Origin of the sequence: Thermomonas sp. XSG, from assembly GCF_014678725.1 — a bacterium.
Taxonomy (GTDB): domain Bacteria; phylum Pseudomonadota; class Gammaproteobacteria; order Xanthomonadales; family Xanthomonadaceae; genus Thermomonas.
The window spans coordinates 2877412-2932008 of sequence record NZ_CP061497.1; the positions used below are offsets into that span (position 1 = coordinate 2877412).

A 54597-nucleotide genomic window follows, 5' to 3' on the forward strand; every position below is an offset into this window, starting at 1 on the left:
CCTGTTCTGGTCCAGGTGGTCGGTGATGCGGCCGCGATGATCGCGGCCGCGATACTCGAACGCCTCGCGCGAAACCGCCGGGTAGTAAAGCAGGCGGTCGCGGATCATCTCGCCCAGCAGCGCGTGGTTGGGCAGTTCGCGCTCGATGTAGTCGCGGTAGGCCAGATCTTCGGCGCCGCGCACGCCATGGCACAGGACCACGCGCTCGAAGCGTTCGTAGGTTTCCGGGTCCTTGATCACCGACAGCCACGGCGCCAACCCGGTGCCGGTGCCCAGCAGGTACAGGTTGCGGCCGGCGTGCAGGTCCGAGATCAGCAGCGTGCCGGTCGGTTTGCGGCCGATCAGGATGGTGTCGCCGGGCTTGACGTGCTGCAGGCGCGAGGTCAGCGGGCCGTCGGCCACCTTGATGCTGAAGAACTCCAGCTGTTCTTCCCAGTTGGCGCTGGCGATGGAATAGGCGCGCATCAGCGGCTTGCTGCTGCCGTCCGGCTGTTGCACCTCCAGCCCGATCATCACGAACTGGCCGTTGTCGAAACGGAAGCCGTCGTCACGGGTCGTGGTGAAACTGAAGTAGGCGTCCGTCCAGTGACGGACATCGAGCACCGTTTCGGTGCCGAAGGGGGAGGCCATGCGCGTGGGGTGGGCTGCGGGGAGTAGCCGCCTATTTTACGTGGCGGCGCAGCATGGCGTTTGATCAGGGACAAATTGACCCGGATTTGCCATGCCGCGCGCCATGCTGCGGGCATGGAAACCGCGGGCACGCTCTGGACCATCGGCCATTCCAACCGGCGGTGGGCGGAATTCGAATGCATGCTGGCCGAAGCCGGCATCGAGCAGCTGGTGGATGTGCGCCGCTTTGCCGGCTCGCGCCGCAATCCCCAGTTCTCGCGCGATGCGCTGCCGGCGGCGCTCGCCGTGGCCGGCATCCGATATTGGCCGCTGCCGGACCTTGGCGGGCGCCGCAAGGCCGATCCCGATTCACCGAACATGGCCTGGCGGGTGGAGGCGTTCCGCGCCTATGCCGATCACATGGCCTCGGCGGATTACATTGCCGCCCGCAAGGCGCTGATGGCCGAGGCGGCGGCCAGCCGCACCTGCATCATGTGTGCGGAAGCCGTCTGGTGGCGCTGCCACCGGCGGCTGGTGTCGGACGACTTCTTGCTCCGCGGCTGGACCGTGCTCCATCTGATGGGTCCGGGCAAGCTGGCGCCGCATGAGGCCAACCCGGATGCGGTGATGATCGAGGATGTCGTCCGCTACCCCGGGTCGCAACCGCGCTTGCTCTAGCTCGCGCCGGCTGCGGGCGTTTCCCCCGTCAGCGCTTCCTGCGCTGCAGCCTGCCCCAGGCTGGGCCGCGCCAGGTCACGGCCCGTTTCGGCGGCAATCGCGGGCAGGGTCGCCGGATCCAGCAGTCCGAGCGACGCCGCGTGCTGGGCCATCGCCAAGCTGTCGGCGGCGCGAAGCATCGGTACGCCGGTGTCTTCGATGCGATGGATGTAGCCGTCCACGCCCAGATCGCGGGTGGAGTCGGCATCGGGGTCGACGTCGCGGATGTAGATCGCGGCGACCCGGTCGGGGTGCATGCGCGCGGCCTCGGCGTACAGCTCGGCGTCCGCCTGGCCGGAGTCGCCGAGCAGCACCCAGCGCAGCCTGGGGAATCGCTCGATCAGGTAGAGGGCGCGCTCCAGCTTGTGGCCATGGCCAGCGCTCTTGATGAACTTGCCGGTGTCGGTGCCGAGGTCGCGCAGGTGGATCGGTCCGAACGGAATCGCGTTGAGCTCCATGAAGTCTTCGAGCAGGTCGTACAGGTTCCACGGCGAGCTGGAGACGTAGAAGATCGGGTTGTGGGTGCCCTGCAGCGCGCGGTACAGGGCCGCGACGCCGGGCAGCGGCTTGCGGGTGCGCGCGTTGTGGAGGAACGTCAGTTGCGCCGCGGTCTTCCAGTCGGTTATGCCGCTGTGCAGGATGGTGTCGTCGATGTCCGAGATCACCCCGAAGCGCGCCCGCGGGCCCACCTGCAGCACCGGCTGCGGGGTCAGCAGGCTGCCGTCGGCGAGGCTGGCGCTGGCGTTGTCCCACAGCAGGTCGCTCATCGCGCCCGGGCTGTCGAAGGTGGAGTGCCAGTAGCCCTCGTGGTCGCTGCGCACCTCCACGCTGTTGCCGCGGTAGTGCAGGCGCACCGGGACGTCAGGCACCTCGTCGCTCTCGAAGCGTCGATACGTGTCGAGCAGGTTGTCCCACCAGCCGGCGTCGTCCAGCGGCCCGCCCTGGGGCTTTTCCGCCAGCACCCGCCCGGTCAGCTCCACCCCGCGTTCGTCGGCGAAGCCACGGTAAGCGGCCAGGTGGCGCGGCCTGCCGCGCCCCAGGCGGGAATCCACGCGGCGCCACAGCGCGTCGAGCTGGTCGTCGGCATCGATCACGGCGTCCTTGAGGTGTTCCAGGACAGCCTCCGGCCAGCGTCGCGACGGTGCGTCGCCGCTCATAGAGCCTCGGCAATGGCGGGGGGCGTCAGGCGCAGCAACTTGCCATCCGACTCGTCAGTGACCACGTAGACAGTGCCAGCGCTGTCGACGCGCACGTCGCGGATGCGGCTGTGCAACTCGGTGAGCAGGCGCTCCTCGGCGACGATGCGGTCGCCCTGCAGGCTCAGCCGGATCAGGCTCTGGCCGGCCAGCGCGCCGAGCAGCAGGCTGTCGTTCCACGCGCTTTGCGGGTGGCCGACCAGGAAGGCCATCCCCGACAGCGCCGGCGATTTCGCCCATACGTGATAGGGGCGCTCCATGCCGGGCGCCTCGCGACCGCGGGTCTCCGCATAAGGCCGGTTGGTCAGGTAGTCCATGCCGTCGCTGATCACCGGCCAGCCATAGTTTTTCCCCGCCTCGGGCAGGTTGATCTCGTCGCCACCGCGTGGCCCGTGCTCGCTCTGCCACAGCCGGCCGCTGCGCGGGTCCACCGCCATGCCCTGCATGTTGCGGTGGCCATAGCTCCAGATCGTGCGGCGGACGCCGACGCCGTCGGCGAACGGGTTGTCGGCCGGAATGCCGCCGTCCAGCTTGAGACGCACGAGTTTGCCCTGCAGTACCTCGAGATCCTGCGCCAGTTCCTTCTGGTTGCGCTCGCCCTGGCTGATGAAAACGTGGCCACGGCCGTCGAAGGCGATCCGCGAGCCGAAGTGGTTCGGCCCCTTGAGCTTGGGGGTCTGCCGATAGATCACGCGCAGGTCGGATAGCGCGGCATCACCTAGGGAGGCAGTGGCTACGGCGGTGCCGGCGGTGTCGTCCGGTCCGGGCTCCGCGTAGCTCAGCCAGATGCGCCGGTTGCCGGCGAAGCCGGGATCGAGCACGACATCCAGCAAGCCGCCCTGGCCTTCGGCGAATACGGCCGGCACCCCGGCGAGGGGCGCGGACACCGCGCCGTCGGCGTAGATCCGCCGCAGCCGCCCCGGCCGTTCGGTGACCAGGAAGCCGCCGTCCGGCAGCAGCGCTACCGCCCAGGGATGCTCCAGCCCGCTGGCCACGGTTTCAATGCGCAGTTCGCCGGTCCTGGAGGCTTCGGTCTGCGGCGGGGCGGTGCCGGCGACGGGGGTAGGCCGGGCGCAGGCATTCAGCATCAGTGGCAGCGCGAGGCAGAGAAGAAGTCGGGGAATACGTTGCATGGCGGTTTCCTTCTCTGGCGTGGCGTGGCGTGGCGTGGCGCGGGGAGGGGAGGGGAGGGAAGGGAAGGGAAGCTGGCTCAACGGTAGCCGGCGGCCTGCAGCTCGAACAGCTCCGCATAGCGTCCACCCTGGGCCATCAGCTGTGCGTGGGTACCGCTGGCTTCCACCCGGCCATCGGCCAGTACCAGGATGCGGTCGGCCATGCGCACGCTGCTGAAGCGGTGGCTGATCAGCACGGCGGTCTTGCCTTCGGACAGCTCCTTGAAGCGTTCGAACACCTCGAACTCGCTGCGCGCGTCCAGTGCCGCGGTGGGTTCGTCGAGGATCATCACCTGCGCCTCGCGCATGTAGGCGCGGGCGATCGCGATCTTCTGCCACTGGCCGCCGGACAGGTCCACGCCCTGCTTGAAGCGGCGGCCGATGATCTGGTCGTAGCCATTCGGCAGCGCTGCCACCACCTCGTCAGCCAGCCCCTTGCGTGCGGCCCGTTCGATGCGTTCGCGGTCGTCCATCGCATCGATCTGGCCCACGCCGATGTTCTCCGCCGCGGTCAGGTGGTAGCGCACGAAGTCCTGGAAGATCACCCCGGTGTTGGCGCGCAGGTCGTCCAGGTCGTAATCGCGCAGGTCGCGTCCGTCGAGCAGGATGCGGCCTTCGTCGGGGTCGTACAGGCGCGCCAGCAGCTTCACCAGGGTGGTCTTGCCGGCGCCGTTCTCGCCCACCAGCGCCAGTACTTCGCCGGCATGCAGCTCGAAGCTCAGGCCGCGCAACGCCCAGCGCTCGCTGCCCTCGTAGCGGAAGCCGACGTTCTCGAACACGAAGCCGGTGCGGATCGGGTCGGGCACCGCGATGGCATCGGGCTTACTGGCGATCTCCGGCTCGATTTCGAAGAAGGAATACAGGTCGTCCAGGTACAGCGCCTGTCCGGCCACCTGCGAGAAGCCGCTCAGCAGGCTTTCCAGCAGCTGGCGCAGGCGGCGGAAGCTGCCGGCGAGGAAGGTCAGGTCGCCGATGGAGAAGTCGCCGCGCACGGTCCGCCAGGCGATGTAGCCGTAGGCGACGTAGTAGCCCAGAGTGCCCAGCGTGGCCAGCAGCGTGCCCCACAGCGCACGCCGTCCGGCCAGCCGCCGGTTTGCTTCGAAGAACTTTTGCGACAGCGTGCGGAAGCGTTCGATGAAGAAGCGGTTGAGGTCGAAGATCTTGACCTCTTTGGCGGTTTCCACGCTGGCGCCCATCTGGCGCAGGTATTCCAGCTGGCGGCGCTCCGGCGTCCACTGGAAGTTGAGCGAGTAGTTCAGCGCGTTGAAGTGGGATTCGCCGATGAAGGCCGGGACCAGCGCCACCGCCAGCAGGACCATCAGCCAGGGCGCGTAGGCCAGCAGGCCGGCGGCGAAGGTCAGCACGGTGATCGCGTCCTGCGCCTGGCCGAACAGCTGGCTGAGCAGGTTCATCCGCCCCACCGTCTGCCGTCGCGCGCGGTCCAGCCGGTCCTGCAGGTCGGCGTCCTCGAAGTCCTCCAGGTCCAGCAGCGCCGCGTGTTCCATGAGGCGGATGCTGGTGGCGTTGGTGAACAGCTCGGACAGTACCGCGTCGACATAGCCGGCCAGGCGGCCCAGCAGGTCGGAGCCGATCGCCAGCGCCAGTTCCAGCGCCAGCAGCAGCACCATGTGGTCGAGTTGGCCGGAGCGCCACGCCGACGCCAGTTCATGCGGCAGGCCCAGCCCGATCAGGCGGACCGCCTCGTCGATGATCAGCTTGCCGATGTACAACGTGGCGATCGGCAGCAGCGCCCGCAGCAGGCGCAGGCCGATGGCTGCCAGCGTCAGCGGCCGGCTGGTGTTCCAGATCTCGCGCAGGAACGGCCGCAGGTTGCGCATCGCGTCGAAACGCTGGCGCAGGTCGAGCCGGGGCTGTGGGGGTGGGGTGGGGGGCATGCGGACGGTTCAGACGGCGGGAGCGGCTGGCCTTAAAATACCCCCAAGCCTCCCCCTCGCATTGACGCCATCGTGACCACCATCAAGCAGGACGACCTGATCCAGTCCGTCGCCGACGCGCTGCAGTACATCAGCTATTACCACCCGGTCGATTACATCAAGAGCCTCGCCGCCGCCTGGGAACGCGAGGAGTCGCCCGCGGCCAAGGACGCGATGGCGCAGATCCTGATCAATTCGCGCATGTGCGCCGAAGGCCACCGCCCGATCTGCCAGGACACCGGCATCGTCACCGTGTTCCTGGAAGTGGGCATGGACGTGCGCTGGGAGGGCTTCACCGGTTCGCTCGAGGATGCGGTCAACGAGGGCGTGCGCCGCGCCTACCTCGATCCCGACAACAAGCTGCGCGCCAGCGTGCTGGCCGATCCGGCCGGCAAGCGCGTCAACACCAGGGACAACACGCCCTGCGTCATCAACGTCAAGATCGTCTCCGGCGACAAGCTCGACGTGATCGTGGCGGCCAAGGGCGGCGGCAGCGAAGCCAAGAGCAAGTTCGCGATGCTCAACCCGTCCGATTCCATCGTCGACTGGGTGCTCAAGACCGTGCCGACCATGGGCGCCGGCTGGTGCCCGCCGGGCATGCTTGGCATCGGCATCGGCGGCACCGCCGAGAAGGCGATGCTGCTGGCGAAGGAATCGCTGATGGAGGAGATCGACATCCAGGAGCTGATCGCGCGCGGACCGTCCAATCGCGTCGAAGAGCTGCGCATCGAGCTGTTCGAGAAGGTCAATGCGCTGGGCATCGGCGCGCAGGGCCTGGGCGGGCTGACCACGGTGCTGGACGTCAAGATCAAGGACTTCCCGACCCACGCCGCCAACCTGCCGGTGGCGCTGATCCCCAACTGCGCGGCCACCCGCCACGCGCATTTCACCCTCGACGGCAGCGGCCCGGTGATGCTGGACCCGCCGTCGCTGGAAGACTGGCCCAAGCTCACCTACAGCCCGCAGAACGCGCGCCGGGTGGACCTGGACACGATCACCCGCGAGGAAGTGCAAACCTTCAAGCCGGGCGAGGTGCTCCTGCTCAACGGCAGGATGCTCACCGGCCGCGACGCCGCGCACAAGCGCATGGTCGACATGCTCAACCGGGGCGAAGAACTCCCGGTGGATCTGCGCGGACGCTTCATCTACTACGTGGGACCGGTGGATCCGGTGCGCGACGAGGTCGTCGGTCCGGCCGGCCCGACCACCGCCACCCGCATGGACAAGTTCACCGAGCAGGTCCTTTCCGCCACCGGCCTGCTGGGCATGATCGGCAAGGCCGAGCGCGGCCCGGCGGCGCTGGAGGCGATCCGCAGGCACCAGTCGGTGTACCTGATGGCGGTCGGCGGTTCGGCCTACCTGGTGTCGAAGGCGATCAAGGCGGCCAAGGTCGTCGGCTTCGCCGACCTCGGCATGGAGGCGATCTACGAGTTCGAGGTCAAGGACATGCCGGTGACGGTGGCTGTGGACAGCACCGGCACCTCGGTGCACCAGACCGGCCCTCGCGAATGGCAGGCGAGGATCGGCAAGATCCCGCTGGCGGTGCTTACGTGAGCATGTCCCGCGTCGTCGACGGGCCGGGCTTCAGGATCCGCTACGACGGCCAGCCGGGTTACCTGCGCGCGCACGTGTACGACGGCACCGATTCGCTGCAGGTGTCGATGGCGATGTGGCGGATGCTGGGCGAGGAATGCCGCGCGGTCGGGGCCAACCGCCTGCTGGTGCTGGAGGAGCTGGATTCGACCGTCGACCTCGCCGACGTGGCGCAGGTCATCGATTCGATGGTCGATGCCGGCTTCAGGACGGTGCGGATCGCCTTCGTCGAGCTGCTGGACGATATCCAGGGCAGCGAGCACGGTGAGATCCTGTGCCTGGAGCGGGGCATCATCATCCGTACGTTCTCCGACGAGGACGCGGCCCGCCGCTGGCTGATGTACGGGGATTGAGCCGCAGGGCCGGGCTCAGCGCGGCTTTCGCGCGGCTCCGGCCTTGTCCTTGTCCTTGTCCTGGGCGGCCGGCGCGGCGGTGGCGCTGCCCAGTCCGTTGCCCAGGTTCTGCTGGAAGTCCTTCCACAGCGCCATGTTGCGCTCGGTCAGCTGGTTCAGCATCGCCCAAGGCGTCTGACCCAACATCCCGCCCATCTGCGAGCGGAACTGCTGCTGCTGTTCCAGGAACAGCTGCATCGAGCGTTCCAGGTAGTTGCCCATGAAGCCCTGCAGCGAGTCGCCGTAGAAGCGGATCAGCTGGCTGAGCAACTGGGTGGACAGCATCGGCTGCCCGTCCTGCTCATGCTCGGTGATGATCTGCAGCAGCACCTGTCGGGTCAGGTCCTCGCCGGTCTTGGCATCGCGCACTTCGAAGGATTCACCGTCGACGATCAGCTGGCGCACGTCCTCGATGGTGATGTAACTGGAGATCTCGGTGTCGTAGAGGCGGCGGTTCGGATACTTCTTGATGACGCGGATCGCGGACATTGAGCACGGACTCTGGACGGCACTGCAGCCAGCATGGCGCAGCGCAGCACGCGTTGCAACTCCCGGGCTGCCCGTTCCGGTTGCCGGAATTTTTTCCGGCAAATCGCGGATTTCACTGGATTTACCATCACCCCGTGCACGCTGCATCGCGCATCGCGCATCGCCAGCGGAGGTCGTTGCGCGGTCGCCGCTGCTGGAAAGCATGGATCCCGGGCTGCCCGCTTAAACTTGCAGGATGGGAAACGCATTGAAGGACCGCTTCGGCGGTATCGACCGCCTGTACGGCAGCGGCGCGCTGGCGCGCCTGTCGGACAGCCATGTGGTCGTGGTCGGCATCGGCGGGGTGGGCTCCTGGGCGGTGGAGGCGCTGGCGCGCAGCGGCGTGGGCAGGCTCACCCTGATCGACGCCGACGACCTGTGCGTGTCCAACACCAACCGCCAGCTGCCCGCGCTGGAAGGGCAGTACGGCCGCGCCAAGATCGAGGCGATGGCCGAGCGGTGTCGCGCGATCAATCCGGGTATCGCGCTGGACCTGAAGCCGCAGTTCCTCACGCCCTCGAACATGGATGCGCTGCTCGGAACGCCGGTGGACCTGGTGCTGGATGCCTGCGACAGCTTCCGCACCAAGGTCGAGGCGATCGCGTACTGCCGGCGTCGCAAGCAGCCGATCATCACCGTGGGTGCTGCCGGTGGACGCAGTGACGTGACCCAGATCCGGGTACGCGATCTGTCGCGCACCGAGCATGATGCGATGCTCTCGCTGATCCGCAAGAAGCTGCGCGGCGAGTTCAATTTCCCCAAGAACCACGATCGCTACTTCGGCGTGCCGGCGGTGTATTCGCTGGAGAATGTGCGCTATCCGCAGGCCGACGGCAGCGTCTGCGGCCTCCGCCCGCAGCTGGGCAGGGACGAGGCGCTGAAACTGGACTGCGGGGCGGGGCTGGGTGCTGCCACCCATGTGACCGGTGCATTCGCGTTCGCGGCGGTGGGCAAGGCGATGGAGATGCTGCTGAAGCCACCGAAGCACGGTTGAGTGTGGTTGCGGCCCGGCAGCGGGCTGCGGGTCGGCAGGTTGCGCGATCGTCCGGGATTCGCGTCCGGTTCTGGACGGCCTTGCAGGGCCTGCACTCGATCGCTTCCTACACAGCAAACAGCCGTCGCGCGTTGGCGCTGGTTGCACAGGCGATCTCATCCCGCGTTGCTTTGCGCAGGGTGGCGATGATGTCGAGGACTTCCGGCAGGTGCGCCGGCTCGTTGCGCTGGCCGCGATGCGCCGCGCCGGGCTGGTCGGGGCTGTCGGTTTCCAGCAGCAGTTGTTCCAGCGGCATGGCCGCAACGATGCCGCGCAGGCGGTTTGCCCGCTCGTAGGTGACCGGGCCGCCGATCCCGAGCAGGAAGCCGAGCCTGTGCAGCTGCGCGGCCTGTTCGGCGCTGCCGGAAAAACTGTGCACTACGCCGCGCACCCCGGGGAAGCGGCGGACGGCAGCGATCACCGCGTCCACCGCCCGGCGCGCGTGCACGATTACCGGCAGGTCGAATTCGGCAGCCAGCGCGAGCTGCCCGTCGAAGTAGTGCTGCTGACGCCCGGGGTCCAGCCCTTCGACGAAATAGTCCAGTCCGCATTCGCCGACCGCCAGCGGCCTTTCGCGCTCGATCCAGTCGCGCAGCTGGTTCAGATGCTCCGGGCGATGCTCGGCCAGATACATCGGGTGCAGGCCGTAGGCAGGGTGCAGGCCGGGAAACTGCGCGCATACGGCTTTCAGCTTGGACCAGCCTGCAGCGTCCACGGCGGGCACGATCTGCACGTGCACGCCCGCCGCCAGCGCGCGCGCATGCGCATCGGCGCGGTCGGCGTCAAACTCCGCGGCATCGAAATGACTGTGGCTGTCGACCAGGCGCATCAGGCCATCAGCGCCGGCTTGCGCGCCCTTCGATGGGGGGCGGGAGCGTGCCCGGCTTTTTCTTCCAGCGCGACAGCAGCAAGGTGCCCAGGCCCAGCAGGATCTCGTCCGCGAACGGAATGAAGTCGGGGACCACCAGGTCGAGCAGGAACAGCGCGGCAGCCAGCAGGAACAGGCGCGGGAAGCTCAGCCTGCCGAACCAGCGCATCAGCGGCGATACAAGGGGATTGGCCATGTCCGGAAACTAGCATGCACGCGGTGCAAACATCGCGTGTGTGAAGCTGAACGCAGCCCGGTGCCATGCCGGCCTGCTCGGGATCGATTCAGATTGTCCGTGGTGCAATCGGTCGCGGAACAGGGACCACTCAACTCTCAGCGGGAGAACCACCATGCCGAAGAACAACACTCTTGCCGTTGCGCTTGCCGCGCTGCTGGTTGGCGGTGTGGCCACCGCGGGCTACATGAACAGCCGCAGCAACGAGGGGATTACCGCGCCGTCGCTGGCCGGTGGCGCTGCCACGCGGGCGCAGGTCGATTTCGCCGAGGTCGTTGGCGTCAAGCCGGTGACCGAGCGCGAGCCGCTGTACGCCACCGTCATCGGCAGCGAGCCGATCCGGGAATCCAATACGACCAGCACGCCGCGAGAGGTCTGCGAGAACGTGACGGTGCAGGAGCGCCTGCCGGAGCGTGACGGCAACGTCGGCGGCACCGTCGCCGGCGCAGTCATCGGTGGCCTGGTCGGCAATCAGGTCGGCGGCGGCAATGGCCGCAAGCTGGCCACCGTGGCTGGCGCGGTGGCTGGTGGCTACGCGGGCCGCGAGGTCGACCGGCGCCACGTCGGCGGCCAGGTGGTCAATCGCACCGATCGCCGCTGCCGCACCGTCAACAGCACCTCCACCAGCGCCCGCACCGTGGCGTGGAACGTGACCTATCGCAACCCCGACGGCACCACCGGCAGCATGCGCACCGACAGCAAGCCCGGCGAGCGGATCGCCCTGGGGGATGCCGAGCGGACGGTGGGATATGACGTGACCTACCGCTGGAATGGCCAGCAGCGCACCGTGCGCATGGACCAGGATCCGGGCACGCAGCTTCCGGTGATCGATGGCCGGGTAGTGACCCAGACGGCCTCGGCTGAAGGCACGACGCTGCGCTGATCCCACGTAGTTCAACCATGCAGTTGCCATGGCGGGGCCGGAGCGATCCGGCCCCGCCTGCGTTTGGCTGCCGGCAAAATGGCGATGCCGGCGAAACGCACGGCTTTTGCGGAAAGCCCGTCGTTACGCCTGGGCGGGATTGGCGAATCGTACGTACCGATTGCGCGGCATGCGCGATTACAATGGCGGTTCGTCCAATTCGACCGTCAAAACATGGCCCTGCATCCGTACGATCTCTACGACGTCCGCTCCCTGCTGAGCGAGGAAGAACGCGCGGTGCAGGACACCGTGGCGCGCTTCACCGACGAACGCGTGCGCCCGATCATCGGCGAGGCCTTCGACGCGGGCCGCTTCCCGAAGGAACTGGTGCCGGAGATCGCCGAAATGGGCCTGCTGGGTTCGTCGCTGCCGGAGAAGTACGGCTGCGCAGGCCTCAACGGCGTCAGCTACGGCCTGATCTGCCAGGAGCTGGAGCGCGGCGATTCCGGCATCCGCAGCTTCGTCAGCGTGCAGAGCTCGCTGTGCATGTATCCCATCTACGCCTACGGCAGCGAAGAGCAGCGCATGCGCTGGCTGCCGGACATGGCCGCGGGCAAGGTGATCGGCTGCTTCGGCCTGACCGAGCCGCACGGCGGTTCCGACCCGGCCAACATGAAGACCCACGCCAAGCGCGAAGGCGATGACTGGGTGATCAACGGCAGCAAGATGTGGATCACCAACGGCAACCTGGCCGACATCGCCATCGTCTGGGCGCAGACCGACGACGGCATCCAGGGCTTCCTGCTGGAAAAGGGCATGCCCGGGTTCACCGCGCAGGAGATCAAGCACAAGATGTCACTGCGTGCCTCGGTCACCAGCGCGCTGTTCTTCGACAACGTGCGCGTGTCGGATTCCAGCCGCCTGCCCAACGTGAAGGGGCTGAAGGGTCCGCTGGGCTGCCTGACCCAGGCCCGCTACGGCATCACCTGGGGCCCGATCGGTGCCGCCATCGCCTGCCTGGACGAGGTGATCCACTACACCAAGGAACGCATCCTGTTCGGCCGCCCGGTGGCCGCCACCCAGAGCGCGCAGATCAAGATGGCCGAGATGGCCCGTCGCATCACCCTGGCGCAGCTGCTGTCGCTGCAGCTGGGCAGGTTGAAGGATGCCGGCACCATGCAGCCTGCGCAGGTTTCGCTGGCCAAGTGGAACAACTGCCGCATGGCCATCGACATCGCGCGCGAATGCCGCGACCTGCTGGGCGGCGCCGGCATCACCACCGAGCACGCGGCGATCCGCCATGCGCTGAACCTCGAGTCCGTGATCACCTATGAAGGCACCGAAACCGTGCACCAGCTGGTGATCGGCCGCGAGCTGACCGGCATCAACGCGTTCTGATTCCGCGGAGGCCGGCGATGGAGTTCGGTCCCACCCTCGAAACCGCTCGCCTGCGCCTGCGCGTGCCGCAGGCGGGCGACTTCGAGCGCTTTGCCGAGGTGCTGGGCAACGAGGAGGCCGCGCGCTACATCGGTGGGCACCAGCCGCGCGCCGCGGCGTGGCGGCGCTTCCTGCAGATGCCGGGTGCTTGGGTGGTGCAGGGATTCGGCATGTTCTCGGTGATCGACAAGGCCAGCGGCCGCTGGCTGGGCCAGGCCGGGCCGTGGAAGCCGGATGGCTGGCCGGGCAACGAGATCGGCTGGACCTTCCATCCGGACGCCTGGGGCCGTGGCTATGCGACCGAAGCGGCCGTCGCCGCGCTCGACTGGGCCTTCGCCAACCTCGGCTGGGACGATGTCATCCACTGCATCGATCCGGCCAACGCCGCGTCGCAGGCGCTGGCGCAGCGCCTGGGTTCGCGCAACCTCGGCCCGGTGAGGCTGCCGGCGCCATACGAGGATGCGCCGTCCGAGGGCTGGGGCCAGAGCCGCGCGCACTGGGCGGAAAACCGGAAGCGTTTCGCATGATCGCCGTGCACGGCTTCTCGCCCTCGGGCAATTGCCACAAGGTGAAGCTGCTGCTGGAGCAGCTTGGCCACGACTACCGCTGGATCGAAACCAACAGCGCGATCGGCGAAACGCGGACGCCGGACTACCTGGCGAAGAATCCGAACGGCAAGGTGCCGATGCTCGAGCGCGAGGACGGCAGCGTCCTGGTCGAGTCGAACGCGATCCTGTGCTGGCTGGCCGACGGCACGCCGTTCCTGCCGGCCGATCCGTGGCAGAAGGCGCAGGCGCTGTCGTGGATGTTCTTCGAGCAGTACAGCCACGAGCCCTGCATCGCGGTGGCGCGCTTCATCTGTGGCTGGACGCCGCTGGATTCGCCGCGCCGTGCCGGCCTGCCCACGCTGCGCGAACGCGGCCACGCCGCGCTGGCGGTGATGGAGCAGCACCTCGCGTCGCATCCGTGGTTCACCGGCAGCGATTACGGCATCGCCGACATCGCCCTGTATGCGTATACCTGCGTGGCCCCGCACGGCGGCATCGCGCTGGACGCGTACCCGGCCGTGCGCGACTGGCTGGCCCGCGTCGAGGCCATGCCCGGCTTCGTACCGATGCCGGCGCCGGACGCCGCGGCGCAGGCGCTGATCGACCAGTCCACCTGACCTTCATTTCCATCGTCCTTCCCGCGCGGCGGGAAGGGGAGACCCGCATGTTCAATACCGTTCCCAATCCCATCCCGGCCCGCATGAAGGGCCTCAACCGCGCCGAGATCTGCGACGTCAACTTCCAGGAGTTCGTGCGCGGCTGGAACCGGCACGCCCAGCCCAAGCCGGCGCCGGACGAGGCGATCCTCGATGGCAGCGCGCTGGACGCCCGCGGGTTCCGGGAGCTGTTCGAGTCGCAGCTGATTTCGCGCCACCTGGACCTGATGGCGCGCGTGCTGCGGGTGCAGAACAAGGTCTTCTACACCATCGGCTCCTCCGGCCACGAGGGCAACGCGATGGTCGCGCGCGCCGCGCGCCATACCGACCCGGCGTTCCTGCATTACCGCAGCGGCGGCTTCATGGCCGAGCGCTTCCGCAAGCTGCCGGGCATGGATCCGATCATGGATTCGGCGCTGAGCTTCGCCGCCAGCGCGGAAGACCCGGCCAGCGGCGGCCGCCACAAGGTCTGGGGCAGCAAGCCGTTGTGGGTGCTGCCGCAGACCTCGACGATTGCGTCCCACCTGCCGAAGGCGCTGGGCACCGCGGTGGCGATCGAAGCCGGCAAGCGCCTCGGCGTGGGCCTGCCGATCCCGGACGATTCCATCGCCATCTGCTCGTTCGGCGACGCTTCCGCCAACCACGCCACCGCGCAGACCGCGTTCAACGCGGCCAGCTGGACGGCCTACCAGAAGCTGCCGGCGCCGGTGCTGTACGTGTGCGAGGACAACGGCATCGGCATCTCGGTAAAAACGCCGACGGGCTGGATCGGCGAGAGCTTCCGCAACCGCCCCGACCTCGATTACTTCTTCGCCGACGGCCTGGATCTGGCCGCCGGCTATGGCGACGTGCTGCGCGCCGTCGAGCATTGCCGCCGCACCCGCCGGCCGACCTTCCTGCACCTGCGCACCCAGCGCATCATGGGCCACGCCGGCACCGACTTCGAGATCGAATGGCGCAACATCGAGGAGTTGTGCGCGGTGGAGGCAGGCGATCCGCTGCTGCGCTCGGCCGCGATCGCGCTGGAGTCCGGTGCGATGACGAAGGACGAGATCCTCGCGCTGTACGAGGACACCCGTCGCAAGTGCTTCGCCGCCGCCGAGGATGCCGACAGCCGCCCGCGCATCGAGACGCTGGAGCACGTGATGCGCCCGCTGGCGCCTTACACCCCGGACAAGGTGCAGGCCGAGGCCACCCGCGCGCCGTCGCATGAGGCGCGCACCAAGGCATTCGGCGGCGAGGACAAGCTGCCCGAGAAGCAGGTACCGAAGCACCTGGCCATCCAGATCAACCAGGCCCTGCACGACCTGTTCGCCAAGTACCCGGAGACGCTGTTGTTCGGCGAGGACGTGGCCCAGAAGGGCGGCGTCTACACGGTCACCAAGGGCCTGCACAAGGCGTTCGGCAACCGCCGCGTGTTCAACACGCTGCTGGACGAAACCATGATCCTGGGCATGGCGCAGGGCTTTGCCAACATGGGCATGCTGCCGATCCCCGAGATCCAGTACCTGGCCTACCTGCACAACGCCATCGACCAGCTGCGCGGCGAGGCCTGCTCGCTGCAGTTCTTCAGCGACGACCAGTTCCGCAACCCGATGGTGGTGCGCATCGCCGGCCTGGGCTACCAGCGCGGTTTCGGCGGGCATTTCCACAACGACAACTCGGTGACCGCGCTGCGCGACATCCCGGGCCTGGTGGTCGGCTGCCCCTCGCGTGGCGACGACGCCGCGATGATGCTGCGCACGCTGGCGGCGCTGGCGAAGGTGGACGGCCGCGTCACCGCCTTCCTCGAACCCATCGCGCTGTACATGACCAAGGACCTGTACGAAGCGGGCGACGGCCAGTGGCTGACCGAGTACCCGGCCCCCGACCAGGCGCTGGTACTGGGCGAGGAGCGCGTCTACAACGCGGATGCCACCGACTGCGTGATCTTCAGTTTCGGCAACGGCATGCCGATGAGCCTGCGCGCGGCGCGCGAGATCGAGAAGAAACACGGCTGGAAGGTGCGCGTGGTCGACCTGCGTTGGTTGGTGCCGCTGAACCATGCGGCCATCGCGAAGCATGCGGGCGAGTGCGACCGCATCATCGTCGTCGATGAAGGCCGCTTCAGCGCCGGCATCGGCGAGGGCGTGATCACCGCGATCACCGAAGCGGGCTTCGGCGGCAAGCCGATCAGGCGCGTGGTCGGTGCGGACACCTACACGCCGCTGGCCGGCGCGGCCTTCCTGGTGATCCCGAAGGATGAGGACATCGTCGCGGCGGCGGCCACGCTGTAACCCCGGCGCGCGGACGGCGGCCGCGCGTGACGGTGCCGGTCGCGTCAGGGCGCGATCTTGCGCTTGAGCGCCCTGGCCACGGGCAGCGGCAGGCTCGGCAGCGAGCGCAGCAGCCACGGCAGCACGCGGCGCTTGGCGCCGCCCAGCGACTCCGGTACCACGGCTTCGATGAGGTGCGGGCCGGGGTGCGCCAGCGCGTACTCCAGCGCCTTGCAGAAGCTCTCCGCCGTGTCCGCGCGGGCGGCGTGCACGCCCATGCCCTGCGCCAGCCGGCAGAAGTCCAGCACCGGGCCGTGCAGGTCGAGCTGCGAGCGGGCCTTGGGGCCCGGCGCGGCGTCGGCACCCACGCGCTCCAGTTCAACGTTGAGCACCGAATAGCTGGCGTTGTTGAAGAGGATCGTGGTGACGTCGAGGCGTTCACGCGCCATCGTCCACAGTGCCTGCAGCGTGTACATCGCGCTGCCGTCGCCGACCAGCGCGAGGACCGGGCGGTCCGGGCAGGCGATGGCCGCGCCCACCGCATTCGGCAGGGCCTGGCCGATGGCGCCGCCGGTGAGGGTGAGCAGGTCGTGGCGCGGGCTGCCGGCGGTCATCGTGCCGAGCAGCAGGCCGGAGGTGATCGCCTCGTCGATGACGATGGCGCGCTCCGGCAGCAGGTGGCCGACGGCCTTGCAGACCTTGGCGGCAGTCAGGCGGCCGCGCGGGCGCGAGGGACGCGCCGCGGGCTGCAGCGCGGGCGCGGCCTGCGCGGCGTCCAGCGCGGCGGCGAGCTTGTCGAGACTTGCGGCGGCATCCTGTGCCGGCGTCGCCAGCGTATGCACGGCGCAACCCTCCGGCACCAGCTCGCTGGCCTTGCCGGGATAGGCGAAGAACGACACCGGCGGCTTGGCATCGACCAGCACCAGGTGTTCGATGCCGGTGAGCTGCAGCGTGGCCAGTTCGGCCAGGTAGGCGATGCGTTCCACCGCCGGCAGCCCGGCGCCGCGTTCCAACCGGGTCGGGAACACCTCGCAGAACAGCTTCACGCCGCACTGGGTGGCAATGCGTGCCGCGGCCAGCAGCGCCGGTTCACGCAGCGCCTGGCCGCCCAGCAGCAGCGCGGTCTTGCCGCCGCCGCGGATGGCGTCCGCGATGGCGGCAACGGTGGCATCGTCCGCCGGCGGCGGTGCGGGCGGCGGCGGGGGCGGGCAGGGCGTGCCGCCGTCGCCCCAACTCACGTCGGCCGGCAGGACCAGCGTCGCCACCTGGCCGGGCAGGCCGCGCGCGGCGCGGATCGCGTCCACCGCATCGGCGCACAGCGTCGCCGTGCTTTGCGAGGTGCGCACGAAGCCGGGCGAGACGTTGCGCGCCACGGTTTCGATGTCGGACTGCAGCTGCGCGTCCAGCGGCACGTGGTAGGTGGCATGGTCGCCCACGATGTTGACCACCGGCACCTTGCCCTTGCGCGCGTTGTGCAGGTTGGCCAGCCCGTTGCCCAGCCCGCAACCGAGGTGCAGCAGGGTGGCTGCCGGCTTGCCGGCCATCCGCGCATAGCCGTCGGCGGCGCCCGTGGCGACGCCTTCGAACAGCGCCAGCACCGCGCGCATGCGTGGCTCGGCGTCGAGCGCGGCGACGAAGTGCATCTCGCTGGTGCCGGGGTTGGAGAAGCAGACCTCGATGCCGGCGTCGGCCAGGGTCTTCATCAGGGCGTGTGCGCCGTTCATGGCTCAGGCTCCGGTCACGATGGCATGCGCGGCGGCGCGCGCGGTGAGGATGCAGCCGGGCAGGAAGGTGCCCTCCAGCGAGCGCTTGCCGCAGGCACCGCCGCCGCCGAAGCCGGCGGCCTCGCCCACGCAGTACAGTCCCGGGATCGGCGCTCCCTCCGCGTCCAGCACGCGGCTGTGCAGGTCGGTGCGCAGCCCGCCCAGGCTCTTGCGGGTGATCAGCTGCATGTGGATGGCGATGTACGGCCCGGCACCCGGTTGCTGCAGCGGCGCGGGCTTGCAGGTGCGCAGGCGGTCCGGGCCCCACTGGCGCGCGTGCAGGATGCGGCGGATTTGCGGGTCGTCTTCCGGGTTCGCGCCCGGCGCGAAGTGCGCGTCGAAGGCGTCGGCGGTGGCCTGCAGCGTGGCCGGGTCGACGTCGTGCGAGCAGGTCAGGGCGTTCATCCGGTCCGCCAGTCCGGCCAGCGTGTCGTCGACCAGGAAGTGGGTGCTTTCGGCCTGCATCTGCCGCACCAGCCGATGGTTGCCCAGCAGCGTCTCCTTGAGGAAGCGCAGGAATTGCTTGTCGCGGATGCGCGGGTTGTGCTCGGCGCCGGAGATCGCGAATTCCTTGGCCGCGATGCGCCAGTTGAGCAGGTGCCAGGTCCACGGCCGTTCCTGCTCGGCCACCCGCTGGCACAGCCAGTGGGTGTCGAACCCGGTCACCAGCGGCTCCGGGCCGATGCGCCGGCCCGTGTGGTCCAGCCACAGCGCCGACTTGCAGGGGATCGCGGACAGCCCGTGGCCCTCGAAATGCGGGAACGGATGCGGGAAGCCGGCGGCGTAGTTCCACATCTCGCCGGTGCGGACGATGCGGGCGCCCAGCGTTTCGGCGGCGTGGTGCATGGCGCCGTCGGCATAGGGGTGCGCGCCGTTGAGCATGGCCGCCGGCCGCGGGCGGTCCACCGGCCAGTTGCGGCGCGTTTCGACATGGCTGCCGTTGAGGCCGCCGGTGGCCAGCACCACCACGGGCGCGTCGATGCGGTGTTCCTCGCCGGTCGTTTCATTCAGCGCCAGTGCGCCCGCCATGCGGCCGTCGGTGGTCTCCAGTACGGTCACGCGATGGCGATGCAGCACGGTGAGGCTGCCGTTCGCACCGGCCTCGCGCAGCGCGGCGATCATCCGCCGGGTCAACTCGCGCGAAGTGCCCCAGACCACGTGGTAGCGCGGGACGGTGTTGCCGTCGCTATCGCGCCCGCGCTCCACCCAGTTCACCGCCGGCATGAACGTGATGCCGTGGGCCTGCAGCCAGTCGTGTACGTCGGCGCGCGAGCGCTCGACGTAGTGGCGTGCCCACGCCACCGCGTGCGTGTCGTCCGGGTCCAGTTCGCCGAAGCGCATCCAATCGGCGAATGCGCGCTCGGGCGAGTCGACGATCTTCTTGCGCGCTTGCAGCGGCGTGCCGACCAGCGCCATGCCGCCGAACGCCCACAGCGCCAAGCCGCCGAAGCGCTCCTGCGTGTCGCGATCCACCAGCACTACACGCTGGCCGGCGCGCAGGGCTTCCAGCGCCGTGATGATGCCGGCCAAGCCGCCGCCGACGACCAGAACATCGGTTTTCAACAATGCCATGCGGCCATTCCCCCGGATGCCATCGCCACCTGTCGTTGGCTGCGGTCATAGCCACCATAGCGGTTCCGGCGGGACGTTGGCGATGCGTATCCGGTGTCCGGACACGGCGCGTGGGCAAGCCGGTGCCGATCTTCGGCGCCAGCCCAACCGAAAAACGGGTCAGCGGGCCAGGCCGTCCGCCAGCGGGCGCCGCTGCAAAGCTGCGCCGGCCGCGACGATGCCGGCATCGGAATGCTCCAGCGGCAATACGGCCAGCGACAGGTTGCCGGCGCTGGCGACGATGTTGCCGATGCCGCGGCCGTCTTCGCTCACTTCGCTGCCCACGGGCAGCGGCGCCTCGCTCTCGAACAGGCCAAGGCCGCGCTTGGCCTGACCGAGGAAGTGCGTGCGGGCGACGATTTCCTGGCCCGGGTAGCAGCCCTTGCTGACGCTGAAGGCGCGCAACCGTTCCAGCGACAGCTGCTGCGGCGTCCACTGGCCGGCCTGCGAGGCGGTCAGGCGGGGCAGGCCGTGCGCAAGGTCATACGCATCCCACCGTTGGCACGCGGTGGCATCGTCGGTAGCAGCAGCCTGGCGGATCTGCAGGCTGCGCGGCCCGCCAGCGGCGCCCATGTCGAGTTCGACGTCGCCGGCAGCGGACACCGCCAGCGCGGGCCCGCGTGCCGATGGGGGGGGCAGGAAGCCGCCGATCACCTGCAGGTCCAGCGGCAGGAGTTTCAGCTTGCTGCGGAATACATAGCGCTGCAGCTGCGCGGCCAACTCGACAGGGTCGGCATCCGGCAGCAGCAGCCAAAGCGTTTCCGCGTCCAGCCGCAGCAGCGCGAACAGCGCCACGACGCGGCCCTTGGCTGTCAGCCAGCCATTCCATTGCCAGTGGCGATCGGCAAGCGTGGCGACGTCATTCATGAACTGCGCCTGCGCGAATGCGATTGCATCGCGTCCGCATATGGACAGCAGGCGATGGCCGGGCAGCCGGAATTCGTGGTCTGGCGCGGGTTGTGGCTTGTCGTGCATCGGTTGCGGGGCGTAAACTGAGCGGGTTGTGAACGCGTCGATCATAGGCCAAACCAGCCCCGCACCCGAGTCCGCGCCTCCGCAGGCCGCGCCCGGAACGCCCATGCCGCAACCGGTTGCGGACGTTCCGCCCGTCGCCGAAGAGCATGGCGGACGCGGTGGTCTGGATCCCACCCGTTACGGGGACTGGGAAAAGAACGGCCGCTGCATCGACTTCTGATCCACCGCCACGCGGCGCAAGCCGCCCAGCCCGGAGAAAGCACCCCCATGGCTGCTCCAGAACCTCGCGTCCGCGAACGTCCGTTGTCACCCCACCTGCAGGTTTACCGCTGGCAGGTGCAGATGGTGACCTCGATCATCCACCGCGCCACCGGCGTGATCCTTTCCGTCGGCGCACTGGCTCTGGTCTACGGGCTGCTGGCGCTGGCCGGTGGACCCGCGCGCTGGAACGCCTTCGCCATCTGCCTCGGCTCGCCGCTGGGCAAGCTGCTGATGTTCGGCTTCAGCTGGGCGCTGGCCTATCACCTCATCAACGGCATCCGCCACCTGCTGCAGGATGGTGGGCTTGGCTTTGCGATCCCGGACTTCATTCGAAGCAGCTGGATCTCGATCATCGGCAGCGTGGTGTTGACCGTGCTCGCCTGGGGCATGGTGCTGACGCGCTGGGGGCAGGCATGAACGGAAACGCGAACGATTTGCGCACGCCGCTGAAGCGCGCGCGTGGCTGGGGCTCGGCGAAGGACGGCACCCATCACTTCATCTGGCAGCGCATCACCGCGGTGGCCACCGGCCTGACCGGGCTGTGGCTGCTGGGCATGGTGCTGTCGCTGCGCACCGCCGACTACACCGTGGTGCACGCGCTGGTGGCCGACCCGGTCAACGCCACCGCGCTGGTGGCCTTCCTGCTCGGGATGTTCTGGCACGCCAGGCTCGGCCTGCAGGTCATCATCGAGGACTACGTGCACACGCCGCTGACGGGTGCCGTGGCCCAACTTGCCGTCCTTTTCATCTGCGCGCTGGCGGCCATCGCCAGCGTGCTCGCGGTGCTGCGCATCGCACTCGGGAGCTGACCTGCGATGTCCGCCTACAAGATCCAGGAACACAAGTTCGACATGATCGTGGTCGGGGCCGGCGGCGCCGGCCTGCGCGCCACCTTCGGCCTGGCCCAGAAGGGCCTGCAGACCGCATGCATCAGCAAGGTCTTCCCGACCCGCAGCCACACCGTTGCGGCGCAGGGCGGCATTTCCGCCGCGCTGGGCAACATGGGCGAGGACGACTGGCGCTTCCACTTCTACGACACCATCAAGGGGTCGGACTGGCTGGGCGACCAGGACGCGATCGAATACATGTGCCGCGAGGCGATCCCCGCGATCATCGAGCTGGAGCACCAGGGCGTGCCGTTCAGCCGCACCGAGGACGGCAAGATCTACCAGCGCCCGTTCGGCGGCATGACCACGCACTACGGCAAGGGCACCGCGCAGCGCACCTGCGCCGCCGCCGACCGCACCGGCCACGCGATCCTGCACACGCTGTACCAGCAGGCGCTCGCGCATGACGCGCGCTTCTTCATCGAATACTTCGCGCTCGACCTGATCATGGACGAGGAGGGCGCCTGCCGCGGCGTGCTGGCGCTGGACATGAGCGAAGGCACCCTGCACCTGTTCCGCGCCCAGGGCGTGGTGCTCGCCACCGGTGGCTACGGGCGCGCCTACTTCAGCGCGACTTCCGCGCATACCTGCACCGGCGACGGCGGCGGCATGGCCCTGCGCGCCGGGCTGGGCCTGCAGGACATGGAGTTCGTGCAGTTCCACCCCACCGGCATCTACGGCGCCGGCTGCCTGATCACCGAGGGCGTGCGCGGCGAAGGCGGCATCCTGCGCAACAGCAACGGCGAGCGCTTCATGGAACGCTACGCGCCGAACGCCAAGGACCTGGCGTCGCGCGACGTGGTGTCGCGCTCGATGACCATCGAGATCCGCGAAGGCCGCGGCGTGGGCGAGCACAAGGACCACATCTTCCTCGACCTCACCCACCTCAACCCGGCCGACATCCACGAGAAGCTGCCGGGCATCGCCGAAAGCGCGCGCATCTTCGCCGGCGTGGACGTCGAGAAGCAGCCGATCCCGGTGATCCCGACCGTGCACTACAACATGGGCGGCATTCCCACCAACTACCACGGCGAAGTGGTGCAGCTGAAGGACGGCAACCCCGATGCCGTGGTGCCGGGCCTGTACGCCATCGGCGAGGCCGCCTGCGTGTCGGTGCACGGCGCCAACCGCCTGGGCTCCAACTCGCTGCTCGACCTGGTGGTGTTCGGCCGTGCGGTGGCCAATCGCTGCGCCGAGACGATCAAGCCCGGCGCGCCGCACAAGCAGCTGGCCGGCGATGCCTGCGACAAGTCGCTGGCCAACCTGGACAAGCTGCGCAACGCCCACGGCGACACGCCGACGGCGGAGATCCGCAACAACATGCAGCGCGCGATGCAGCGCGACGCGGCGGTGTTCCGCACCGGCGAGACCCTGGCCGAGGGCGTGAAGGCGATCAGCGACATCCACGCCAGCTTCGCCGACGTCAAGGTGGCCGACCGCTCGCTGGTCTGGAACTCGGATCTGGTGGAAACGCTGGAGCTGCAGAACCTGCTGGGCCAGGCGCTGGTGACGATCGTCTCCGCCGAGAACCGCAAGGAATCGCGCGGCGCGCACGCCCGCGAGGATTTCCCGGACCGCGACGACGACAACTGGCACAAGCACACCATCTGCTGGGCGGACGAGGCGGGCAACACCCGCATCGACTACCGGCCGGTGCACATGTACACGCTCAGCAGCGACGTCGAAGTGGTGCCGCCGAAGAAGCGCGTCTACTGAACCTGTAGGGGCGGCCACGGCCGCGACCGGAAGCAACCAGAGCGTCGCGCCCAAGGCGCGCCTACGAAGCAGGAATCCAGCAAATGGCCGAATTCAACCTCCCGAAGAACTCCAGGATCCAGAAGGGCAAGCACTTCCCGGCGCCGGGCGCCAAGAAGCCGCGCACCTTCAAGATCTATCGCTGGAACCCCGATGATGGTCTCAATCCGCGCACCGACACCTACGAGGTGGACATGGCGGCGTGCGGGCCGATGGTGCTGGATGCGCTGATCAAGATCAAAAACGAGATCGATCCCACGCTGACCTTCCGCCGCTCCTGCCGCGAGGGCATCTGCGGCTCCTGCGCGATGAACATCGACGGGACCAACACGCTGGCCTGCATCTGCGCCACCGACAGCGTGAAGGACGGCGAGGTGGCGATCTATCCGCTGCCGCACATGCCGGTGGTCAAGGACCTGGTGCCGGATCTCACCCACTTCTACGCCCAGCACGCCAGCATCCGCCCGTGGCTGCGCACGCAGACCCCGGCGCCGCCGGACCGCGAGCGCCTGCAGAGCAAGGAAGACCGCGCCAAGCTCGATGGCCTGTATGAGTGCATCCTGTGCGCCTGCTGCAGCACGTCCTGCCCCAGCTACTGGTGGAACGGCGACCGCTACCTCGGCCCGGCGATCCTGCTGCAGGCCTACCGCTGGATCGTGGACAGCCGCGACGAAGACACCGGCGCCCGCCTCGACGAGCTAGAAGACCCGTTCAAGCTGTACCGCTGCCACACGATCATGAACTGCGCGCGGACCTGTCCGAAGGGACTGAACCCGGCCAAGGCGATCGCCGAGATCAAGAAGCTGATGCTGGCGCGCAAGAACTGAGGAAACACGTCCTCCCGCCGCGGCGGGAGGGGTCCCTGCATGGACAGCCTCGACGACGAGACCGAACTCAGGAAGCTGCGCTGGCGCTGCCGGCGCGGCATGCGCGAGCTCGACCAGCTGCTGGAACGCTGGCTGGATCGTGCATGGCGGCAAAGCCCGACCGCCGAGCGAGAGGTTTTCCTGCGGCTGCTGGACACCGAAGACGACAAACTCTGGCGCTGGTTCCTTGGCCATGAGGTGCCCGGCGATGTCGAAATCGCGACGCTCATCGAACGCATCCGCGCCCTGCCGGTGTGACTGGGTGCCCTCGCGCTGGCTGACCGCCGCGCTCATCGTCCTGGCGCTGCTGGCGCCGTGCTCGCTGCTTGCCTCCGACCTGCCGCCCATCGCGGCCCTGCCGCTGGCGCTGCTGGCCGGAGGCCGGGGCGTCCGCGAGGTGCATCTGCACAGGTCGCAGCCGCCACGGGCGCTGGTCATTCCGGCCGGTGCGGGCGAGGCCCGCTGCGATGAACTGCCCATGGCCTCGCTGCGCGTGCGCTGGCGCGGCCCGCTGGCGTTCCTGCGCTGGCGCGACCCGGACGGGCGCGCCCGGCGCCTGGTGTTCTGGCCGGATACCCTGCCAGCCGTTGCCCGGCGTGAACTGAAGCTGGCGCTGCAGCAACGCGAGGCTGCCGGCGGCGGCGCATCAATGGCAGGATAGGCGGTCACTGGAAAGGGCCTTCGATGTTCAAACCCGTCCCCGTCGCCATCGGCCTGCGCTACCTGCGCGCGAAACGCCGCAACGGCTTCATCTCGTTCATTTCGCTCGCTTCGATCCTCGGCATCGCGCTGGGCGTCACCGCGCTGATCACCACGCTGGCGGTGATGAGCGGATTCCAGAAGGAAATCCGCGACCGCATGCTGGGCATGGCCGCGCATGCCACCGTCAGCGGCTACGGCGAGCCGTTGCAGGACTGGCGTCGTGCGATCGAGGTCGCCACCGCCGATACGCGCGTGGTGGGCGCAGCGCCGTATATCGAGAAGGAGGCACTGATCTCGGGTGCCAACAACCAGCCGGCGATGCTGCGTGCGGTGGACCCGGCGCAGGAAGGCAAGGTATCGGAACTGCCCGGCAAGATGGTGCAGGGCAGGATCGCCGACCTGGCGCCCGGCAGCTTCAGCATCGTGCTGGGCAAGGAGCTGGCCATCTGGCTGGGGGTGGGCGTTGGCGACGACGTCATCGTCACCCTCGCCGAATTCCGCAGCACCCCGGTGGGCGGCGTGCAGACCATGAAGCGGTTCAGGGTCAGCGGCATCTTCGAGGCCGGCTACAACGAATTCGACAAGGGCCTGGCGGTGGTCAACCTGTCCGACCTGCAGCGCGTGCTGCGGATGGGCGATGGCGTGACCGGCGTGCGCCTGAAGCTGCATGACATGGATCGCGCCTTCGAGGTCGCCCGTGACCTGGCGCTCACGCTCAAGGGGCCGTACCGGGTCAGCGACTGGACCCAGGACAATGCCAACCTGTTCCGTGCGCTCAAGATGGAGAAGACGGTGATGGCGATCCTGCTGTCGCTGATCGTGGCGATGGGCGCGTTCAACCTGGTGTCCTCGCAGGTCATGCTGGTGACCGACAAGCAGGCCGACATCGCCATCCTGCGCACGCTGGGGCTGACCCCGGGGCAGGTGATGCGCACCTTCATGGTGCAGGGTGGGTTGATTGGTTTCATCGGCACCGTGGCCGGCGTGATCGGCGGCGTCACCCTGACCTTCAACCTCAACCGCATCCTGCAGGGCATCGAGCGGCTGTTCGGCGTGCAGCTGCTGCCCGAGGACGTGTACTACATCACCGGGCTGCCCACCGACATGCAGGCCGGCGACGTGCTTGCCATCGTTTGTGCAGCGCTGCTGATGGCCTTCCTGGCCACCCTGTATCCCGCCTGGCGCGCCTCGCGCACGGCTCCGGCGGAGGCGCTGCGCTATGAATGAGCCGATGCAGGACGTCATCCGCGCCGAAGGCCTGGGCAAGACCTACGCCGAGGGCAAGCTGCACACGCCGGTGTTCGACGGGCTGGACTTCGTCGTGCAGGCCGGCGAAACCGTGGCCATTCTCGGCGCGTCCGGTGCCGGCAAGAGCACCCTGCTGCACCTGCTGGGCGGGCTGGATGTCCCCAGCGCCGGCGAGGTGTACGTGGCCGGCCAGAAGATGAGCGCGCTGTCCGATGCCGCTCGCGGTCGCCTCCGCAATGCGTCGCTCGGCTTCGTCTACCAGTTCCACCACCTGCTGCCGGAGTTCACCGCGCTGGAGAACGTGATGATGCCGGTGCTGCTGGCCGGCGGATCCACCGCGGAGGCGCAGCGGCGAGCGCAGGCGCTGCTGGAATCGGTGGGCCTGGGGCATCGGCTGTCGCACAAGCCCGGCGAGTTGTCCGGCGGCGAACGCCAGCGCGCCGCGGTGGCGCGGGCACTGGTCAACAACCCGGCCTGCGTGCTGGGCGACGAACCCACCGGCAACCTTGACGAGAAGACTGCCGCGATCGTGTTCGAGCAGATGCTGGAGCTCAACCGCGCGCAGGCCACCAGCCTGGTGCTGGTGACCCACGACCGTCGCCTGGCGCGCCGGCTGGACCGGGTGCTGGAACTGCGCGAGGGTCGCCTGCACGCGCTGGCCAAGACCGACATCTGAGTCTGCCGTTGTTGTCCCGCTGGCGGGCCAAGACCCTGCATCGGGATGAATCGGCAGCTGCGTTCCGGGGCGTGATCGCAGTGCACGGCTTGCTGGCGTTGGCGTTGCTGACGACGTCCTGACGACCGTCGGTCGGCCGGAAACCCGACCCCGGCGCGCGGCCTGCGCCGACTGCCGGCCCGCGTCCCTTCGGCGACGCTGCCGGCATGGCGGCCATCCTTCGATTCCCGCGAATGCAACTGGCAGGAGCAGCTTTTCGCGACCCTGCCACGCCGGCGTTTCCGCTGTTCGGTCCTGCCTGCGCAGCCGCGCTGCTGGCCGGCGTCACCTCTTGTCTGCTGCTGCCGGCGTTGCCACCACGCTGGCTGCCGGGGCTGCTGCTGGTCGCCATGATCCCGCTGCTGCGTGCCGCCAGATGGCGGCCACTGGGCATGCTGCTGGCCGGTGCGGCACTCGCCGGCTGGCAGGCCGGCGCCGCGCTGGATGCACAGCTGCCGCGCACCCTGCAGGGCGCGGTGCTCACGGTCGAGGGTCGTATCGTCGAGCTGCCGGTGCATGAGCCCCGTCGGACCCGCTTCCGTTTCGTCGTCGATGACGTGGCGACCCAGCCCGCCGCCCTGCGTGGCCGCACCTTGCAACTGGCCTGGTACGGCGAGGAGTTGCAGCCGCGCCAGCGGCTGCAGGCGGGCAGCCGCTGGCAGTTCCCGCTGCGCCTGCGTGCGCCTCGTGGGCTGCGCAATCCGGGCGGCGGCGACGCGGAGAAATTCGCGCTGGCGGCGCGGCTGGCGGCGACCGGTTTCGTGCTGGAGCCGGGGCTGGCCGTCCGGCTGGCGGCGCCGTCCGGCATCGATGCCTGGCGCGAAGCGATGAGTGCGCGCATCGCCGTGGTGGTGCCCAGCGCTTCCTCGCGCTACGTGCGGGCGCTGGCGCTGGGCGATACTCGCGGGTTGGACGATTCCGACTGGGCGCGGCTGCGCGCCGCAGGCCTGACCCACCTGATCGCGATTTCCGGCTTCCACGTCGGGCTGGTGGCCGGGTTCTGCGCGCTGTGCGCGGCAGCGCTGTGGTGGTTGTGGCCGCCGCTGGCGCGCTGGATGCCGCGTCCGTTCGCGGCCGGTGCCGGCGCGCTGCTGGGCGCGTTCGGCTACGCGCTGCTGACCGGCATGGCGGTGCCGACCCTGCGCACCGCGGTGATGATCGCGGCGCTGGTGGCCGCGCGCTGGCTGCGGCGCCGCCTGCGGCTGGTCGATACGCTGGCGCTGGGCAGCTGCGTGTTGCTCCTGCTCGATCCGCTGGCGGTGCTGGGGGCTGGCTTCTGGCTGAGTTTCGCCGGCGTGGCATGGCTGCTGTGGTGCCTGCCGGACGCTGGCGGAAAAGGGCCGCGTGCGGTCGCAGGCGGCTTCCTCGCCGCGCAGGCGGTGGCCAGCCTCGGGCTGCTGCCGCTGACCGTGCTGCTGTTCGGGCAGGCCTCCTTCGCCGGGCCCATCGCGAATCTGGCCGCGGTGCCTTGGTGGAGCCTGGTGGTGGTGCCATTGGCGCTGCTGGGCGTGCTCGCCGAAACCCTGCATGCAGGCCTCGGACAGTGGAGCTTGCAGGCGGCGGCCTGGTGCTTCGACCTGTTGTGGCCACTGCTGGCGCGCATCGCCGACAGCCCGCTGGCGATGGCGTGGTTGCCGGCGCCGCGCTGGTACGCGCTGCCGCTGGCCCTGCTGTCCGCGTTCTGGCTCTTGCTCCCGCGCGGCCTGCCGGGGCGCGGGCTGGCGCTGCTGCTGTGGCTGCCGCTGCTGTATCCGCCGCGCGAGCTGCCGGCGCCGGGCGAGGTGGAGCTGACCGTGATCGACGTGGGGCAGGGGCTGTCGGTGCTGGTGCGCACCGCGAGTCACAGCCTGCTGTACGACATGGGGCCGGCGATCCCCGATGGTTTCGATGCCGGCGAGCGCGCGGTGATTCCGGCACTGCACGCATTGGGCGTGAGGCGTCTGGACCTGGCCATGGTCAGCCACGGCGACAATGACCACGCAGGAGGGCTGCCGGCGGTAAAGGCGGCGTTCCCGATGCCGCTGGTGCTGGCGCCCCACGGCAGCCCGGTGCCCGGCAATCGTGACTGCCGGGCAGGCCAGGCCTGGCAATGGGATGGGGTGCGCTTCCGCGTCCTGCATCCGGGCAGCGAGTTCCCGTACCTGGGCAATGAAGCCGCCTGCGTGCTGCGTATCGAGAGCGCCCATGGCAATGCGCTGCTGGCCGGCGACATCGGTCATTACGTCGAGCGCAAATTGCTGTCGGAAGCACGGACGCAGTTGCGCAGCGACGTGGTGCTGGTCCCGCACCACGGCAGCGACGGCTCATCCGATCCGGGCTTCGTGACCGCCACCGGGGCGAAGGTGGCGTTGGTCTCGTCCGGTGCCGACAACCGCTTCCGCCATCCGCGACCGTCGGTGGTGCGGCGCTGGTGCGAGGCCGGCGCGGAGGTGCTGGACAGTGCGCGATCCGGCGCGATCCGGGTCTGGCTGGGCCGCGATGGGGTGCGCCTGCGGGAGCAGCGCAGTTTCCATCCGCGGCCGTGGGACGCAGTGCGCAGGCGCGGGGAAACGGCTGGGCTATGCTACGCGCCGGAGTTTTCGCGGCCATGACGGCCGGAAGGATGATGCGTGCTGGAACTCGTCAAGGCCGGAGGCTGGCCGATGATCCCGCTGCTGCTGCTGACCGTGGCGGCGCTGGCGATCATCGTTGAACGATTCTGGAGCCTGCGCCGCGAGCGCGTGCTGCCGCCCGGCCTGGGCGACGAAGTGCGCGCCTGGGTGGCACGCGGCAAGCCGCTGGAGCCGGCCCACATCGAGTCCCTGCGCGCCACCGCGCCGCTGGGCGCGCTGCTGGCGGCCGAACTGGACGTGCGCCATCGCGGCCGCGAGGTGATCCGCGAGCGTGTGGAGGACGTCGGCCGCCACCTTGTCCACCGCATGGAGCGGTTCCTCAACGCGCTGGGCACCATCGCCGCCGCCGGCCCGCTGCTGGGCCTGTTCGGCACCGTGGTCGGCATGATCGAGATGTTCCTCGGCATCCTCGACCACGGTCTGGGGGATGCCGGCCAGCTTGCGGGCGGCATCGGCAAGGCGCTGATCTGCACCGCCACGGGCATGGTGGTGGCGATCCCCGCGCTGGCCTTCCACCGCTATTTCCGTGGCCGCATCGCCGGCTACATCGTCGACATGGAGCACGAGGCGATGCGCTTGCAGGACGTGCTGGACGAAGCGCCCGGCGTGGTCCCGGCACGGCAGGACTGAGGCCCCGATGCGGATCGCCGACCGTCGCGACGACGACATCCCCGAGATCAACCTGGTGCCGCTGATCGACGTGGTGCTGTGCCTGCTGATCTTCTTCGTCGTCACCACCACCTTCGACGCGCGTTCGGTGCTCAAGCTCGAGCTGCCGCGTGCCGACGGCCAGCCCGCCGACGCGCAGGCGCAGCCGCTGGGCATCCTGATCAATGCGGACGGGCGCTACTTCGTCGGTGATCGCGAGGTGCTGCGCACCGACGTGGAGTCGCTGAAGCAGGCGCTGCGCGAGGTCGCTGGCGACGACCGTCAGCGCGTGGTGCTGATTCGCGCCGATGCGCGCACGCCGTGGCAGGCGGTGGTGACCGCCTACGAGGCGCTGGCCCAGCTCGGCTTCCGCAAGATCGCCAATGCCACCACACCGCCGGTCGCGGGGGCTTCAGGCCAGGACAAGGGCGCATGAGCGATGCCGTCTCCCCCTGGGCGATCTACCGACGCCTGCGCGGCCTGGCCGCACCGTACCGCGGGGTGCTGCTGGTAGCGTTGTTCGGGCTGGCGCTGGAGGGCGTTGCCGCCGGCGCGTTCGGCCTGCTGACCAAACCCATGGTCGACGAGACGTTCGTCGCCCGCAACCAGGACTATGGGCTGCTGTTGCCGCTGGCCATCATCGGCATCTTCGTGGTGCGCGGCGTGGCCGGCTATGCCACCGACCTGTACATGGCCAAGGCCGCGCGTGGCATCGCCCGCGACATGCGGGTGAACGCGCTGGACAAGTACCTGCGGCTTCCGGGCCTGCGCTTCGACGCCGAGCCGGTGCCGTCGATGCTGGTGCGGCTGGGTTCGGACAGCGACCAGGTCGCGCAGGCGGTGGTGGATTCGGCCAAAGTCATGCTGCAGCAGTCGCTGCAGGTGGTGGCGATGCTGGCGGTCATGCTGTACGCCAGTTGGCGGGTGACGCTGGCGGTGCTGCTGCTGGGGCCGCTGATCGCATGGATGATGGACAAGGTGGGCAGGCGCTACCGCCGCATTGGCCACCGGGTACAGGAAACCTCGGCCGAAATGATGCTGGCCGCCGACCAGGCGCTGTCCAACCAGCAGGAGGTCAAGGTCTACGGTGCCCGCGCCGCCGAACTGGAGCGTTACACCGGGCTTGCCAACCACAACCTGGGCCTGAGCCTGAAGGTCGAGGCCACCCGCAGCATTTCCTCGGCGGTGGTGCAGCTCACCGGCGCGGTGGGCCTGGCCGTGCTGCTGTTCTTCGCCGGCCGCGAGGCGCTGGAAGGGCGGCTGACCGCCGGCGGTTTCGTGCAGCTGATGATCGCGATGCTGGCGATCATCCCCGCGCTGAAGCAGCTCACCAACGTGCAGGGCATGCTCCAGCGCGGCGTCGCTTCCGCCGAACGCCTGTTCTCGGTGCTGGATGCCGACGACGAGATCGACGCCGGCGAGCGTCCGCTGGCGCGCGCGCGCGGGCTGATCGAGTTCCGCGACGTCCGCCTGGCCTATCCGGACCAGCCGCGCCCGGCGCTCGACGGCATCAGCTTCTCCGCCCGGCCCGGCACGGTCACCGCCATCGTCGGCCGCTCCGGCAGTGGCAAGTCCACGCTGGTGAAACTGATTCCGCGCTTCTACGAACCCGATGGCGGGCAGATCCTGCTCGATGGACACCCGCTTGCCGACTATCCGCTGGCCGACCTGCGCCGGCAGCTGGCGATGGTGGGGCAGCAGGTGATGCTGTTCGACGGCACCGTCGCCGCCAACGTCGCCTACGGGGAGCTGCGCGGCGCGGCCGACCATGACGTGGCGCGGGCACTGCGCGACGCCAACGCGATGGAATTCGTGGAGCGCCTGCCCGATGGCATGCAGGCGCAGATCGGGGTCAAGGGCGGCAAGCTGTCCGGCGGCCAGCGCCAGCGCCTGGCGATCGCCCGGGCGATGCTGAAGGACGCGCCGATCCTCATCCTCGACGAGGCCACCGCTGCGCTCGACAACGCCTCCGAGCGGCTGGTGCAGGAGGCACTGGCGCAGCTGATCCCGGATCGCACCACGCTGGTCATCGCCCACCGCCTGTCCACCGTCGAGCATGCGGACCAGATCCTGGTGCTGGACGAGGGCCGGCTGGTGGAGCAGGGCACCCATGCGGAATTGCTGGCGCAGGGCGGCGTGTACGCGCAGCTGCATGCTGCGCAGTTCCGGGAGAACGGGGCTTGAGCCATCCGCGGTTGCCGCAGACGCCTGCGTGGTGGTTCGACGGCAGCACCCCGCCGCTGTGGGCGCGCGCGCTCGCGCCGCTGTATGCCGGCGCGGTGGCGCTGCGGCGGGCGGCCTATCGTCGCGGGCTGCTGCGTTCCCGGCGTGCCGGCGTGCCGGTGGTGGTGGTGGGAAACCTGGTTGCCGGTGGCAGCGGCAAGACGCCGCTGGTGCTGGCCGTGGTCGATCGCCTGCGCGGCGCTGGCTGGACTCCTGGCGTTGCCAGCCGTGGCCACGGGCGCAGGGATGCTTCGACGCCGCGCTGGGTCGAGGCGGGCATGGATGCATCGCTGTGCGGCGACGAACCGCTGCTGATCGCGCATGCCAGCGGCGCGCCGGTGCGGGTGGATCGGGACCGCGCTGCCGCCGCTTCCGCGCTGGCCGCAGCCGGCTGCGACATCGTCGTCTGCGACGACGGCTTGCAGCACTACCGCCTGGCGCGCGATGTCGAGATCGAAGTTCAGGACGCGCGCCGTCGCTATGGCAACGGCTTGTTGCTGCCGGCCGGCCCGCTGCGCGAACCGCTGGAGCGCGCCGCCGACTGCACCCTGCGCGTCCTCAACCTCGGCGTGGCCGGCAACGATGCCGATGCGTCCTGCGCGGACGAATGGCCGATGCGGCTTGGCGTCGGCGCCCTGCGACCCCTCGCGGGCGGTCGCAGCTTGCCGCTGGCGGCGTTCGCCGGCCAGCGCGTGCACGCGGTGGCCGGGATCGGCGAGCCGGAGCGGTTCTTCTCGATGCTTCGTGATGCCGGGATCGGGGTGGTGCCGCATGCCTTCCCCGATCACCACGCCTACGCGCCCGCGGACTTCGAGTTCGGCAGCCAGTTGCCCGTGCTGATGACCGAGAAGGACGCGGTGAAGTGCGCGGCATTCGCCCGGCCCGGCTGGCATGCGGTGCCGGTGGCCGCGCGGCTGCCGGAGCCGTTCTGGCAGGCGCTGCTCGGTCGCTTGCCGACGCGTGTCGCCGAGGCTCCCCGCTAGGATGGGGCGCAGTCGGCCCCTCACGGCGGGGTCCTCCATAATGTGCGCATGACCACCTCCGATTTCATCGTCGCCATCCCCGCCCGCTATGCCGCTTCCCGCCTGCCGGGCAAGCCGCTGCAACCGATCGGCGGCGAACCCATGGTGCTGCACGCCGCCCGTCGCGCGCTGGCCGCAGGTGCGCGCGAAGTGTGGGTGGCAACCGACGATGTGCGCATCGCCGATGCGTTGCAGGACAGCGGCGTGCGGATCGCGATGACCTCGCCCGCGCATGCGTCCGGCACCGACCGGTTGGCCGAATGCGCGCGCATCGCGGGCTGGCCCGACGACGCCATCGTGGTGAACCTGCAGGGGGATGAACCGTTCGCGCCTGCCGACGGCATCACCTGCGTAGCGCGCGCGGTAGCCGAAAGCGGTGCGGGCATTGCCACCCTGGCGACGCCGATCGACGAGGTCGAAACGCTGTTCGACCCCAATGCGGTGAAGGTGGTGCGCGCCGCTGGCGGCGACGCGCTGTACTTCAGCCGGGCGCCGGTGCCGTGGCCGCGCGACGCCTTCGCCCGCGACCGCAGCATGCTGCCGCCGGGAAAGTGGCTGCGCCACATCGGCATCTATGGCTACCGGGTGGCCGCGCTGCGCGCGTTCGCGGCACTGCCGCCGGGCCGGCTGGAGCGGGTCGAGGCGCTGGAGCAGCTGCGCGCGCTGGAAGCCGGTTGGCGCATCGCCGTCGCGCTGGCGCCTTCGCCGTTCCCGCCGGGCGTGGATACGCCGGAGGACCTGGCGCGGGCGAACCACATCTTCATGCAACAGAGGTCAGGGATCGATCATGGCTAGAGCCACCGGCATCCTCATGGTGTGCCTGGGCAACATCTGCCGCTCGCCCACCGCCGAGGGCGTACTGCGCCTGCGGCTGGAAGAAGCGGGGCTGTCGTCGCGCGCGCGCGTGGATTCCGCGGCCACCGGCAGTTCGCACATCGGCCACCCGCCGGACGAACGCGCCATTGCGTGCGCGGCGAAGCACGGCGTCGACATTACCGCGTTGCGCGCGCGCCGGCTGGCGCTGGAAGACTTCGACGAGTTCGACACCATCCTGTGCGCCGACCGCACCATCCTGCACGAGGCGCGCATGCGCAAGCCGCGCACCTCGCATGCGCAGGTGGAGCTGCTGCTGGAATGGAGCGGGGTGGGCAAGAAGGACGTGCCGGATCCGTACTACGGCAATGCACGCGATTTCGAGCAGGCGTTCAAGCTGGTCGATGCCGCCGCGCACGGCATCGTGGAGCGGGTGCGCCAAGGTCGGTTCTGAGCGGATGGGCAAGCGCGGAACGCCAGTACCGGAATTCGATGGCCGCGCATTCGCGGCCGCGCAGCCGCTGGCGCCGGGCGTCTACCGCATGTTCGACGCCGACGGCGGCCTGCTCTACGTCGGCAAGGCGCGCGCCCTGCGCAACCGCGTGGGCAGCTATTTCAACGCCACCCCGAAGCCGACCCGCATCATGGCGATGCTGGCGCAGTTGGCGCGCATCGAAACCACTGTCACCCGCAGCGAGGCCGACGCGCTGCTGCTGGAAAACCAGCTGATCAAGTCGTTGCAGCCGCGTTACAACGTGATGCTGCGCGACGACAAGAGCTATCCCTTCGTCCTGCTGACCAAGGAGCAGTGGCCGCGGCTGGCCTTCCATCGCGGCCCGCGCGCGATCCCGGGGCGCTACTTCGGCCCGTATCCCAGCGCCGCATCGGTGCGCGAGACGCTCAACCTGATGCACAAGCTGTTCCGCCTGCGCAGCTGCGAGGACAGCGTGTTCCGCAACCGCAGCCGGCCCTGCCTGCAATACCAGATCGGCCGCTGCAGCGCGCCCTGCGTGGGGCTGGTGGACGAGCGCGATTACGCGGATTCGGTGCGCCGTGCCACGCTGTTTCTGGAGGGACGCAGCCAGGAGCTGGGCGACGAGCTCGGCGCGTCGATGCAGGCCGCCAGCGACGCGCTGGAGTTCGAACAGGCCGCGCGCCTGCGCGACCTGATCGCCACCATCCGCAAGCTGCAGGCGCGCCAGTACGTGGATGGGCGCAGCGCCGACCTCGACGTGCTGGGCGTGGCCATGCAGGGCGCGGCGGCCTGCGTGCTGCTGCTGGCGTTCCGCGACGGCCGCAACCTCGGCACCCGCGCGTTCTTCCCGAAGACCAACGGTGAGGACAGCGCCGCCGAGGTGCTGGCTGCGTTCGTCTCGCAGTACTACGCCGAACAGCCGCCGCCGGCCGAGATCGTGCTGGACGGTGATATCCCGGAGCGCGAGCTGATCGAGCAGGCGCTCACCGAACACGCCGGGCGCCGGGTCGAGCTGCGGACCAGTGTGCGCGGCGAGCGTGCCGCGCATCTTGAGCTGGTGCGCCGCAATGCCCAGCTGACCCTGGCCACAGAGCTGGCCAGCAGCAGTGCGCAACAGGCGCGCGCCCAGGCGTTGCAGGAGCTGCTGGGACTGCCCGCATTGCCGGCGCGGATCGAGTGCTTCGACATCAGCCACACCATGGGCGAGGCGACCGTGGCCTCCTGCGTGGTGTTCGACGCGCAGGGGCCGGTGCGCAAGCAGTACCGCCGCTACAACATCACCGGCATCGAGCCCGGCGACGACTACGCGGCGATGCACCAGGCCCTGCAGCGCCGTTTCCGCCCCGCGGCGGAAGGCGAGCCCGACGCGGTGCTGCCCGATGTGCTGCTGATCGACGGCGGCGCGGGGCAGGTGGCGCAGGCGCGCGACGTGCTGACCGATGCCGGCATCACCGGGATCGCCCTCGTCGGCGTGGCCAAAGGTCCGGAACGCAAGCCCGGCGCGGAGACCCTGCTGCTGCCGGACGGGCGCGAAGTCCAGCCAGGTGCGGCGTCGCCGGCGCTGCAGCTGGTGCAGCAGGTGCGCGACGAGGCCCACCGCTTCGCCATTACCGGCCATCGCGGCAAGCGCCAGAAGGCACGCAGTACCAGCCGGCTCGAGGACATCGCCGGCATCGGTCCGCGTCGGCGCGCGGCGCTGCTGAAGCACTTCGGTGGCTTGCAGGGGCTCAGGGCCGCGCCGGTGGACGAGCTTGCCAAGGTGGAGGGCATCAACCGCGCCTTGGCCCAGCGCCTGTGGGACAGCCTGCACGGGCTTGCCACCGATGCCGCCACCGGCGGGGACGGCAAGTAGAATGCGCGCATGACCCTGACCATTCCGACCTGGCTGACGCTGGCGCGCATCGCCCTGATCCCGGTGCTGGTGGTGATGTACTACCTCGAGTACCGCTGGTCCAACGTCGCGGCGACTGCGATTTTCGTGGCGGCGGCGGCAACGGACTGGCTGGACGGCTGGATCGCACGCCGCTACCGCCAGTTCTCGAAGTTCGGCGCTTTCCTCGATCCGGTGGCGGACAAGCTGATGGTCTCCACCGCACTGGTCATCACCGTGCAGCACCACCACACGATCTGGATGGCGCTGTGGGCCAGCGTCATCATCGGCCGCGAGATCGCGGTATCGGCGTTGCGCGAGTGGATGGCCGAGCTGGGCCAGCGCGCCAAGGTGGCGGTGGCCATGGTCGGCAAGATCAAGACAACCGTGCAGATGATCGCGCTGGGCTTCCTGCTGTACCGCGAACCGCTGCTCGGCATCCCGGTCTTCGTGGTTGGCGAATGGCTGCTGGCGGCGGCCGCCATCCTGACCCTGTGGTCGGGATTCGAATACGTGCGCGCGGCCTGGCCGGCACTGCGCGCGGATGACGAAAAAAGTTTGTGAGAAGGTGTTGACGCACTGAAAAAAGCCCGTAGAATGGCGGGCTCAACGCGGGAATAGCTCAGTTGGTAGAGCACGACCTTGCCAAGGTCGGGGTCGCGAGTTCGAGTCTCGTTTCCCGCTCCATTTTCACGAAGCCCCGTCCGCGGGGCTTCGTTTTTTCCGGGACATGTCCCGGAGTGCTTCCGGAAATTTCCGGCATCGCAAGTGGTCACGCGATGTGGAAGAATCCAAAGCGCGAAACGTCATCCGGCCGGGTGGCAGAGTGGTTATGCAGCGGACTGCAAATCCGCGTACGCCGGTTCAATTCCGACCTCGGCCTCCAATCCTGAAAGCGCCCTCCGGGGCGCTTTTTTTTGCGCGCCCGATACTGCTTCCGGGCGAATGCCGGCAAACGAAAGCCCCGCTTGCGCGGGGCTTCGAGCTGTTGCGTCGCGGTGGGGAGGCTGGCGCGGCCCTTGCCGCGGCGAGGACCGGCATCAGGCGCTGACGCGCCCTTTTCGCGCCGCTCAATAGGTCCTGCACTGCTTGAAACGCACTGGCTTGCGGCTGCCGGCGGGCGGCTGCAGCTGCACGCGTGAAGCCGCCAGCTCGGGGTAGCGCTCCAGCAACGGACACAGGTCGGTGGTGGGATCGGCATCTTCGGCGGACAGGTACACCAGCAGGGTGGACTGGGTCGACCACAGGGCGCGATCGACGCCGAAAAGCGTGGTGATGGCGTTGGCCGCCTCGCGCCTGCGCGCTTCCAGCGCGGCCGGGTCGGTGGGCACCACGCTGACCGGTGCAGCCTGTGGTGCGGCCTGGGCAACGGTTGCGACGGCCTGCGCGGGTGCGGGCTGCGGCGCGGCCTCTTCCGGCGCGGTTTGCAGGCCCTGCGCGAGCATCCAGGCCAGGCCGCCGATCACTGCGGCGCCGCCCCAGGCCAGGCCGAGCATCTTCGGCGCGGCGGCATTCGACGCTGGCGCCTCGGCCGGCACGGCTTCGGTGGTGACATAGGGCCGGACTTCCGGCCACAGGCTCTGGCCGTCGATCAACTCGATGTTCTGCTGGCGGGCGATGCGGGCGGCTTCCTCGTCGAAGCGCCCCGGCGTGACCACGATGACCTCGCCGGTGCCGCGCAGGGTGGCCGACTTGGCCAGCCCCAGCAGCGCCTGTGCGCCGACCACCGCGGCGCTGCCGTACTTGCATGACAGCAGGGTGCGGACGCCATCGCGCTCCAGCACGATGTCGCTGCCGTCAGTGGGGATGCCGTCGGCGGGCAGGCCTTCCTCGTTGGCCACCCGGTAGCCGCGGGCGTGCATCACCTGCAGGACCAGCTTGGCGAAGTCGCGCCAGCGGAGCTTGCTCAGCTGGTCGGCGCTGCGTTCCGTGGGTGCGGGTACAGGGCGCGCGGCGCGATTGCGGCGCAACCAGGTGGTGAGTCCGAGACCGGACAGGACGAAGGCGATCAGGGCGATCAGGATGGGCATCATGCGCTCAAACGGGGGAGGACGCGGGGGGCGTCACTATACCCACTGGAACGTGGAACGCAGGTGCGGACAGGACAGACGCCCCGCCGATCCTTGGCGACTGGGCGTGCTGACAGGACGGCGCTGGCGGAGACGGGGCCTGCAACGGGCAGACCATCGCCGGGTCAGGCGTTGGATTCGGCGCTGGTGGCGCTCGACTGTGCCGCCGGCTTGCGGGCCCTGACGGCCTTGGTGGCCGCCTTGGCAGCGGTTCTGCTGGCCTTCTTCGCAGCCGGGCCGGCGGGCTTGCCTGCAACCTTGACCGGCTTGCGGGGCGCCGGCTTCGCCTTGGCGACCGGCCGTGCGGTCTTGCGCGCCGGCACGCTCCCGCCGGACTTGCGCAGTGCTTCGGTCAAACGCTCCACGCGCTCGGTCAGGGCGTGCAGGTCTTCGCGGCCGGGCACGCCCAGCTTGACAAGGGCGCGCTGCACGCGCTCCTCGAACACCTTCTCCAGCTTGTCCCAGGTATCAGCGGCGCGTTCGCGGGCTTGGCCGACGTGGCCTTCCACCGCATCGCGGACCACATTGGCGCGCTGTCCGGCGAACTTGCGCGCGGTCTGCTCCAGCGACAGGCCGTCACGCACAAGGGTTTCGAACAGCTTGCTGCCCTCGGACTGCGCGCGGTTGAACGCCCCCATCCCGGCCAGCCAGATCTGCTGCGCCGATTCGGTAATCGACTTCGGGCTCAGGCCAGCCTGGACCTTGCCGGCGCCGGACTTGCGCGTGGTGGTGCGAGCGGTCTTGCCGGAGGACTTCTTGAGCTTGGCCATGGCGTTTTCCCCGCGTCGTTGCGACGCATGCGTGGACTGGATTGCAGCGCAGGATCGGCCCGCCGTCTAGAGCATTCACACCATGCCGCGGCGCTGCAGACCGCGTTCGATGTCGTCCAGCGCACGGGCCAGCTGCGCGGTGGCGTCGGTGACTCGCGGTGCCGCTGGCAGGTGGGCCAGGATCGAGCGCGGGCGGTCGGCGATGACTTCTTCGCGCAGGCGGATGCCGTGGCGGGCCAGCACCGGTTCCAGCTGGCCGCGGCGCTCGCGCAGGTCGGTAAGGGTGTTGCGATAGGCCAGCTGCGAGATCCGCCGCCGCGCCGAGAAGCTGAAGATATTGGTGTAGAACAGTTCGCGGTCAACGGCGTTGGGCTCGAACACCAGCTGGTCGATCCCCGGGTACTGCTGCGGATAGCGCGCCAATCCCACCTGCATGCGCGACTGCAGCATGGTGCGCAGGGTTTGCGACAGCACGCCGGGCAGCCCGGCCTGGATGATGCGGCGGTCGCTGAACCGGTGCGCCTGGGCGTCTTCGCTGGCGTCCTTGCCGGGGTTGAACGGCACCAGCGGGTTGAGGCCCAGCATCAGGTCGATGCCCCGGTCCAGCACCACCGAAGCGTGCATGGTGCGGCGCAGGGCACCATCGACGAAATGCCTGGTGCGGCCGGCACGGTCGGTCATTTCCACTGGCGGGTACAGGCCGGGCAGGGCCGCGCTGGCCTGCACCGCGCGCGAAATCGGCACGTCGTCCCAACCTTTGTCGCCGAAGCGCACCGCCTCGCCGCTGTCCAGGTCCACGCCGATCACGTACAGCGCACGGTCGAGCTTGCGGAAGTCATTGCTGCGGCCGTGCCGGGAGAACACGTCGCGCAGGAAGCGCTCGACCTCGGCGTTGTCGAACAACCCGGTGGGCACCAAGCTGCCGACGCGGTTGAGCAGGTCCGACCAGCGCGAATCGGTGCGGCCCGACCAGACGTCGCGCAGCAGCCGCGCGGCCAGCCGCGGGGTGGCCGCGGCGCGCTTGAGGTATTCGCCGAGTGCGGGACGCAGGAAGGTTTCCGGGCGGAAGTGCACGTCCTCGCTGTCGCCGCTGATGAAGATCCGGCACAGCTCGGCGGTGTCCATCCGGTTGGCGAGGCCGGCGGCGAAGAACGCACCGGAGCTGACCCCCACGTAGCAATCCAGCCGGGTCAGGTCGAGGCCATCGCAGGCCTCGTCCAGCGCGCGCAGCGCGCCCAGCTCGTACATCGCGCCCACCGGTCCGCCGCCGGCGATCGCCAGCCCGATCCGCGGCGGACCGCGGTCCGGGCGGGGAGCTTGGGCGGAGTGCAATGACAGCATTCGGGCGGCTCTTGCGGGACCGCCCGAGTGTAGCGGAGCGTCCTGGAGTATTGCGTCGGGAACCGGCGCGCGCCGACACTGCGCGCATGCAACCACGCCCCGACCTGCACAGCCGGCTGGCGCGCCGCCTCGCGCTGCACCAGCGCCTGTTCGATCCGGCGGTCGAGCCCCGTAATACGCTGGCCTGGCTGAAACCGCTGCAGGCGTGGCAGGCGCAGCGGCTGGAGCGCAGCTTCGACGTCTTCCTGCGCGACCCGGCGCGGCGCCCGGCGGCGCGGTTCTTCCTGACCGACGTCTACGGCGACCACGACTTCAGCCGGCGCGACGCCGACATCGCGCGGGTGATCCCGATGATGCAGCGGCTGCTGCCGGCGGCGCTGCTGGAAACGGTGGCCGACGGCATTGCCTTGGCGGCGCTCAGCCACGCGCTGGACCTGCGCATGGCGGAGGCGCTGCAGGCGCTGTCGCCGCGCCGGCGTGCGCTGGACGTGGCGCTGTATGCGCGGGCCTACCGGCAGGTAGGCCTGCCCCGGCTGCGCCAGCGGCAGATCGAGCTGATCGACGAGGTGGGGCAGGGGCTGGCCGAGGCGCTGCGGTTGCCCGGCGTGCATTCGCTGCTGCGGCTGTCGCGACTGCCGGCGCGGGCGGCGGGGTTGGGCGCGCTGCAGTCCTTCCTCGAGCGCGGCTGTGCGGCCTTTGCCGGGCTGGGCGATGTCGCGGAGTTCCTGGGCGATATCCGGCGCAGCGAAACTTTGGCGATGCAGCGGCTGTTCGCCGCCGAGCCCGATCCGTTCGGCGAGCGCGTCGGCTGAGCCTGCGCCTTCCCCGGGGAAGGGTCAGCGGGCGCCGAATACCAGCAGCGCGGTCAGCGCGGCAGCCAGCAGCAGCGCGGCCAGCAGCAACCAGGGGACACCCTGCGTCCAGCGCCGGCGCGGCGGTGCCGGCGGGGCGTCGGCCTCGCTGGGCGCGGCCGTGGTCGCGGTGCCGGGCGCGGGCGGCGGCGGGCCTTCCAGCACGAACCGGTGCTGTACCCCGAACACGATCTGGTCGCCGCTGTGCAGGATCGCCTGGCGCACCGGGCGGCCGTTGACCAGCACCTCAGCGGCGGCGTGGCGCAGCAGCGTCAGGCCGTTGCCGGCTTCCAGCAGCGCATGCTCGGCGGCGATGCCGGCGCCCTCGATGCGCAGGTCCGCAGCCGCAGCGCTTCCGACCCGGCGCGGGCGGTCCAGGCTGATGCAGCGGCCGTGGTAGGGGCCGCCGACACCGCGCAGCACCATCCGCAGGTTGCCGGCCGGATCGCGCACCGGCGGCGTGGATGGCGGCAGGACGCGGTCGTCGTTGGCCGCGTACAGCAGCAGTTCGCTGCCGTCGGCGTGGATGCTGTCGCCGGCGCGCAGCATCGCCACCTGTTGCACCGGGCGGCCGTTGACGTGGACGCCGCGCATGCCTTCGTTCACGGTCATCCAGATGCCGCGGCGATCGTTGCAGAGCTGCAGCAGCACCTGCGCATCGGCCTCCACCGGACCAAGACCCGCGGGGGTGCGGCCAAGCGCATGCACGCCCGGTTCCAGGGCCAGGTCGGGCTGGCGGCCATCGCAGAAGCGCAGGTGCAGGTCGTTCATCGCCGCGGAATCTAGCACGCGTGGTGCGTCCCCCGGCTGTTCGCGCGCCGCCGCACGCGGCAGAATGCGGCAACACCCCGCCATCGCCATCGCCATGTCCCGCATCGATATCCGCCACGCCCATGCCCTGCCCAAGCCGCAAGCCCGCAAGGCGGTAGAGGAAGTTGCGCGCAAGCTGCAGGAACGGTTCCAGGTCGACTGCGCCTGGAACGGCGACATGCTGAATTTCTCGCGCTCCGGTATCGATGGCCACATTGCGCTGGAGGAGGGCGGGCTGCACGTGTTCGCCAAGCTCGGCTTCCTGGCCGCGATGTTCAAGGACCCGATCGAAGCGGAAATCAAGCGGGTGCTGCAGGAACGTTTCTGATCCGCGCCAGCGTTCGTACGTGATGCGGAAGCATCATGGATGGTTTCTGCAGCAACGGCAGTCGCAAACTTGTTGCGGTGCGGCATACTCGGGTTCCACTCCCGGACCGGACCGCCCCGATGTCACGCGCCTACAACTTCAGCCCCGGCCCCGCGATGCTGCCGGAACCCGTGTTGCGCCAGGCGCAGGCCACGATGCTGGAGTTCGGCGACTGCGGCGCGTCGATCCTCGAGATCAGCCACCGCGGCCCGGAGTTCATCAAGGTGGCGCAACAGGCCGAGGCCGACCTGCGCACCCTGCTGGCGATCCCCGACGACTACGCGGTGATCTTCACCGCCGGCGGCGCGACCACGGTGCAGGCGCTGCTGCCGCTGAACTTCGCCGCGCCCGGCCAGCCTTGCGACTACGTGGTCAGCGGCCACTGGGGCAAGACCGCGCTCAAGCAGGCGGCGCACTGCGTGAACGCCCGCACCGCCGCCAGCAGCGAAGCCGGCGGATTCCGCGACGTGCCGGCGCGCGCCGACTGGCAGCTTTCGCCCGACGCGGCCTACGTCCACGTCACCGCCAACGAGACCATCCACGGGGTGGAGTGGCGCGACATTCCGGCTGCCGGCAACGCGCCGCTGATCGCCGACTTCAGCTCCTCCATCGCTTCGGAACCGCTGGACGTGTCGAAGTTCGGCGCTATCTACGCCGGCGCGCAGAAAAACCTGGGTCCGGTTGGCATCAGCGTGCTGATCGTGCGCCGCGACCTGCTGGAGCGCAGCGGCCAGCCGCGCGCGCCGATCTTCGACTACGCCGCGCAGGCGAAAGCCGATTCGATGCTCAACACCCCGCCGAGCTGGAACTGGTACGTGCTGGGCCTGACCGTGAAGTGGATGCTGGACGAAGGTGGCGTGGCCGAGTTCGCCCGTCGCAGCGCGCGCAAGGCGGCGGCGCTGTATGCCGCCATCGACGGCTCCGGCGGCTATTACCGCAACGAGGTGGCGCCGGGCGCGCGTTCGCGCATGAACGTGCCGTTCTTCCTGCACGATCCGGCGCTGGACAAGGTCTTCCTCGACGAAGCCAAGCAGGCGGGATTGGTAGCGCTGAAGGGCCACCGCGTGCTCGGGGGCATGCGCGCATCGCTCTACAACGCCATGCCGGAAGCCGGCGTGCAGGCACTGGTCGATTTCATGCGGGAGTTCCAGCAGGCCCATGGCTAAGAAAACCCCGACCACGACGAAAGCCACCTCGAAGAGGGGTGCGCAGAAGCCCGCGGAAAAGCCCCCGGAAAGGACCGCGAAGAAGGCTGTTGCCGAGCCCAAGCTCGACCTGGCCCAGGTACGCGCGCAGATCGACGGCATCGACCTGCAGATCCAGCAGCTGATCGCCGAGCGTGCCAACTGGGCGCACCAGGTCGGCAGGGCCAAGGGCAAGCTGGCGGCCGCGGTGGATTACTACCGTCCCGAGCGCGAGGCGCAGGTGCTGCGGCGGGTGGTAGATCGCAATGACGGCCCGCTGGCCGACGACGTGCTGGTACGGCTGTTCCGCGAGGTGATGTCTGCCTGCCTGGCCCAGCAGGAGCCTTTGAAGATCGGCTACCTCGGCCCGGAGGGCACCTTCAGCCAGCAAGCGGTCTACAAGCACTTCGGCCATTCCGCGCACGGCCTGCCGCTGGGCAGCATCGAGGAGGTGTTCCAGGAGGTCGCCAATGGCAGCGCCGACTTCGGCGTGGTGCCGGTGGAAAACTCCGGGCAGGGCACCATCCAGGTGACCCTGGACCTGTTCCTGACCTCGCCGCTGCGCATCTGCGGCGAGGTGGAGCTGCGCGTGCACCAGTACCTGCTGTCGCGCAGCGGGCGGCTGGAGGACGTGGAACGCATCTTCGGCCACCCGCAGGCGTTGGCGCAGGCCGGCGGCTGGTTGCGCACCAACCTGCCGGGGGTCGAGAAGATCCCCACCTCCAGCAATGCCGAGGGCGCGCGGCGTGCGCGCAACGCCGACGATTCGGCAGCCATCGCCGGCGAGTCCGCGGCGGTGGTGTACGGCCTGCGCAAGATCGCCGGCCCGATCGAGGACCGCAGCGACAACACCACCCGCTTCCTCGTGATCGGCCGGCAGGCGTTCCCGCCGTCGGGAAATGACCGCACCTCGCTGCTGGTGTTCATCCGCGACCGCCCCGGTGCGCTGTACGGCGTGCTGGAGCCGCTGGCCCGCCGCGGCATCAGCATGAACCGGATCGAATCGCGGCCCGAGCACGGCCACAAGTGGCAGTACGCGTTCTTCATCGACGTGGCCGGCCACTGCGAGGAGTCGCCGCTGAAGGACGCGCTGGCGGAAATCAACGCCGCCGGCGACGAAGTGCGCGTACTGGGTTCCTATCCGGTGGCCATCCTCTGAGATGATCGACTTCGCTTCGCTCGCCAACGCCGGCATCCGCGCGCTGCGCGCCTACGATCCCGGCCATGACCTCGTCGCGCTGCGCCGCGCCGCGCCGCGGCCGTTGCTGGAGCTGGGCTCCAACGAGAACCCCCACGGCGCCAGTCCGCTGGCGGTCCGCGCTGCCATCGCCGCGCTGGACGGCGCGCACGTGTATCCCGATCCGCTGGGCGGCGACCTGAAACGCGCGTTGGCCGACATGCACGGCGTCGGCACCGAGGGCATCCTGCTGGGCAATGGCTCGCACGAACTGCTGATGCAGTTCGCGCAGGTGTTCGCCGGGCCGGGCGACGAGGTGGTGGCTTCGCAATATGGGTTTGCCGTGTATGCGCTGGCCGCGCAGGCCGCGGGCGCCACGCTGCGGCTGGCGCCGGCGTTGCCGCGCGACCACACGATGCCGCGCGGCCATGATCTCGAAGCGCTGTGCGCGGCGATCACGCCGCGCACCCGGCTGGTGTACCTCGCCAACCCCAACAATCCCACCGGCACCTGGTATTCCGCTGCGGACTTCGAGGCCTTTCTCGTGGACGTGCCGGCGCAGGTGCTGGTGGTCGTGGACGAGGCGTATGCGGAATTCGTCGATGCGCCGGATTGCGCCAGCGCGCTGCCGCTGCTGGCGAAGCATCCGAACCTGGTCGTCACCCGCACCTTCAGCAAGGCGCATGCGCTGGCGGGGCTGCGGGTGGGCTACGCGCTGGCGCACCCGGACTGCATCGCGGTGATGGAGCGGGTGCGCGAGAGCTTCAATGTCAACGCGCCGGGGCTGGCAGCGGCGCAGGCGTCGCTGGCCGACGCCGCCCATCTTGCCGCCTCGCTGGAGGCCAACCGCGAACAGCGGCAGGCGCTGGCCGGCGCGCTGCGCGCGCGCGGGCTGGCGGTGTCGCCCTCGCAGACCAACTTCCTGCTGGTCGAATTCGGCGATGGCACCGCGTGCGTGGAGGCGGCACTGCTGGCGCGCGGGGTGATCCTGCGGCCGATGGGCGGCTACGGGCTGGGCGACTGCCTGCGCATCACCGTGGGCACGGAGAGCGACAACGCGCGGCTGCTGGCCGCGCTGGACGAGGTGCTGGCGTGAGTGCGGCGAAGGATTGGGTGGCGCGGACGGGCGCGCCGCTGCGTGGGACGCTGGCGATTCCCGGCGACAAGTCGATCAGCCACCGGGCGGTGATGTTCGCCGCGCTAGCCGACGGCGTTTCCACGATTGATGGCTTTCTGGAAGGCGAGGACACCCGCGCCACTGCGGCGATCTTCGCGCGCATGGGCGTGCGCATCGAGACGCCATCGCCGTCGCGACGGATCGTGCACGGCGTCGGCATCGACGGCCTGCGGGCGCCGGACGGCCCGCTGGACTGCGGCAACGCCGGCACCGGCATGCGCCTGCTGGCGGGCCTGCTGGCGGCGCAGCGGTTCGATTCGGTGCTGGTCGGCGATGCTTCGCTGTCGAAGCGCCCGATGCGGCGCGTGACCGTGCCGCTGGCGGAGATGGGCGCGCGCATCGATACCGGAGAGGGCGGCACGCCGCCGCTGCGCATCCACGGTGGCCAGCCACTGGTCGGCACCGACCACGCGCTGGAAGTGGCCAGTGCGCAGGTGAAGTCGGCGCTGCTGCTGGCCGGGCTGTACGCCGCTGGCGAGACCGTGGTGCGCGAGCCGCACCCCACCCGCGACTACACCGAGCGGATGCTCTCCGCTTTCGGCGTGGACATCACGTTCTCGCCCGGCTTCGCCCGCCTGCGCGGCGGCCAGCGCCTGCAGGCCACTGACGTGGCGGTGCCGGCGGACTTCTCCTCGGCGGCGTTCTTCCTGGTCGCCGCCAGCATCGTGCCGGGCTCCGAATTGCGCCTGCGGCAGGTGGGGTTGAACCCGCGCCGGACCGGGCTTCTGCAGGTGCTGCGGATGATGGGCGCGGACATCTGCGAAGAACATGCCGCCATACACGGTGGCGAACCGGTGGCCGACCTGGTGGTGCGGCATGCGCCGCTGCGCGGCATCGAGGTGCCCGAGGCGCTGGTGCCGGACATGATCGACGAGTTCCCGGCGCTGTTCATCGCCGCGGCCTGCGCCGAGGGCCCCACCGTGGTGCGCGGTGCGGGGGAGCTGCGGGTCAAGGAATCCGACCGGCTCGCGGTGATGGCGGCCGGCCTGCGCACGCTGGGCCGGCGCGTGGATGAAACCGCGGATGGCGCCACCCTCCATCCGGGCCCGCTGGGCGGCGGCACGATCGAAAGCCACGATGACCACCGCATCGCCATGGCCTTCGCGGTGGCTGGGCAGATGGCCGCCGGCGAAGTGCGGATCCACGATGTTGCGACCGTGGCGACGTCTTTCCCCGGCTTCGACGCGCTGGCGCGCGAGGCGGGCTTCGGGCTGGAGGATGGCGCAGGCGGGCAGGGCCGGTAAAAAAAACGGCGTCCCGGCAGCCGCTATGGCGACGGGGACGCCTCGGGGGAGGGTGCGGGCGCGGCCGCTCGAACGCGGCGCGCGCCCGTCAGGGTTCAGTTGCTGGTGATCGCGATGCCCTTGCCCTTGGCATCCTTGCCGCAGTTGTCGATGTCTTCCTGGGTCATCGTCGCGTAGGGCTTGAACGCGGGCAGGCTAGCGGCCAGCGACTGCTGGCTCGCCAGCAGCGGCGGCAGCTGGGCGCACAGCTTCAGCGCCTCGGCTTCGATCTTCTTGCCTTCCGCCTCCATCCGAGCCTCGAACTCCTTCTCGGCCTGATCGCCGCCGAAGATCACCCCGAACACGCCGCCCAGCGCCTTGCCGGCCAGATCCGCGCCCTGCGAACCGATCGCCATGCCGGCATCGGCGATGCCCAGCACCTGGTTGCGGTAGGTGAGTAATTGCTGGCGCTGCGTGGCGTTGGTTTCGATCGTCTTGCCCTCGACCAGCAGCTCGCCTTGCGGGCTGATTTCGGCCTTCGGCAGCTGGCTGTCGGCGTTGCCGAAGCGCTTGCCATTGATGTTGATGTTGATGTCGCCGTTGATGCTCAGGTTGCCTGCGTGCAATTCCTTGCGCGCCTCGGCAAGCGCTTGGTCGACCTGGCGGCCGATGAAACCCTTGCCGGCATTGCCGGACGCCGCAGGCGGTGCAGGCGGCGACGGTGGTGCGGGTGGGGCGGGGGGCTGGCTGCACGCCAGCAGCGGCAGGCTGGCGACAACCACGGAGGCCAGCAGGGAAACATGCTTCATGGGGTGCTCCGGGTCAGAGGCTGGCGAATTCGCGGCGGACGCTGTTCTCGCAGTCGGCCACGTCCTCGCGTTCCAGGGTGGCGTAAGGGCGGAACTGCGGCAGGCTGGTGGCAAGCCGCTGCTGCGAGTCCATCACCCGCGGCAGCATCCGGCAGATGCCACGCACGCCGGGCTCCACCTGTTCGCGCACGGTGCGCTCGATGCGCCGCTCCAGGCTCCCGCTCATGGCGCTGAACATCAGGCTCACCCAGGACCGGTCGACCGCGTCCAGCGCCGCTTCCGCGCTGGTCTGGCCGATGTCGATGCCGGCCTTGGCGATTTCCACCACCAGACCGCGGTACGCCAGCAGCTGGCGGCGCTGGCTGGCGTCGATCACCTGCCGCTTGCCGTCGATCAGCAGGTCTCCCTGCGGGGTGATGGCTGCCGCCACCCGGTCCGCATCGTGTTGCCTGGTCTTGCGCTGCTTGCCGAACTGCAGGCTGTCCTGCAGCTGCAGGTCGCCGGTGTCCAGGTCCTGCTTGGCCTTGGCCAGTTCGGCCCGGACTTCCTTGCGGGCGTCGCCCAGTTCGCGGCGGATCTCGGCGGTGATGCCGGTGTCCGCGCTGCGGGGCGGCTGGGCCTGCGCTGCCAGCGGCAGCAGCAGGGCCAGGGCGGCGATGGGAAGGATGCGCTTGGTATGCATGGTCTCGTTCCTTGCGGAAGGGAGGGTCAGTTGTCGTCGCGCCAGCGGCGCAGGCGGACGGCGGCGGCGATCATGGCGATGCCCGCGCCGGCGCCGATCCACAGCTGCGGCGTGGCTAGTGCCGAATACAGCGCCTTGAGCAGCACGAGGTGGTTGCCGAGTTCCTTGACCTGCAGGCCGCCCATGTCCATCACGGTGAACCAGGTGCCCGGGAACACGCCGCCCAGCAGGTGCGCCACCACGTTCTTCCAGAACCAGCTGCTGTCCAGGTTGAACACGTTCATCAGGTCGAACCAGCTGATGAACACGCCGGCGAACACCGGGATCATGATCGCCCACAGGAACGGCTTGCTCTTCGACCAGGCCGAGCACAGCAGCAGCCAGCCGGCGCTGGGCAGGGCCCACAGCGCGTATACCGGGATCGCCGCCAGCGCCACGCCGGCGTTGGCCAGCAGGTTGTCGGGGCTCCACAGCAGCACGAACGGGTTGCCGTGGTGCAGCAGCACGAACACGCTCAGGACCAGCAGGAAGGCGACCATGCAGGCAATGCCCACCGCGATCGCCAGCGTCGGCGCCACCACCAGCGCGCTCAGCGCCTTCGACAGCACGGTGTCGCGGTCGGACACCGGCAGCGACTTCCAGAACAGCACGCTGCGGTCCTTGCGTTCGTCGTACAGGCTGCCCAGGCAGTAGAAGAACACCACGAAGCCCAGCACCAGCAGGGGCCAGAACATCGCCGAGGCGGTGCTGAGGCTGATGCCGTCGGCGAGTTTCTGCACGTCGTCCGGCGACATCTGCTCGGTGATCAGGTTCAGGTCCAGGCCGTTGATCATCACCTGGCCGTTGACCTTCAGCCCGGAGACGGCCTCCCGGCGCATCGCCACTTCACCGAAAATCAGCGCCATCAGGGTCAGCAGCAGTGAAATGCCGCCCGCCCAGATCGGGGCCCAGAAGAAGCCGCCCTTGTGCTCCCAGAATTCGCGGCGCAGCAGCAGCTTCAGCTTGTGGGTGGGGTGCGGCGGGGTGCGGGGCACGCTGGATTTGGCGACATCCATGCCCGCGGCGTCGATGGCGGCGTTCATGCGTAGGTTCCTTTCATGGTGGCGACGAACAGGTCGGCCAGGCCGGGGGTGCGGGTCTCGCCCAGTTCGCCGAGTCGGGCGCGGTCGGCGCCGTCGAACAGCATCACGGTCTTGCCGAACGGCAGCGCGCGTTCATCGATGGGCTTGAGGGCGCGCGCGGCGTCCTGCTTGCCGGCATCCACCAGCACCTCGGTGTAGCGCTCGCCCAGCGATTCCATCGGCGTGTCCAGCGCGATCCTGCCGTCGCGGATGAACATCACGTCAGTGAGGATGTGTTCGATCTCCTCGACCTGATGGGTGGTGACCAGGATGGTCTTGTCCTCATCGAAATAGTCCTCCAGCAGGCGCTGGTAGAACTGCTTGCGGTAGAGGATGTCCAAGCCGAGGGTGGGTTCGTCCAGGACCAGCAGGCGGGCGTCGATGGCCATCACCAGCGCCAGGTGCAACTGCACGATCATGCCCTTGGACATCTCGCGGACCTTCAGGCCCGGCTTGAGCTGGGTGCCTTCGAGGAAGCGCCGGCACTTTGCGGCGTCGAAGCGCGGATGCACGCCTGCGACGAACTCGATGGCCTGGGCCACGGTGATCCAGCGCGGCAGCACGGCGACGTCGGCGATGAAGCAGACCTCGTTCATTAGCTCATCGCGCTGGGTGCGCGGGTCCTTGCCCAGCACCTTCAGGTCGCCGTCGAACGGAATCAGGCCGAGGATCGCCTTGAGTGCGGTGGTCTTGCCGGCGCCATTGGGACCGATCAGGCCGACGATGCGGCCGGAGGGGATGTCGAACGCGGTGTTGTCCAGCGCCAGCTTGTTCTTGTACGCCTTGCGCAGGCCGCGGGCGGAAACGACGGGAGTGGTCATGACGGTACTCACTTGGGTGCCCACTTCTGCTGCGGATCCAGCAGCTCCTGGATGCTCAGGCCGAGGCGCTGGATGCGTTCCATGACCAGCGGCCATTCCTCGCGCAGGAAACGCTCGCGTTCGCTCTGCAGCAGGCGCGCATTGGCGCCTTCGGTGACGTACATGCCCAGTCCCCTTCGTTTCTCGACGAGTTGTTCGTCCGCGAGCTCCTGGTAGGCGCGCGAGACGGTGATTGGATTCAGCTGGTACTCGGCCGCCACCTGGCGGACCGAGGGCAGCGCATCGCCCGGCTTGAGTACCCCGTCGAGCATCATCGCGACGACGCGGTCCTTCAGCTGGCGGTAGATCGGAGCGCTATCGCTCCATTCGACGGCAACCATGATTCAGCCCTGCGGCAGGAAGAAGGAAAAGAACGGCATCCGTACCGAGTGATAGGACCGCCGGGTCATCCGGCGGTCGCTGCTCGCCGCCACCGCCGCGGCCTGTTCGGCGGCGACCGTTGCGCTGGCGGGGGTGGAGGCGATGGCGGCGATCGACGTCTCGGCGGGAGAGGCCTGTTCGATCGGGGCGCCGGCCAGCACGGCAAGGGTCAGCAGCGCACTGCAGGCCATTGCCGCGTTGAGGGAGTTGTGGAGCTTGCGGTTCATGGTGAACGTCCTGCTCTGGGGGTTCGGTGTTGTAGGCAACTATAACACTACAAAATCCCACGTCAAGCACCGGATGACCCAACTGAAGTCATAGTGGCGCGCCGCCCCTGCGACGCCCCGCGGCGGGGCGCCTGAACCCGCGCTTGCGGGATCCGGACGCAGGATTGCCGGTTGCCGCAGTGCAAACGACAATAGGTCGCTGCACTTTCCTGCATGCGGCTTCTCGCGGCAGGTCACCATGGAGATGGTCACGATGAAGTTTTCCTTGCGCGCGCTGGGCGCGCTGCTGCTAGCCGTGTTGGCGGCCGCACCCGTGCTGGCCCAGGACGGCGCCAAGCTCAGCGAGCGCGACAAGGTGGGTTACATGCTTGGACAGGACGTGGCCCGAGCGATCGGCCCGGGTTTGCCGGATCTGGATCTGGCCAGCTTCCAGCAGGCCATCGAGCTGGTCATGGCCGGCGGCAAGCCGGCGCTGGAGGCCGAGGAAGCCAAGCGCCTGTCCGAGGCGCTGATGCTCAATATCGGCGCCCGCAAGGCGGGCAAGCCGCCGGTGGCGCTGGATCGGGCCAAGGCCGGGCTGCTGGCCGGTACCAATATCGGACGCAGCCTCGCGGGCTTCCGCGGCGAGTTCGACATGCCCATGTTCATGCGCGGATTGAAGGATGGCGCTGATCCGGCGACCAAGCCCGCACTGGACCAGGCGCAGATCGACCAGGTGCGCGCCGCGCTGTCGGTGCGGCTGGGCGCCGCCCGCGAAGCAGAGCGCAAGGCGCAGGGCGAGGCCGCGCTGAAGCAGGAGCAGGAGTTCCTTGCCAAGAACAAGCAGGTCAAGGGCGTGTTCACCACCCCCACCGGCCTGCAGTACATGGTGCTCAAGCAGGGTGACGGCACGCGCCCGAAGCCCGGCCAGCGGGTGCGCGTCCACTACGTGGGCACGCTGCTGGACGGCACCAAGTTCGACAGTTCGATCGACCGCGGCGAGCCGGCCGTGTTCGGCCTCGACCAGGTCATCAAGGGCTGGACCGAAGGCGTGGGCATGATGCCGGTGGGCGCCAAGTACCGGCTTTGGGTTCCCGCCGCGCTGGGTTACGGTGACCGCGGCGCCGGTACCATCCCGCCCAATTCCACCCTGGTGTTCGACGTGGAACTGCTGGGCGTCGAATGAGTCCAACCTGATCGTGTTTCCACCGGCGCCCGTCGCCACCCCCCTTTCGCATCCCGGAGTTCCCTGCAGATGAAGCCGCTCGTCCGTTCCACCGCCATTGCCGTCGCCACGCTGCTGGCGCTGTCCGCCTGCAAGGGCGAGAACAAGCCCGTCGAGGTTTCCTCCAGCAAGACCGAAGCCGACAAGGCCGCGACCGACAAGACCGGCTACCCGGGCCTGCCGACCGAGAAGGAACAGGTCAGCTACACCATCGGCATGGCGATGGGCAAGCAGCTGGCGGAGATCAAGGACGAGGTGAACGTCGATACCGTGGTCAAGGCCCTGCGCACCCAGATGGATGGCGGCAAGGCGCTGATCAACGACGAGCAGGCGCAGCAGATCATGCAGGCGTTCGGCCAGAAGATGCAGGCCAAGCAGATCGCCAAGATGATGGAAGAAGGCAAGGCCAACCTCGACAAGGGCGAGAAGTTCCTGGCCGAGAACGGCAAGAAGCAGGGCGTGGTCACCACCGCCTCCGGCCTGCAGTACCAGGTCCTCACCGAAGGCAAGGGCGCCAAGCCCGGCGCCACCGACGGCGTGAAGGTGAACTACAAGGGCACCCTGCTGGACGGCAAGGAATTCGACAGTTCCTACAAGCGTGGCGAGCCGGCCGTGCTGCCGCTGCAGGGCGTGATCCCGGGCTGGGCGGAAGGCCTGCAGCTGATGCCGGTGGGCTCGAAGTACAAGTTCTGGATCCCGGCCAAGCTCGCCTACGGCGAGCAGGCGCCGCCGATGATCGGCCCGAACCAGGTGCTGGAGTTCGAAGTCGAGCTGCTGGAGATCGTCAAGGCGCCGTCCGGCAAGTAACCGTTCCGGAACACCGGGGGACGTATCCTTGCGATGCGTCCCCTTTCTTTTGCCCACGGATACCGCGCATGCGCGTCTGCATTTTCGGCACCGGCTACGTTGGCCTGGTGACCGGCACCTGCCTGGCCGAGGTCGGCCACGACGTGGTCTGCGTCGATGTCGACGCGGCCAAGGTGGAAGGCCTGAACAAAGGCATCGTGCCGATCTACGAGCCCGGCCTGACCCCGATGGTGAAGGCCAACCACGCCGCCGGGCGGCTGCGCTTCACCACCGACGCGGCGGCAGGCATCACCCACGGCGACGTGCTGTTCATCGCGGTGGGCACGCCGCCGGACGAGGATGGCAGCGCCGACCTGCAGTACGTGCGCGAAGTGGCGCGTACCATCGGCCGCCACATCGAGCGGCCGGTGGTGGTGGTGGACAAGTCCACCGTGCCGGTGGGTACCGCCGACAAGGTTCGCGCCACCATCAATGCGGAGCTGGCCGCACGCGGCGCGGACATCGATTTCGAAGTGGTGTCCAACCCCGAGTTCCTGAAGGAGGGTGCGGCGGTCGAGGACTGCATGCGCCCGGACCGCATCGTCATCGGCACCTCCAGCGCGTCTGCGCTGGAGACGCTGCGGCGCCTGTACGCCCCGTTCAACCGTAACCACGAGCGCATCGTGGCGATGGACGTGCGTTCCGCGGAGCTGACCAAGTACGCGGCGAATGCGATGCTGGCGACCAAGATCAGCTTCATGAACGAGATCGCCAACATCGCCGAGCAGGTGGGCGCGGACGTCGAGATGGTGCGCAAGGGCATCGGCTCCGATCCGCGCATCGGCTGGCATTTCATCTACCCCGGCGCCGGCTACGGCGGCTCGTGCTTCCCCAAGGACGTGCAGGCGCTGGCGCGCACCGCCCAGCAGCACGGCGTGCAGCCGCGCCTGCTGGAGGCGGTGGAGGGGGTGAACGCCGCGCAGAAGGGCCACCTGTTCGAGTTGATGCAGCGCCATTACGACCTTGGCGAGGACGAAGGCCTGCGCGGCAGGACCATCGCGGTGTGGGGACTGGCGT

56 protein-coding genes and 2 tRNA genes (2 of these 58 cut by a window edge) are annotated in these 54597 nt (G+C 69.2%); 38 read left to right on the plus strand and 20 right to left on the minus strand.

Features of this window, described 5'->3' with window-relative positions; translation table 11 throughout:
• Positions 1-630 carry the 5' portion of a ferredoxin--NADP reductase gene (locus ICG51_RS13470; protein WP_190280832.1) on the minus strand. Its footprint begins 180 nt before the window's first position, so 630 of the gene's 810 nt are visible here — the first part of the coding sequence; the start codon lies at positions 628-630; its stop codon lies off the left edge, out of view.
• Positions 631-744: 114 nt separating this feature from the next.
• Between ICG51_RS13470 and ICG51_RS13475 the strand changes: the two genes are divergently transcribed.
• A complete protein-coding gene (locus tag ICG51_RS13475; protein ID WP_190280833.1) occupies positions 745-1287 on the plus strand; it encodes a DUF488 domain-containing protein in 543 nt (180 codons plus the stop codon).
• Here ICG51_RS13475 and ICG51_RS13480 read toward each other — a convergent pair.
• The 3 genes from ICG51_RS13480 to ICG51_RS13490 all read right to left on the minus strand — a co-directional run bounded on the left by ICG51_RS13480 (position 1284) and on the right by ICG51_RS13490 (position 5589).
• Positions 1284-2483, minus strand: coding sequence for a phosphatase domain-containing protein (locus ICG51_RS13480; RefSeq protein ID WP_190280834.1), 1200 nt, complete (start codon positions 2481-2483; stop codon positions 1284-1286). The two genes, ICG51_RS13475 and ICG51_RS13480, sit on opposite strands and share 4 nt — an antisense overlap.
• Positions 2480-3655 carry a PQQ-dependent sugar dehydrogenase gene (locus tag ICG51_RS13485; RefSeq protein ID WP_190280835.1) on the minus strand — a complete coding sequence of 392 codons (1176 nt, stop codon included), beginning with the start codon at positions 3653-3655 and terminating at the stop codon, positions 2480-2482. Before ICG51_RS13485 ends, ICG51_RS13480 begins: the two co-directional genes overlap by 4 nt.
• Before the next feature lie 77 nt (positions 3656-3732).
• Positions 3733-5589: an ABC transporter ATP-binding protein gene (locus ICG51_RS13490; protein ID WP_190280836.1), complete on the minus strand. Its 1857-nt coding sequence runs from the start codon at positions 5587-5589 to the stop codon at positions 3733-3735.
• 72 nt (positions 5590-5661) lie between these two features.
• On the opposite strand from ICG51_RS13490, the gene ICG51_RS13495 reads away from it, so the two are divergent.
• Both ICG51_RS13495 and ICG51_RS13500 read left to right on the plus strand, forming a co-directional pair.
• Positions 5662-7182, plus strand: a complete 1521-nt coding sequence (locus tag ICG51_RS13495) for a fumarate hydratase (RefSeq protein WP_190280837.1) — start codon at positions 5662-5664, stop codon at positions 7180-7182.
• The gene (locus tag ICG51_RS13500; RefSeq protein ID WP_190280838.1) at positions 7179-7574 is read left to right on the plus strand and encodes a hypothetical protein; all 396 of its coding nucleotides are present in this window, start codon (positions 7179-7181) and stop codon (positions 7572-7574) included. Before ICG51_RS13495 ends, ICG51_RS13500 begins: the two co-directional genes overlap by 4 nt.
• Before the next feature lie 15 nt (positions 7575-7589).
• On the opposite strand, the gene phaR is transcribed toward ICG51_RS13500, so the two are convergent.
• Complete coding sequence (phaR, locus tag ICG51_RS13505; RefSeq protein ID WP_190280839.1) at positions 7590-8102, minus strand: polyhydroxyalkanoate synthesis repressor PhaR; 513 nt, start codon at positions 8100-8102, stop codon at positions 7590-7592.
• A gap of 235 nt (positions 8103-8337) precedes the next feature.
• Here phaR and ICG51_RS13510 point away from each other — a divergent pair, with 235 nt between their 5' ends.
• On the plus strand, positions 8338-9135 hold the full coding sequence (locus tag ICG51_RS13510) for a tRNA threonylcarbamoyladenosine dehydratase (protein WP_190280840.1): 798 nt from the start codon (positions 8338-8340) through the stop codon (positions 9133-9135).
• 106 nt (positions 9136-9241) lie between these two features.
• Here the strand turns inward: ICG51_RS13510 and ICG51_RS13515 are convergent, their stop codons facing one another.
• A complete protein-coding gene (locus tag ICG51_RS13515) occupies positions 9242-10006 on the minus strand; it encodes a TatD family hydrolase (protein ID WP_190282496.1) in 765 nt (254 codons plus the stop codon).
• A 4-nt stretch (positions 10007-10010) separates the two neighbouring features.
• Positions 10011-10238 carry a DUF6116 family protein gene (locus ICG51_RS13520; RefSeq protein ID WP_028838123.1) on the minus strand — a complete coding sequence of 76 codons (228 nt, stop codon included), beginning with the start codon at positions 10236-10238 and terminating at the stop codon, positions 10011-10013.
• Between the two features lie 154 nt (positions 10239-10392).
• Between ICG51_RS13520 and ICG51_RS13525 the strand changes: the two genes are divergently transcribed.
• From ICG51_RS13525 to ICG51_RS13545, 5 genes are all read left to right on the plus strand, one after another.
• Positions 10393-11160 carry a glycine zipper 2TM domain-containing protein gene (locus ICG51_RS13525; RefSeq protein WP_190280841.1) on the plus strand — a complete coding sequence of 256 codons (768 nt, stop codon included), beginning with the start codon at positions 10393-10395 and terminating at the stop codon, positions 11158-11160.
• A gap of 213 nt (positions 11161-11373) precedes the next feature.
• Positions 11374-12537 carry an acyl-CoA dehydrogenase family protein gene (locus ICG51_RS13530; protein ID WP_190280842.1) on the plus strand — a complete coding sequence of 388 codons (1164 nt, stop codon included), beginning with the start codon at positions 11374-11376 and terminating at the stop codon, positions 12535-12537.
• A gap of 17 nt (positions 12538-12554) precedes the next feature.
• Positions 12555-13103 (plus strand): GNAT family N-acetyltransferase, encoded by a 549-nt coding sequence (locus ICG51_RS13535; RefSeq protein WP_190280843.1) that lies wholly within the window; start codon positions 12555-12557, stop codon positions 13101-13103.
• On the plus strand, positions 13100-13741 hold the full coding sequence (locus ICG51_RS13540; protein ID WP_190280844.1) for a glutathione S-transferase family protein: 642 nt from the start codon (positions 13100-13102) through the stop codon (positions 13739-13741). Before ICG51_RS13535 ends, ICG51_RS13540 begins: the two co-directional genes overlap by 4 nt.
• Before the next feature lie 47 nt (positions 13742-13788).
• The gene (locus ICG51_RS13545; protein ID WP_190280845.1) at positions 13789-16056 is read left to right on the plus strand and encodes a thiamine pyrophosphate-dependent enzyme; all 2268 of its coding nucleotides are present in this window, start codon (positions 13789-13791) and stop codon (positions 16054-16056) included.
• A gap of 44 nt (positions 16057-16100) precedes the next feature.
• On the opposite strand, the gene ICG51_RS13550 is transcribed toward ICG51_RS13545, so the two are convergent.
• The 3 genes from ICG51_RS13550 to ICG51_RS13560 all read right to left on the minus strand — a co-directional run bounded on the left by ICG51_RS13550 (position 16101) and on the right by ICG51_RS13560 (position 20276).
• Entirely contained in the window at positions 16101-17759 is a 1659-nt protein-coding gene (locus ICG51_RS13550; protein WP_190280846.1) for an acetolactate synthase large subunit, read from the minus strand.
• Between the two features lie 3 nt (positions 17760-17762).
• Positions 17763-19370: an FAD-dependent oxidoreductase gene (locus ICG51_RS13555; protein ID WP_190280847.1), complete on the minus strand. Its 1608-nt coding sequence runs from the start codon at positions 19368-19370 to the stop codon at positions 17763-17765.
• 159 nt (positions 19371-19529) lie between these two features.
• A complete protein-coding gene (locus ICG51_RS13560; RefSeq protein WP_223809465.1) occupies positions 19530-20276 on the minus strand; it encodes a folate-binding protein in 747 nt (248 codons plus the stop codon).
• Between the two features lie 211 nt (positions 20277-20487).
• Here ICG51_RS13560 and ICG51_RS14465 point away from each other — a divergent pair, with 211 nt between their 5' ends.
• The 20 genes from ICG51_RS14465 to ICG51_RS13660 all read left to right on the plus strand — a co-directional run bounded on the left by ICG51_RS14465 (position 20488) and on the right by ICG51_RS13660 (position 37367).
• Positions 20488-20604 carry a DUF1674 domain-containing protein gene (locus tag ICG51_RS14465; protein WP_223809632.1) on the plus strand — a complete coding sequence of 39 codons (117 nt, stop codon included), beginning with the start codon at positions 20488-20490 and terminating at the stop codon, positions 20602-20604.
• A 47-nt stretch (positions 20605-20651) separates the two neighbouring features.
• Entirely contained in the window at positions 20652-21062 is a 411-nt protein-coding gene (gene sdhC, locus ICG51_RS13570; RefSeq protein WP_190280849.1) for a succinate dehydrogenase, cytochrome b556 subunit, read from the plus strand.
• On the plus strand, positions 21059-21454 hold the full coding sequence (gene sdhD, locus ICG51_RS13575; protein ID WP_190280850.1) for a succinate dehydrogenase, hydrophobic membrane anchor protein: 396 nt from the start codon (positions 21059-21061) through the stop codon (positions 21452-21454). Before sdhC ends, sdhD begins: the two co-directional genes overlap by 4 nt.
• Positions 21455-21460: 6 nt before the next feature.
• Positions 21461-23248, plus strand: a complete 1788-nt coding sequence (gene sdhA, locus ICG51_RS13580) for a succinate dehydrogenase flavoprotein subunit (RefSeq protein ID WP_190280851.1) — start codon at positions 21461-21463, stop codon at positions 23246-23248.
• Positions 23249-23331: 83 nt separating this feature from the next.
• The gene (locus ICG51_RS13585; RefSeq protein WP_190280852.1) at positions 23332-24114 is read left to right on the plus strand and encodes a succinate dehydrogenase iron-sulfur subunit; all 783 of its coding nucleotides are present in this window, start codon (positions 23332-23334) and stop codon (positions 24112-24114) included.
• A 39-nt stretch (positions 24115-24153) separates the two neighbouring features.
• On the plus strand, positions 24154-24411 hold the full coding sequence (locus tag ICG51_RS13590) for a succinate dehydrogenase assembly factor 2 (protein WP_190280853.1): 258 nt from the start codon (positions 24154-24156) through the stop codon (positions 24409-24411).
• Positions 24362-24814 (plus strand): hypothetical protein, encoded by a 453-nt coding sequence (locus tag ICG51_RS13595; protein WP_190280854.1) that lies wholly within the window; start codon positions 24362-24364, stop codon positions 24812-24814. Before ICG51_RS13590 ends, ICG51_RS13595 begins: the two co-directional genes overlap by 50 nt.
• A gap of 23 nt (positions 24815-24837) precedes the next feature.
• Positions 24838-26082 carry a lipoprotein-releasing ABC transporter permease subunit gene (locus tag ICG51_RS13600; RefSeq protein WP_190280855.1) on the plus strand — a complete coding sequence of 415 codons (1245 nt, stop codon included), beginning with the start codon at positions 24838-24840 and terminating at the stop codon, positions 26080-26082.
• Positions 26075-26779 carry a lipoprotein-releasing ABC transporter ATP-binding protein LolD gene (gene lolD / locus ICG51_RS13605; protein ID WP_190280856.1) on the plus strand — a complete coding sequence of 235 codons (705 nt, stop codon included), beginning with the start codon at positions 26075-26077 and terminating at the stop codon, positions 26777-26779. Before ICG51_RS13600 ends, lolD begins: the two co-directional genes overlap by 8 nt.
• Positions 26780-27012: 233 nt before the next feature.
• Positions 27013-29409: a DNA internalization-related competence protein ComEC/Rec2 gene (locus ICG51_RS13610; RefSeq protein WP_190280857.1), complete on the plus strand. Its 2397-nt coding sequence runs from the start codon at positions 27013-27015 to the stop codon at positions 29407-29409.
• An 18-nt stretch (positions 29410-29427) separates the two neighbouring features.
• The gene (locus tag ICG51_RS13615; RefSeq protein WP_190280858.1) at positions 29428-30060 is read left to right on the plus strand and encodes a MotA/TolQ/ExbB proton channel family protein; all 633 of its coding nucleotides are present in this window, start codon (positions 29428-29430) and stop codon (positions 30058-30060) included.
• Positions 30061-30067: 7 nt separating this feature from the next.
• Positions 30068-30514: a biopolymer transporter ExbD gene (locus ICG51_RS13620; RefSeq protein ID WP_190280859.1), complete on the plus strand. Its 447-nt coding sequence runs from the start codon at positions 30068-30070 to the stop codon at positions 30512-30514.
• On the plus strand, positions 30511-32262 hold the full coding sequence (gene msbA / locus ICG51_RS13625) for a lipid A export permease/ATP-binding protein MsbA (protein WP_190280860.1): 1752 nt from the start codon (positions 30511-30513) through the stop codon (positions 32260-32262). The genes ICG51_RS13620 and msbA overlap by 4 nt, the downstream gene beginning before the upstream one ends.
• Positions 32259-33284, plus strand: coding sequence for a tetraacyldisaccharide 4'-kinase (lpxK, locus tag ICG51_RS13630; protein ID WP_223809466.1), 1026 nt, complete (start codon positions 32259-32261; stop codon positions 33282-33284). Before msbA ends, lpxK begins: the two co-directional genes overlap by 4 nt.
• A 48-nt stretch (positions 33285-33332) precedes the next feature.
• Entirely contained in the window at positions 33333-34118 is a 786-nt protein-coding gene (kdsB, locus tag ICG51_RS13635; RefSeq protein ID WP_190280861.1) for a 3-deoxy-manno-octulosonate cytidylyltransferase, read from the plus strand.
• Complete coding sequence (locus ICG51_RS13640; protein WP_190280862.1) at positions 34111-34590, plus strand: low molecular weight protein-tyrosine-phosphatase; 480 nt, start codon at positions 34111-34113, stop codon at positions 34588-34590. The genes kdsB and ICG51_RS13640 overlap by 8 nt, the downstream gene beginning before the upstream one ends.
• Before the next feature lie 4 nt (positions 34591-34594).
• Positions 34595-36463 (plus strand): excinuclease ABC subunit UvrC, encoded by a 1869-nt coding sequence (gene uvrC, locus ICG51_RS13645; RefSeq protein WP_190280863.1) that lies wholly within the window; start codon positions 34595-34597, stop codon positions 36461-36463.
• 9 nt (positions 36464-36472) lie between these two features.
• Positions 36473-37045, plus strand: coding sequence for a CDP-diacylglycerol--glycerol-3-phosphate 3-phosphatidyltransferase (pgsA, locus tag ICG51_RS13650; protein WP_190280864.1), 573 nt, complete (start codon positions 36473-36475; stop codon positions 37043-37045).
• A gap of 47 nt (positions 37046-37092) precedes the next feature.
• A tRNA-Gly gene (locus tag ICG51_RS13655) sits at positions 37093-37168 on the plus strand.
• A 125-nt stretch (positions 37169-37293) separates the two neighbouring features.
• Positions 37294-37367 (plus strand) — tRNA-Cys (locus ICG51_RS13660).
• 184 nt (positions 37368-37551) lie between these two features.
• Here the strand turns inward: ICG51_RS13660 and ICG51_RS13665 are convergent.
• The 3 genes from ICG51_RS13665 to ICG51_RS13675 all read right to left on the minus strand — a co-directional run bounded on the left by ICG51_RS13665 (position 37552) and on the right by ICG51_RS13675 (position 40661).
• Positions 37552-38514: a restriction endonuclease gene (locus ICG51_RS13665; RefSeq protein WP_190280865.1), complete on the minus strand. Its 963-nt coding sequence runs from the start codon at positions 38512-38514 to the stop codon at positions 37552-37554.
• 161 nt (positions 38515-38675) lie between these two features.
• Positions 38676-39320: a phasin family protein gene (locus tag ICG51_RS13670; protein ID WP_190280866.1), complete on the minus strand. Its 645-nt coding sequence runs from the start codon at positions 39318-39320 to the stop codon at positions 38676-38678.
• Positions 39321-39395: 75 nt separating this feature from the next.
• On the minus strand, positions 39396-40661 hold the full coding sequence (locus ICG51_RS13675; protein ID WP_190280867.1) for a patatin-like phospholipase family protein: 1266 nt from the start codon (positions 40659-40661) through the stop codon (positions 39396-39398).
• Positions 40662-40747: 86 nt separating this feature from the next.
• Between ICG51_RS13675 and ICG51_RS13680 the strand changes: the two genes are divergently transcribed.
• Entirely contained in the window at positions 40748-41473 is a 726-nt protein-coding gene (locus tag ICG51_RS13680) for a hypothetical protein (RefSeq protein ID WP_190280868.1), read from the plus strand.
• Positions 41474-41497: 24 nt separating this feature from the next.
• Here the strand turns inward: ICG51_RS13680 and ICG51_RS13685 are convergent, their stop codons facing one another.
• Entirely contained in the window at positions 41498-42283 is a 786-nt protein-coding gene (locus ICG51_RS13685) for an FHA domain-containing protein (RefSeq protein WP_190280869.1), read from the minus strand.
• Positions 42284-42347: 64 nt separating this feature from the next.
• Between ICG51_RS13685 and ICG51_RS13690 the strand changes: the two genes are divergently transcribed.
• The 5 genes from ICG51_RS13690 (at position 42348) to aroA (ending at position 47471) form a co-directional block, all read left to right on the plus strand.
• On the plus strand, positions 42348-42650 hold the full coding sequence (locus tag ICG51_RS13690; RefSeq protein WP_223809467.1) for a polyhydroxyalkanoic acid system family protein: 303 nt from the start codon (positions 42348-42350) through the stop codon (positions 42648-42650).
• A 119-nt stretch (positions 42651-42769) separates the two neighbouring features.
• Complete coding sequence (gene serC, locus ICG51_RS13695; RefSeq protein WP_190280870.1) at positions 42770-43855, plus strand: 3-phosphoserine/phosphohydroxythreonine transaminase; 1086 nt, start codon at positions 42770-42772, stop codon at positions 43853-43855.
• The gene (gene pheA, locus ICG51_RS13700) at positions 43848-45032 is read left to right on the plus strand and encodes a prephenate dehydratase (RefSeq protein WP_190280871.1); all 1185 of its coding nucleotides are present in this window, start codon (positions 43848-43850) and stop codon (positions 45030-45032) included. The genes serC and pheA overlap by 8 nt, the downstream gene beginning before the upstream one ends.
• Position 45033: 1 nt before the next feature.
• The gene (gene hisC / locus ICG51_RS13705; RefSeq protein WP_190280872.1) at positions 45034-46146 is read left to right on the plus strand and encodes a histidinol-phosphate transaminase; all 1113 of its coding nucleotides are present in this window, start codon (positions 45034-45036) and stop codon (positions 46144-46146) included.
• A complete protein-coding gene (gene aroA / locus ICG51_RS13710) occupies positions 46143-47471 on the plus strand; it encodes a 3-phosphoshikimate 1-carboxyvinyltransferase (RefSeq protein ID WP_190280873.1) in 1329 nt (442 codons plus the stop codon). The genes hisC and aroA overlap by 4 nt, the downstream gene beginning before the upstream one ends.
• A 95-nt stretch (positions 47472-47566) precedes the next feature.
• On the opposite strand, the gene ICG51_RS13715 is transcribed toward aroA, so the two are convergent.
• Genes ICG51_RS13715 through ICG51_RS13740 form a run of 6 tightly spaced genes read right to left on the minus strand, consistent with a single transcriptional unit; the run spans position 47567 to position 51530 of the window.
• Positions 47567-48259: a DUF2884 family protein gene (locus ICG51_RS13715; RefSeq protein ID WP_190280874.1), complete on the minus strand. Its 693-nt coding sequence runs from the start codon at positions 48257-48259 to the stop codon at positions 47567-47569.
• 13 nt (positions 48260-48272) lie between these two features.
• Entirely contained in the window at positions 48273-48941 is a 669-nt protein-coding gene (locus tag ICG51_RS13720) for a hypothetical protein (RefSeq protein WP_190280875.1), read from the minus strand.
• A 26-nt stretch (positions 48942-48967) separates the two neighbouring features.
• Complete coding sequence (locus ICG51_RS13725; protein ID WP_223809468.1) at positions 48968-50023, minus strand: ABC-2 transporter permease; 1056 nt, start codon at positions 50021-50023, stop codon at positions 48968-48970.
• Entirely contained in the window at positions 50020-50895 is an 876-nt protein-coding gene (locus ICG51_RS13730) for an ABC transporter ATP-binding protein (protein WP_190280876.1), read from the minus strand. Before ICG51_RS13730 ends, ICG51_RS13725 begins: the two co-directional genes overlap by 4 nt.
• The gene (locus tag ICG51_RS13735) at positions 50892-51263 is read right to left on the minus strand and encodes a GntR family transcriptional regulator (RefSeq protein ID WP_028838079.1); all 372 of its coding nucleotides are present in this window, start codon (positions 51261-51263) and stop codon (positions 50892-50894) included. Before ICG51_RS13735 ends, ICG51_RS13730 begins: the two co-directional genes overlap by 4 nt.
• A gap of 3 nt (positions 51264-51266) precedes the next feature.
• Positions 51267-51530 (minus strand): hypothetical protein, encoded by a 264-nt coding sequence (locus ICG51_RS13740; protein ID WP_190280877.1) that lies wholly within the window; start codon positions 51528-51530, stop codon positions 51267-51269.
• A gap of 253 nt (positions 51531-51783) precedes the next feature.
• Here ICG51_RS13740 and ICG51_RS13745 point away from each other — a divergent pair, with 253 nt between their 5' ends.
• The 3 genes from ICG51_RS13745 to ICG51_RS13755 form a co-directional block, all read left to right on the plus strand.
• On the plus strand, positions 51784-52695 hold the full coding sequence (locus ICG51_RS13745; RefSeq protein WP_190280878.1) for an FKBP-type peptidyl-prolyl cis-trans isomerase: 912 nt from the start codon (positions 51784-51786) through the stop codon (positions 52693-52695).
• Between the two features lie 69 nt (positions 52696-52764).
• A complete protein-coding gene (locus tag ICG51_RS13750) occupies positions 52765-53541 on the plus strand; it encodes an FKBP-type peptidyl-prolyl cis-trans isomerase (protein ID WP_190280879.1) in 777 nt (258 codons plus the stop codon).
• A 68-nt stretch (positions 53542-53609) separates the two neighbouring features.
• A protein-coding gene (locus ICG51_RS13755) for a UDP-glucose/GDP-mannose dehydrogenase family protein (RefSeq protein WP_190280880.1) crosses the window boundary here: on the plus strand, positions 53610-54597 show its 5' portion. 371 nt of this gene lie beyond the right edge of the window; the window shows 988 of its 1359 coding nt (coding positions 1-988); its start codon is at positions 53610-53612; its stop codon lies beyond the right edge, outside the window.

Bases quoted from the DNA above. Each gene is read 5' to 3' on its own strand.
- hisC (WP_190280872.1), top strand. From the start codon at position 45,034: ATGATCGACTTCGCTTCGCTCGCCAACGCCGGCATCCGCGCGCTGCGC.
- msbA (WP_190280860.1), top strand. From the start codon at position 30,511: ATGAGCGATGCCGTCTCCCCCTGGGCGATCTACCGACGCCTGCGCGGC.
- ICG51_RS13485 (WP_190280835.1), bottom strand. From the start codon at position 3,655: ATGCAACGTATTCCCCGACTTCTTCTCTGCCTCGCGCTGCCACTGATG.
- ICG51_RS13600 (WP_190280855.1), top strand. From the start codon at position 24,838: ATGTTCAAACCCGTCCCCGTCGCCATCGGCCTGCGCTACCTGCGCGCG.
- ICG51_RS13490 (WP_190280836.1), bottom strand. From the start codon at position 5,589: ATGCCCCCCACCCCACCCCCACAGCCCCGGCTCGACCTGCGCCAGCGT.
- ICG51_RS13520 (WP_028838123.1), bottom strand. From the start codon at position 10,238: ATGGCCAATCCCCTTGTATCGCCGCTGATGCGCTGGTTCGGCAGGCTG.
- ICG51_RS13745 (WP_190280878.1), top strand. From the start codon at position 51,784: ATGAAGTTTTCCTTGCGCGCGCTGGGCGCGCTGCTGCTAGCCGTGTTG.
- ICG51_RS13750 (WP_190280879.1), top strand. From the start codon at position 52,765: ATGAAGCCGCTCGTCCGTTCCACCGCCATTGCCGTCGCCACGCTGCTG.
- ICG51_RS13685 (WP_190280869.1), bottom strand. From the start codon at position 42,283: ATGAACGACCTGCACCTGCGCTTCTGCGATGGCCGCCAGCCCGACCTG.
- kdsB (WP_190280861.1), top strand. From the start codon at position 33,333: ATGACCACCTCCGATTTCATCGTCGCCATCCCCGCCCGCTATGCCGCT.
- ICG51_RS13665 (WP_190280865.1), bottom strand. From the start codon at position 38,514: ATGATGCCCATCCTGATCGCCCTGATCGCCTTCGTCCTGTCCGGTCTC.
- ICG51_RS14465 (WP_223809632.1), top strand. From the start codon at position 20,488: ATGCCGCAACCGGTTGCGGACGTTCCGCCCGTCGCCGAAGAGCATGGC.
- ICG51_RS13595 (WP_190280854.1), top strand. From the start codon at position 24,362: ATGTCGAAATCGCGACGCTCATCGAACGCATCCGCGCCCTGCCGGTGT.
- ICG51_RS13725 (WP_223809468.1), bottom strand. From the start codon at position 50,023: ATGAACGCCGCCATCGACGCCGCGGGCATGGATGTCGCCAAATCCAGC.
- ICG51_RS13525 (WP_190280841.1), top strand. From the start codon at position 10,393: ATGCCGAAGAACAACACTCTTGCCGTTGCGCTTGCCGCGCTGCTGGTT.
- ICG51_RS13670 (WP_190280866.1), bottom strand. From the start codon at position 39,320: ATGGCCAAGCTCAAGAAGTCCTCCGGCAAGACCGCTCGCACCACCACG.
- ICG51_RS13510 (WP_190280840.1), top strand. From the start codon at position 8,338: ATGGGAAACGCATTGAAGGACCGCTTCGGCGGTATCGACCGCCTGTAC.
- uvrC (WP_190280863.1), top strand. From the start codon at position 34,595: ATGGGCAAGCGCGGAACGCCAGTACCGGAATTCGATGGCCGCGCATTC.
- sdhC (WP_190280849.1), top strand. From the start codon at position 20,652: ATGGCTGCTCCAGAACCTCGCGTCCGCGAACGTCCGTTGTCACCCCAC.
- ICG51_RS13590 (WP_190280853.1), top strand. From the start codon at position 24,154: ATGGACAGCCTCGACGACGAGACCGAACTCAGGAAGCTGCGCTGGCGC.
- ICG51_RS13740 (WP_190280877.1), bottom strand. From the start codon at position 51,530: ATGAACCGCAAGCTCCACAACTCCCTCAACGCGGCAATGGCCTGCAGT.
- lolD (WP_190280856.1), top strand. From the start codon at position 26,075: ATGAATGAGCCGATGCAGGACGTCATCCGCGCCGAAGGCCTGGGCAAG.
- ICG51_RS13675 (WP_190280867.1), bottom strand. From the start codon at position 40,661: ATGCTGTCATTGCACTCCGCCCAAGCTCCCCGCCCGGACCGCGGTCCG.
- ICG51_RS13475 (WP_190280833.1), top strand. From the start codon at position 745: ATGGAAACCGCGGGCACGCTCTGGACCATCGGCCATTCCAACCGGCGG.
- ICG51_RS13480 (WP_190280834.1), bottom strand. From the start codon at position 2,483: ATGAGCGGCGACGCACCGTCGCGACGCTGGCCGGAGGCTGTCCTGGAA.
- serC (WP_190280870.1), top strand. From the start codon at position 42,770: ATGTCACGCGCCTACAACTTCAGCCCCGGCCCCGCGATGCTGCCGGAA.
- ICG51_RS13530 (WP_190280842.1), top strand. From the start codon at position 11,374: ATGGCCCTGCATCCGTACGATCTCTACGACGTCCGCTCCCTGCTGAGC.
- sdhD (WP_190280850.1), top strand. From the start codon at position 21,059: ATGAACGGAAACGCGAACGATTTGCGCACGCCGCTGAAGCGCGCGCGT.
- ICG51_RS13545 (WP_190280845.1), top strand. From the start codon at position 13,789: ATGTTCAATACCGTTCCCAATCCCATCCCGGCCCGCATGAAGGGCCTC.
- phaR (WP_190280839.1), bottom strand. From the start codon at position 8,102: ATGTCCGCGATCCGCGTCATCAAGAAGTATCCGAACCGCCGCCTCTAC.
- ICG51_RS13550 (WP_190280846.1), bottom strand. From the start codon at position 17,759: ATGAACGGCGCACACGCCCTGATGAAGACCCTGGCCGACGCCGGCATC.
- ICG51_RS13560 (WP_223809465.1), bottom strand. From the start codon at position 20,276: ATGAATGACGTCGCCACGCTTGCCGATCGCCACTGGCAATGGAATGGC.
- ICG51_RS13690 (WP_223809467.1), top strand. From the start codon at position 42,348: ATGCGGCAACACCCCGCCATCGCCATCGCCATGTCCCGCATCGATATC.
- ICG51_RS13735 (WP_028838079.1), bottom strand. From the start codon at position 51,263: ATGGTTGCCGTCGAATGGAGCGATAGCGCTCCGATCTACCGCCAGCTG.
- ICG51_RS13535 (WP_190280843.1), top strand. From the start codon at position 12,555: ATGGAGTTCGGTCCCACCCTCGAAACCGCTCGCCTGCGCCTGCGCGTG.
- ICG51_RS13540 (WP_190280844.1), top strand. From the start codon at position 13,100: ATGATCGCCGTGCACGGCTTCTCGCCCTCGGGCAATTGCCACAAGGTG.
- pheA (WP_190280871.1), top strand. From the start codon at position 43,848: ATGGCTAAGAAAACCCCGACCACGACGAAAGCCACCTCGAAGAGGGGT.
- ICG51_RS13620 (WP_190280859.1), top strand. From the start codon at position 30,068: ATGCGGATCGCCGACCGTCGCGACGACGACATCCCCGAGATCAACCTG.
- ICG51_RS13720 (WP_190280875.1), bottom strand. From the start codon at position 48,941: ATGCATACCAAGCGCATCCTTCCCATCGCCGCCCTGGCCCTGCTGCTG.
- sdhA (WP_190280851.1), top strand. From the start codon at position 21,461: ATGTCCGCCTACAAGATCCAGGAACACAAGTTCGACATGATCGTGGTC.
- ICG51_RS13680 (WP_190280868.1), top strand. From the start codon at position 40,748: ATGCAACCACGCCCCGACCTGCACAGCCGGCTGGCGCGCCGCCTCGCG.
- ICG51_RS13555 (WP_190280847.1), bottom strand. From the start codon at position 19,370: ATGGCATTGTTGAAAACCGATGTTCTGGTCGTCGGCGGCGGCTTGGCC.
- ICG51_RS13640 (WP_190280862.1), top strand. From the start codon at position 34,111: ATGGCTAGAGCCACCGGCATCCTCATGGTGTGCCTGGGCAACATCTGC.
- ICG51_RS13585 (WP_190280852.1), top strand. From the start codon at position 23,332: ATGGCCGAATTCAACCTCCCGAAGAACTCCAGGATCCAGAAGGGCAAG.
- pgsA (WP_190280864.1), top strand. From the start codon at position 36,473: ATGACCCTGACCATTCCGACCTGGCTGACGCTGGCGCGCATCGCCCTG.
- ICG51_RS13715 (WP_190280874.1), bottom strand. From the start codon at position 48,259: ATGAAGCATGTTTCCCTGCTGGCCTCCGTGGTTGTCGCCAGCCTGCCG.
- ICG51_RS13610 (WP_190280857.1), top strand. From the start codon at position 27,013: ATGCAACTGGCAGGAGCAGCTTTTCGCGACCCTGCCACGCCGGCGTTT.